This window comes from Acinetobacter sp. ANC 5378, from assembly GCF_013004315.1.
GTDB lineage: Bacteria > Pseudomonadota > Gammaproteobacteria > Pseudomonadales > Moraxellaceae > Acinetobacter.
The window spans coordinates 1-48,521 of the sequence record NZ_JABERK010000028.1 but is presented as its reverse complement, the minus strand read 5'-3'; the positions used below and the strand labels follow the sequence as shown (position 1 = coordinate 48,521).

The following is a 48,521-nucleotide window of genomic DNA, read 5'->3' as shown; positions in this document are numbered from 1 at the left end:
AATGGCAGTAAAATGGCAGTAAAATGGCAGTAAAATGGCAGTAAAATGGCAGTAAAATGGCAGTAAAATGGCAGTAAAATGGCAGTAAAATGGCAGTAAAATGGCAGTAAAATGGCAGTAAAATAGCTCAAAATTAGTTCTTAAAATACCTAAAAAATAATGTTATTGGCAGAGATTGGCTCTTATTACCTTTAAATTGTCAAAAATTTTTTAATAATGGCTAACTTATGAATACATGTGGTAGAGATTGGTCTTAAAAGTATAGTTTTTCCAAGAAAGGAAATCTAATTGTCTCTAAATACCAGCAAGTGGAAGATCAAGTTCTTTTCTGTCTAAGTTATTCGTGAGAATACTGAACTGATCCTAGACAAAATAATGGACAGTACTTCCCCCTAAAATTAACGTAACGTTAACTTTGAAGAAACTCAAATAAGATCTAATGTGATTGTAGGAATCCAGTAGATACAGACCAATATCTACTCATGCTTCATCAATTGAACTGTATCCCAGATTAGGAACCGGTTATATTTTCTGCAAAGATAGGATGAACTTCTCGATCATCTCTCTTTCTGAATCTGGTAAACCTTGAATTGACTTTGCAACCGGATCAGTACCTAAATCTGAATATTGATCCGTGCGACCCAGTAAATAATCAGCAGATACATTTAGTACAACAGCAAGCTTAAAAAAATTCTCCAAAGACGGCTTTCTAGAACCAGCTTCAATATGAGAAATAGAAGTTGATGGGATACCTGTTTTGTCCGCAATATCCTGTTGAGTCATTTTTCTTTGTTTTCTTATTTCCTTGAGCCTTGCACAAAATAGCTCAGAATCCATCTCAATCAACATAAAACACCATAAATCGACAATAATAACTTGACTATTTAGACAAGTTTTCATATATATATTGATAGTATTTTATTGTCTATTTCGACAAAAAGACATCTCAAAAGAAAATTAAAGGAGGAAAATTATATGAACAATATTGTATGTGCATGAATACAAGATCTCGACAATCATGTATTCATGCTTTCCATTCCAAATCTTTGAAATGAAAGATGTAAAATTTCGACGTTTTACCTTTGCATTCTTTCATAACAGACGATTTAAGTAAATTTTTCTTCAAATAAAATATTAATTAGCTTAAGGATTCTTTTATGAGTAATTCACCAAGTCAGTTTCCAATTTCTATCCATCCTGTTATTCGAAGTCTAAATGTACGTAATATTTCAAAAATGATTGCTTCTAAAATTATTGAAAAAACTGAATTAAATTTACAATATAACTCATTATTTTGTACAAAGCTAAACGTTGCTACAGACTTTAATACATACGAAGCTGTAGCTTACTATATCGATAATCAATATTTTGAAAAATATGGTTTTAAGAAGCCTACACTAATTAATATACAAACTGTATATGAAGAACTTTTTTCAGATTTTTCTTCTATTATAAAATATGAATTATCCTTTTAAATAAAAAATTTTTAAGGAGTAATCTAAAATAATAAATCAAGAACATCCTTAAACTAAATAAAGTTAAGGATGTTCTTTATATTATAGCAATTTAAAAAATCGAGAGTGTTTATTGCTGTTCGGCATTTATAAATACTTAAAACATGATATCTAGTGCAGTTAACAGCTGACCGAAGCGGCTTTGAATGCTGAAATTGAAAAATTATTTGGCAGAAAATCCTCAACCCCAAATCTGCAAAACCATGGCATTCATGACATTCTTATCGCTTGTGTGAATGGCATTTACTCAGTGCTTAGTTGTTCAAATACCCGAAAGCGGTTCGAAAGCTGACTTACACCACCCATGTGATTAAAGCAGTCCATCGTCATTTCAGGAAACTGACCAAAACCCGGGGGCTTTTCCGAATGAAAATAGCCTGCTGAAATTGCTCTATATTGGCATTCAACAGGCTTCGGAAAAAATGATGGGTTTAGAGATAGCTAGATTGAAACAGTCTCTATGAATCACACATGTAAACGTACGTTTCAACACTTTATTTTACGAAGCTCTTCTTTCTCTTCTGCAGCTAACTCTCTTTTCCCATAAAGTTGCTTTAAAACATCATCAAGTCCAGCATATTTCAGATGCATGTATAGACATAGCGCCGTATGACCACAAAAAATATATTTATTTTCCGGCTCCTTGAACCAAAAACCATCATCTAATATCAGTCGACTTCTTTCCTGGTTGGTCAGAATGTCATATATCGAAGTTTGGTTAACCTCAATATCGATATCCGGCTGATACTTTTTCGTAACCAATGAAAATGTCTTATTTACTTTACACTTACCTTTTTCCTTAGCAATTTTAACTACTCTTTTTAACTTAGTGAATTTTTTCATATGCGTTCACTCCTGCATCTTTCTTTTTCTTTTTGATACCAAGCTTCGATTTCTTCAGTATCGAAGTAGACAGCCGCTTGACGGGAAGTGCCACTTTTAATGGCCTTCGGAAATGACTCGTCACTTTCGCGGATTTTTCTTAAATAATCACGTGAAACATTTAGGAGCTCGCAGACTTGATTATATCGGAGTCGCAAGGGTTTAATTGCCTGGTGGGGAGACTGCAAAGCAAGCATCTCAAGACCTTGAGTATTACGTAAAACGGCACGTCGCGTTTTTTTAAAGTGATCCAACTTTGGAACTCCTTCTTAAATTATTAAATCGAGCGTACCAAAAAATATTTTTTTCAAATCGTATTCGTATAAAACTCAAAAAAAAAGTCACTTTAAAAGTGACTTTTTTTATTAATCCCCTATTAACTAAATAAAATAATTTTTTTTGGATCATTCATTAAACATAGTCAAAGTATTCACCAAGTTTAATTCCCGACAAAGCATGAAATTCGTCTGCTCGAATAACCTTTCAAACACAGGATGTCCCGATAATTGCTGAGTACCCCGAAATGGATGATCCCGATATTCTGGCATTACCGGAAACTCTGCATTCCTCACTCTCAGCTCAAAGCTCAATGCATCAAACCAGTCTTTATCAAAGCTCTTATCTTGAAGTTTAACCAGCTCATTTGCTGCTACCGGGTACGTCACCCAGAGCTTACGCATCATGCCCTGTTGTTCAACTTCTTTCGTGTAGCTATCTGTTTCTGATTCAAGAACAGCAGAAATCATATTCGTGATCTCTCTGATATGCTTTTGAATGTTCTTATAGGCATTCAACTGAGGGAATCCCATCTGCAGGGCGATCAACTCATTCAGGAATATCCTTAATGAATCCTGTGAGAGATTGTCATTGGCAATATCAAACGACTCCTTGTTACCGAAGTTCGAGCGATCTTCCATAATCATAGGGCCACAGATATAGATATTTTCAGGAATGGTCAAAGCATCTTCCTGATCGCTAATGGTGAGTAGTCTGGACTTAAGCGAATGATGGTCCCGGCACCATTTCTCGTAGAACTGAAGTTCTTTTAACTCAGGCGTTAATGTCGGCGTGTAAAAACTTCGGTATTTGTTGGTCTTAGTGCTATAGGTAGAACTGAGCTTATTTGCTGAGTAAACCGTTTGAGCCTTCTCTACTACAGCCTTAAGCCTTCCAACCAATTCACCCTCGGTTGCAGCAATCTTATAAAGAACACTATTCACGTCCTTCATGAAATCCCTGATCAAAGAAGCTAGCCCCGGTTTATCACTGGCCTTATCCTTCACCTCACCAATTGGGATCATGGCGATCTGAGTTTTTTTGAAGCCAGCATCCCCAGTGATACGAGTATATAAAGTCCCACGAATAAGCATGAAAATTGAGAGCATATCCAATGAGCTCTTAACTTTATATTCAAGCTCTGTCTGAGTTTCATCATTAGATACCAAGTAGAAATCTTCTACCAGAATCGTCAGCAGACGATCACGTTCATCGCCGTTGACCCACTCATTTTTCTCTTTATCCAAATATCCACCACGTCCCCGGTAAACAAGCTGGGCGATTTCCATTAAAGAGGCTTCAATTGCGAAACGAGGCATGGCAGCAATGATTGAATCACAGTTCGGGAACGAAATACCCCTAGCCGCAGTCGAAGTAATCAGTACGACTTGCAATGTCTCTTTGCGATCCAGCAACTCTGTACGGTGGTATCCCATTAACTGGCTATCAAAAATGCCAATCTTAGAGCGTTCAACCACTCCTTCATCGACTAATGCATCTCTGAGTGCGGCCAATGCATTTTTATCCTGAGCAAAATAGATAACTTGCTTTTTACCATCTTCAAGATTCTTCTGAATAAGCTCGATAGCGGTCTTTTGAGTCCTTTCCCCAGCTTCTTGGCGAAATAGATGAGTCAGGTTCTTATCCAAGCCGAAATCATCTGTTTCAGGGACTACGGCGTATTGCTTAAGTATATATTGGATTTTAAGATCGCTTGCCGGGTAACAGTTCGCCATGACATGGATACTAGAACGAACACAGTTACCATCATCCAGATCTGCAGTCTGCATCTTGAATGGGAAATTACCCAAAGATGGAGAGATGAACATTTTTGCTGGTAACTGATCCTGTTTCTTCATGTAGTTCTGGATTGCATTCACATTACTGAGGGATGCATCAGCAAGAATCACAGTCACCGTAAATGGTGAATTACCTTGAAACGGTTCAATGAAGTTTTTGGAAAGGAATTTCAGCATCTCATTGATAAAAGTACGAGTGCCTGAATCCCCTGTAATTTCATCAAACATCACCACAATGTTAGGGAACTTTTTGGCAAACTCTCTACGTTCGATTTTGGCCTCTGTCGGCTTCTTATCGATTTTGTATTGGAACATTTTTTCCAGCCCATCCAAACTGGAAGCTGCCACAGTTTTATTTTGGGTTTCCCTTGGGTTTCGTGGTCCAGCTGGTGTGGTGTTATATGGCATGAATGCCTGACTTGCTACAGTCATCGTCAGCTTATTGAGCTCTGGATGGAACCCAAGCAATTGCTGTGTCGCTTCCCCTAATGAATCAAACACTCTGGCAAACTTCTTATTGGTTGCCGTAATTCTAGATTCTGAGGTATTGGCATAGCGTCTATTGGCATTTGCATTCTGTTCCAGGTCTTTGAGCTTCCGGTATTCATCTTGTTTGAACAATAGAACACTTGAGCCATGATCTATCTTCAGATCTTCAACACCACCCACAATAGCGGCACCACGAGCATTCACCTTACAATCCGTATTGTGAATCTTCGAATAGATTTGCTGTGCCTGTGTCACCACATCACTGTTACTGGTAATCGTAGCTGAGATTTTGGATAAATCACTCACCACATCATCGTTAATCAACACTCGTGGACTGGCGTAGAAGAAGAAAAACCCTTCCAAATCTGCCAACAAGGTCTTAACGCTCGATGTTTTCCCAATCCCCGGCGTACCAGTCAAACAGATGAAATTCACCCGACCTTGTTTACTTTCCTTCAGTGCCAGTACTACGGCGCATTTATGCAAATCACGTAAGGTAAATGAAGTTTTATTCTCAATTTTTCCCTTACGAATTGCTTTAAACTCAGCCTGCACCATCTCTTTAAGTTTTTGGTTATGGTCTTCGTCATCGACTTGCCGATCTATCAAGTCAAAAACCCACTCTAAAGACAGTGGCTGGTTAGGATTCACAAAATCCTTAAGCCTTTCAGTAATAGTGAAAGTAAGATCCTGACCGTAGGAAATATCGCTAATGTTTTTGGACACGATTTCCGAGATGTTTTTTACAGGTTCATTCACCAGATAATTCAGAATCTCAACTTGCAGTTTCGTGCGTTCATCAATATCGTCCAGACTCAGAACGTTATCCTGATACTCCTTGCCCAGCTGATACATAATTTCCAGCTCTGGGGATTTATCTTTATCCGCAAATTCAGCAGAGATGTATTCACTTCCCCGGCTGGTGATCGCCATCACATTCAGACGAATATTTGGCATGTCATTCTGTTCAAACTTCCATTTAAAAGAATCAACAAAAGTGGTTGCATACGAACAGCCTTGCGCCATCTTAAACAAAACTTTTTCCTTACGAACATAGGCTCGCAAGTATTCACGCAGCTTGTTTGAGAACTTAAATGGAATCTCCTGAGCTTCTGCATTCACGTATGAGAAGACACTTTGGGATTCAGAATGCTTGATGTAACGTTTGTACTCTTGCAAATAGGTACAGGAATCCTTGGCATTGAACTGTTCTGGTTCACCTAAAACGTAGAATAATGAATATTCCTGAACCAGCACATGATAGTTGGATTTGACTTTGATCACCGCTAAGAAGTCAGCACGGCCAAACATGCCCTTACTAAACAATTTGGCATTAGAAACTCCAAATTGCTGATTCCATGATTCAACTGCTTTCTCTTTAAAGGTCGCAATCGCTTCTATTTCTGCTTCAGTCGTATAGTCATCAATCCAAGTCTGGGTTATATCATTTGGCATCGTCAGTGGACACCAGATGCCAGATAAGCTCCAATTTGGTCTTGCATTCGCCGTTTTAGCCCTTGCAATACCTTTTGGCTTGATCTTTCTTAGGAACTCACGAGTATTGGTATAACCATGCCCGAATCCAGTTTTAATCAGTTGCTGAAAATAGCTTTCGATATTTTCATGGATAGCGGCATTAATGACATCGCTATATAGCGCTTCCTTCATTTCCTGAAAGACATCAGCAATCTGTTTACTATTCCATTCTGCTACTACAGGATTGCTGGCTGATAATAGCTTTGCATCAAGCAAAGCCATAATCGAACCACGTTTAACAGCGATCTCATAAACCTCGCCCCAAACTTTGGCTTCATTTTTTACCACGGCGCTTACTCCACATCAGTCGCTAAAGTTTCTTCAGCTTCCTCTGGAGTCGGCTCGATTGGATCAATCAAGTCTTCATTCTTCAGAATAACGTATTCTTCGAGCTTGCCGATTAAGGCTGGCAGACTCATGACGACTTCGCCTTTATTTAGGCGGCTTGAAACAATGACTTCACCAAGCTCTTGAATGCCAGTGGTGCCACGAATATGGGAAGGCTCAAGTACCGGAGTGAAGTTTTTGCCAGCTGTAGGACGTTCAGACTCAAAGTAATGCAGACCACGCAATACAGAGCGAATTGACTTCATTTCATTGGAATCATTCACATCAATAATTTTACTGTGCAATCTGATTCGCTTATCGTTATGAATCGAATGCTCCTGGCTGGTCAGCATATAGAAATACGAACAAATACCATTCTGAGTACGAACACCCACAGTACGTTTAGTCGCAAAGCTATATACGGACAAGGATTGTTTATATTCTTTTTTATTGATGATCGCCGTATGGTACTGATGGTGCGGTACCTCATAGACACGACTATTATCACTGGTTTTTAAGCTCAGTGCTGGGATCGTATCAGACTGGAATGGATAGAAATTCATATCCGGGAACAACTGATCAAGTTGATCCAAAGCGCTTTCACTTTCATGAATCAAGTTGCTGGTTTCAGTCTTACCGATCTTACGCTGTGCAAAATGGTGTGAAAGCAATACAACATCTTCAAAACCATCTGACTGCAGTTTTTCGATGATACGGTGCATCGCCTTACTTGTTCTCAGATTGTCTTCAGCAACTGGGGCATGACTGACCTTCTGTAGTGATAAGCGACCCTGTTTATCGTTGATACGCTCAAGTGTATAGACGTAGCAGATGTAGCCATAATCTGGTTTAAGCAGTAGCAAATCCTTCTGATGCTGATACTTAAATTCCACATCATTCTCAGGTCGAGAGTTATAGCTAATACAGGCAATTTTATCCTTAGTGCCCTCAAATGGGATGATGATTTCTGAATATCCTGACAGTGCTTCAATTGCAGCCTGAATACGGTAAGTCACGGTTTTATCCATAGCGAGGTTCACCGGGGCACAAACTCGCTCACCATTTTGATTACCATAAGGCATAGGATCTGGTTGATACTTAAGGCCCTGCACCTTCACAATAGCATCATCATTGTTCAGCAACTTCTCAAGGGTATAAGCGGTGGCATACGCTCGTTTACACTCAGGATTAAACCCACCTTTTTGGATCTTTTTTGATTTCCTTTGAAATTGGGCTTTTTCTTCATTCTCATGTTCATCAACTGAGTCAATTCGCATTACAGGTACATATAAGCGCTCTGCAATACCCAGTTGATTTTTTACTTCTTTAACCAGATGTTTAAGGAATAGATGAATCGCAATCGAAAAACATGACGTACTAATGATCAAAGCATTTTCTTTTTCATCCAAACATAATTGAGCATGACCGCCTTTTAAGTCACTCAATCTAAATAGCTTAGATGAATAATGAATCATGACCTGGTATTTAGATAATAAGTTGTCGTAACTCAAGCTATCAGGATGATAAAAATGTGGCAGCCCATTGTCGCTTACCTTCTTGTTGGTCGGCACCATCAATACTGGTAAACATGGAATATTCAGATTACGAGCGACATCAAATTGGTCCAGGTCTGTATTTGGATTCGCAAGCGGAATCAAAGTACGGATTGTCAGCGTGGAATCAAACTCAATCTGGCTTAAGGCTTTACCAGCGTAATTATTCTTACGTAACATTTCGTCAGCGCTCATTTTTGCCAGTTTCTTACGACTGGCATCAACAATCGAGATATAGCTATAGAAATTCGTTTCTTTACCCTTAAAGATACTGAAGAACTGTTCGGAATCCTCACCAATTGAACTCTTGAAAACATCCAGATTCACAATGCTTGGTAGGATGTAAAGTACCGTTTTAAGGCTGCTATCCTTTTCCATTTCACTGATGATGGAATCCAAATTTGCTTTTAACGCCGTAGTGATTGTGGACGTGATTGCCTTCATTCGCTCATGGGTATCTTCGCTATTCAGCATTTCATCCAAGATGCGAGCAAGGTTGTATCTGAGTTTTTGAGGATTTTTAAAGGATTCGACCAGTTTATTGAATACACTTTCAAAACTAGAAATTTCCATCTTCGGACCCGATAGGACGAAGTACATCATAATGAGCTGGAACATCTCTACTTGAGCAACACGATCTGAGCACTCGTTACTTAGACGTTCTTCAAGAATTGGATTGCCCTTATCATCCACAATATCCTTCAGCAGCAATGCTTCATTGATACTATGCAGACGAGCTTCATAAGCAGTCAGCATGGTATCCGTGTCCGAACGGTAGCCTTTGCCTGTCTTATAATTGATCCGCAACTTAGAGTTAAAGGAACTTACCTTTTCCTCTTTAACAAACTCACCATTCACCCGAAAGGCATAAGTGACTTCACGTTTTAGAGATAGCCCATCCTTATCCTCTTGGCGTATATCATTCATTTCAATTTTTGGTTTTACCCAAATTGGTAATGCATCTGTTGCGCTTACATAAGCCAGCAGCGCATTAAAATCAACTTTACCTACAGCGCCGTAGATAGCACCAAAATCAATGCCATAGTCTTTAATGGCTTCAGTCGTTTCATCATTCCAAGGTGCAATTCGATCACCGAAAATCTCAAAAAAAGCGACTGCTTTACGGATATAAGAAACAGCAGCTTCACGTTTAAAATCGTTTCGTTCATTCTTCTCAATGTGATCAGCAATGATCTCCATTATTTTGAAGCAATTTCGGATACGTGCTCGTGATAGTGCTTTGGTTTCTACGAAATTAAGTAGATTTTGGATGTCGTTATTTTCAACTGAACATTCAGCATCAAGAATTTCCTCCATACGTTCAGCAACTTCTACTGGTATTTTCTCACCAGCTGAGTAGGACTGCTTCACAATGGCTTTGATAGCATCACGAACTTCTTTCACCCATTTAGGTTTGCTGAGTTCTTCCGTTACGGTAAACAGTCGCAATTCGCCATCTTTTGCTTTTAAGTCGTTTGTATATTGCAAAGAAGCTACTTTAGATTGCCCTTTGACTTGCATAGGATACTGAGAATTTTTGGCAATCACTGGATCAGAATATTTGAGATCACCTAAGAATTGGTTGAGAGAATTCAGTGCCATGCCTGTCGGAGCATTTTGAAGTACTTGCTGAACAATCTCAGACATCACCTGGTCTAAATCACGATAGGTCTGGGCAGTTTTAGCTTCAGATTCCTTATCAAATAAGGTACTAATTCGGAGTTTTGAATCTTCAGGTAATAATTGAATATCTTTGATGATGTTATAGATTGGCTTTGAATCATTTTTAGTCCTGATCTGTTTAAAAACCGCAGACACAAAAGCGGTCGCATCAAAATGCAGATTATGAGAAGGCCCATAATAATTAAAGAAATGATCTGGCTTATGGTTTTTAAGAGTCCCCACCATAGCTTTTAATAAAGGGAAAAGAATTATTTTAGGTGCGAGTGTACTGAGTTCAGTACTAGAACCATTGTTATTTAATTGCATTAAGTTTTTCCATGATAAAGTTGGCACTAAGAGGCATTTTTATACTTATTAAATATCAAAATCCTCTGTCTGAACTTTGATCATATTTTTTTTAATTAAGAATGTAAATATAAGTTTTATATTAGATTTCTTTCGTCACTCCTTTACTAATAGAATGGGTGGCTATTTACATGTAAAAAAATGATAAGAAATGAGGGAGATTAAGAATAAAATAACGTTTTCTTAACTCGAGCGTACCAAAAAATATTTTTTTCAAATCATTTTCGTATAAAACTCAAAAAAAATGTCACTTTTTTTTAAAAGTGACATTTTTAATAAATCTATCTATTAAGAAGAGAATCGATATGATCACTCCACCATTGCATAATTTCATAACGCTCTTCTAAATGAGCTTCTTTATCATACGCACCCTTAACACCTCCTTTCAAATGAGATAGAGCCGATTCAATCACCTGAGACCTATCACTAAATTGCTTATTCAAATTTGATGAGGCAATATGTCTGAATCCATGTGGATTTTGCTTTCCACGATAACCCGATCTATTCAGAGCTGCATTAAATGTAAGATTCGAAATAGGTTTATTGATATCATTTCGACTAGGGAATAGATATTCACTTTCCCCAGATATTAACTTCAGCTCATTTAAAAGAACAAGGACCTGCTTTGATAATGGAATCGCATGTTCAATACCTCTTTTCATTATACTAGGGGGACGTACCCAAACAGCTGCATCAAAATCAAACTGTTCCCACCGTGCCTGTCTAAGTTCTCCTGGTCTTGGAAAGACATGAACTAAAAGTTCTAAGCCAATAGAAATAGAACGAGAAGAATAATTTCTAATTATCGATATCATTTCAGGTAAATCATCAATTTTCACATGTTTCATACTTTCTGATTCACCCCTAGATATATGATCTCCAATACCTTCTAGTGGATTATAAAGAATATCCTTTTTAAATTTAGCTAAGCTATATGCACCTAAACAACAGGAAATTAACTTTTCAATTCGATTATAAATTCCTTCGTTAACCTGCTTTTGAATAAAAAAATTTAGCCATTCTTTTGAAGTGATAGTGCTGTAAAGACGATGGCCAAAAGTAGGAATCAAATGCTTTTCAATAGACTGTTTTTCTTTCCTGTAAGTCTCTGGCTGCCAAGTCCGTTTCTTTGTTTCCAACCACTCATAAATAAGGTGAGAGAATAATGCTTGCTCTTCCTCTAACTTTTCTTGCTTAACTTCAGCCTGCGTTTTTATAATAATTTGCCCATTCAGCATACCCTCAGCAATCTCACGTGCTTTTGAGTAACTTACTAGGGGAAAACTACCTAAACCAAGCCATGTCCACTTACCTTCGCTATTTTTATATCTATATTGCCAAGATTTTTTCCCATTAGGTTGGACTCGACAATATAAGCCAGCAATATCTGTAGGTTCACGATATTCTTTCTCTTTTGGTTTTAAACTTTTAAACCGATCTTCTCCATTTTTTTTACGTCGTACACTTGCGCTCTGAGTTTCATTTTTCGAATGAGTTTCTACACTATTGTTTACATCAAATCTATTCATAACTTCACGATTATCCTTGAGTTTTTTATTGCTTGTATCCATGAGTTATATTTTAAATTTAGGATACAAACAAGGATACACAGGACGTGTTCCCATACGAAGTTATATGAAGTTAAACAAAGCAATAAAAAACCCTTAATCCGTTAAGAATTAAGGGTTTAGTTCTTATATAAAGCTATATAAGTATAATATTTGGTGGGCCCAGACAGACTTGAACTGTCGACCAACGGATTATGAGTCCGCTGCTCTAACCAACTGAGCTATAGGCCCTGATAAGCTGAAATTGTTATATATCAACAAGTTCAAGCGAGGCAATACTAACCAAGATTTTTTCAAAAAACAAGCGTTTTTGCTTTCACTTGCACAGTAACACAACAATTGTTTTTATCACTTATTTTATAACGTGTAATTTTCATAAATTCTTAATTCATTGCTAAAATTAAAAGTAGATATTTTTTCTATTTTAGAAATACATTCAGTCAATAAAATCACATTTACCATCACTTAAGCAGCTTGAATGCTGAATATTGCAGGATGATAGAATGATGAATTAATTATACTTATAAGGTCTTAATTAATCATTCAACCATTATTTTAAGTAATAATTTAAAAATAAATCCGAGCTATAAACTTTCCCGAAAAGTTTAATTTTCAGCCCAATTCAGAGCCAAAACTGCGTTTTTTACGAGATTCTATGCGAATTTCGATTAAAGACCATACAATAACCAGCATAAACAATCCAAACGCCAATAAAAAAGTCGAAAAATACATCATTCTTTTCAATCCTCATTAAACAGAAGCGAAGTTGAACAATTTGTTCAGAAGCTTTTATCTTCGACAAAAGTCTAATAGGTATTTTTTGATCTGAATAGCCATTTTAAATCATTATTAAGACTTAATTTATATTAAGTGATACATTTTATATATTTATTAACACCTATTTATATATAAAAACAATTAATGCGGCCATTTTTCAAAACTATATATACATCTATTTATTTGTTCACTTTAAACTCATACCCTCTTGACTATAAATACGAACAAGCAGAAATTAGCTCACTTTCGAATTGCCTAATTTCCTTCTATGTTAAAAAAATTTCTTGGTGAATCTGCATTTAAACTTGCCGGATGGACTTATCATGTTGAACCAGATGTACTTGAGAATAAACAAGTCATTGTTGGCTTTGAACATACTTCGATGATGGATGCAGTTCTTTCTCTTGCCCTGTTTCAAATTTTTGATATGAAAATTCATACCCTGATTAAAAAAGAACTTTTTAAGGGTCCGATGAAACCGTTATTAGAAGCCATTGGCGGGATTGCAGTCGATCGTAAATCCAATAAAGATATCGTGTCATTGATGGTTGAGCATTTTCAGCAAAATGAAAAATTCAATCTGGTGATTGCACCTGAAGCCACCCGTGCAAAAACAGGTGAAATAAGAAGACCGATTCGTACCGGCTTTTGGCATATTGCCAAAGCAGCGGGTGTTCCTATCGTTTTAATGTATGCCAATTCCAATACCAAACAAGGCGGCATTTTAGGGAAAATATACCCGACTGAAATCAACCATGACTTAGCTTTGCTTAAACAACTCTATAAAGATAAGGTTGGTTTGGACATTGTTATTCCAGAACCTAAAAACTAAGTGATATTTGTATAAAAACTCAAAAGCCAGCCCTTTCTAAAAAAAAAGGGCTTATGGTAGAATTTAACACATTCGATTCGGCATAAAGCCAATCTACAAGGAGCATATTTCGCATGGCGGGTCATTCCAAGTGGGCCAATATCAAGCATCGCAAAGCAAAACAAGATGCTAGCCGTGGTAAAGTTTTTACCAAATACATTCGTGAATTAACAACTGCTGCAAAACTCGGCGGTCCAGATGTGGGAAGTAACCCTCGTCTACGTGCTGTAGTCGAAAAAGCATTATCTGTAAATATGACACGTGATGTGATCAACCGTGCTATTCAACGTGGTGCTGGTGGCGAAGATAACGACGACTTAAAAGAAGTTACTTACGAAGGTTATGGTGTTGGTGGCGTAGCTGTTCTAGTCGAAACAATGACAGACAATTTAAACCGTACCGTACCTGACGTTCGTCATTGCTTCTCTAAAACCAATGGTAACTTGGGTACAGCCGGTTCAGTGGCTTACCTCTTTACCAAACGTGGTGAAATTACTTTTGAAGATGTTTCTTTAGAAGATAAGATCATGGACGTGGCTTTAGAAGCAGGTGCTGAAGATATTGAAGTGGGTGAAGATGAAATCTTAGTCATTACCACACCTGAATCATTTGGCGATGTACAGGATGCTTTATCTGCTGCAGGTTTGAAATCTGACAACGCTGAAGTTGTGATGAGCCCATCTACTAAAGCTGAAATCACAGATATCGATCAAGCAAAACTGATCTTGAAAATGATTGATATGTTTGAAGATCTTGATGATGTTCAAAACGTATATACTAACGTAGAGTTTTCAGATGAAGTATTAGAGCAACTTGAAGCCTAATATTTTCTCGAATCTAAAACGCACCGCATGGTGCGTTTTTTTATAGCTGTCCACCAATCGAAGTATGTAAAATCAACATTATTGGTAAAACTAAAATCATAAAACCAATCAAAATAAGCAATGCAGCCAATGCCCTTTTCAACCAAGCTTGAGATTTTTGCTCTTCCGTAAAAGCAGAACGAAGGCTAAACAGAAAAATGACATACTGCATCAGATATCAAAAGTAATTAAAATTTATCTCAGTCCATTTCCATGCTGTTTTCAGCGCAATCAAATCGATAATTAGCCACAAAAATATACTGCCTAAGAAAACCACTAGAACTTTTATGGACAAAGAGCTTTGATGATGTCTGAGCATTTAACTTAATTAAACTTTATTAAGTAATCCACTACAGTTAAACACATTATATTCTTTAATCACAAAGCTCGAATGCAGAGCCACGACATGTTCAATTTTCCCGATGCGCTTGAGCAGGATTTCACTATAATTTTCCATATCTCGCGCAACAACTTCGACAATAAAATCCGCCGATTGCCCCGTGACTAAAAATGCATTAATCACTTCAGGAATACTTTCTAATTCCTCAAGAAATTTGGCAAAAGTATCGCTGTCATGTTTGCTTAATGAGACTTGTAGCAATACATGCAAACTAAAGCCAAGTTTTTTATAATTCAATTCACGTTTGAGACCGCTAATAATATTTTGATCAATCAAATGTTTAATTCGTCTATGTACTGAACTGACAGATAAATTAACGCGCTCTGAAAGCTCATTTAAATTCACATCTTCCTGATTCAAAATTTCCAGGATTTGTTTATCGAAACGATCCAGTTCCATTTTTATACTCTTTCTCAATAATCAATAGATACGCAAAATATTGCGCTATCTCCGTTATACAATAATTAGTTATTTTCACAAAGTCTTAATATTCTGAAAATATTTTCCAAAAGTTTGCTCAATTTATAAATAATTTTTTGATTCATGTTGGGTTAGATGACCACTGGTCATTTAATTAGAAAAAATGACCAGTGGTAATTTTTATTAAATCTTTATTTTTAAATCATTTAAATTCAGGGCTAACTTTAAGATCGGGCTGAGCTGTTCGAGTATCCCCCATACCATGACCGCTCATCTTTTACATGTGTATAGAAATAGATTAGAAGATAAGTGCTCTACCAAAAATAAAAATAGCGCATTTTTAAAAATCATATATACACAAGGAATGGTCATGGCTTTTCAACTTCTAAGCTTGATAAAAACTAAAGTGAGTCCTGTCTTAACCACTGAAACGCAAACTAAAAGCTTATTAAGTGGTTTGCTCGGTGGAAGTACATCAGGTACCCTCACCAATCTTATTACTAATCTGACTGGCTCCATCACTCAACCTTCAGTTAGCTCATTATTAAATAACCTCCTCTCTGGAAGCACTCTGAGTACAACAAACCTCAGCACTTTATTGAGTCAGTTTTCTGGTTCGAATGCCTCAAGTTTAAATATTCAAAGCCTGATCAGCAGTTTGACTCAATCGAATGGAGGTAGTTTTAGTATTGCTCAAATTACCAACTTATTGGAGGGGCTGCTCAGTAGCAATAATAGTAAGCTTGATATTGGGGCTATTTCTAAACTGATAATCGGCTTGATCGGCGGCAATACCGGCAATATAGACATTGCTAAAATCACCCAACTGGTGAGTGGCTTAATTGGTGGTTCAAGCAACATCGACATTGGCGCGATTGCGACTCTGGTCGGCAACCTAATTGGTGGTAATGGCAATATCGACATTGCTAAAATCGCACAACTGGTTGGTGGTTTAATTGGTGGATCAAGCAACATCGACATCGGCGCGATTGCGGGTCTAGTTGGCAACCTGATTGGTGGAAATGGCGATATCGACATCGCACAAATCGCTCAGCTGGTCGGTGGCTTAATTGGTGGATCAAGCAACATCGGCGCGATTGCGGGTCTAGTTGGCAACCTGATCGGGGGCAATGGTAATATTGATATCGCTCAGATCACACAACTGGTGGGCGGTTTAATTGGCGGTTCAAGCAATATCGATATCAGTGCAATTGCAGGTCTGGTCACTAATCTGATCGGTGGCAATGGCGATATTGATATCGCTCAGATTGCGCAACTGGTCGGTGGTTTAATCGGCGGTTCAAGCAACATCGACATTAGCGCAATTGTAGGTCTGGTCAGCAAGCTGATTGGTGGTAATGCTGATTTTGGTGATATTGCATCTAACCTTACAGAAAACTTAATGCCGATATTGGCATCCATTAATCCAGAGGGTTCATCTGTAGATATGGCGCAATTGTCACAAGCTTTACCGACTCTAGTCGGTAGTGTGACGACCTTAGTGGCAACCTTAACCCAAGCGAATCAAGGCAATATTCCTGAAACCATTTCAGGCGCCATTAAAGGCATTAATCCTTTACTGAAATTATTGGCGGATAGTGGTGCAATTGATGCAAGCCAAGCAGAAACAGTGGATGCAATTTACGATGTATTGAATGGGGTGAAAGTCATTATCGACACCATCAATGACCCTGACCTCAGCAATATTTCAACTAGCCTGAATAATGTCATTGAAGCCCTGAAACCGGTGATTGCCCTGATTGATAGCAATGGTGAATTAGATGGCCTCCTTGCCAATGCCGACCTCCCTGATTTAAGTGGCCTACTGGGCGGCGACTTTAATCTGGATACGATTACAGATACGCTTGGACAGCTCGTTGGCAGTACCCCAACAACCGCCACTAACCTGTCTGATTTATTCCAAGGCAATAGCAATTTAGGTGACATCGATTTAGGCAACATTATCCCAGGGATCACCGACTCATTACTACAACCTCTGACTAGCAGCACGTTACCAGGTTACGACGCAACAACGTTACCAACCTCAACACCAAGCTTAGAACTCGAGCAGCCGATTGTATTTGGTTAAGTCTTTTAGTGAGAAAAAAATACGCGCTCTATAGCGCGTATTTTTATGAGTTCCTTTTAAACACCGCGCCAATCTACGCGGGCATTGCGTTCAGTTTGATAAATTCGCAGTACATATTGCCCGATCGGCAATTCAGTTAAATTCTCTTTATATTTTTTAAATTCATCAGACAATATTTCAGCATGCTCTTTTTCCCACGGCGTACCGGGGATTTCCAAAAGTGGAGCAAGCATTGAACAGACAGCAATATCAGCCAACCCTAAACGTTCACCGACAAAATAACGTCCATGATTTTCAATGAGACGCCCATTCAGCACCTCAATTAAATCATCCATTCGCTGTTTAGACTCAGCCACTTTATCTGAATTCAGCTGATAGCCTTTAGACAGCAAGGCTCTGATAATTGGTTTGGAATATTTTTCAAACTGGCGTAAATAACCTTTTTCACCAATCAGAATATCCAAAGATTCTTCACTTTCTGTCAAAGTATGCGCCAAACCCCAGCGACGTACATGTCTGCCCAATTCTGTCGCTTGATGATTAATCTCTAAAGCTAGCTCACGTTGCTGTAAATCAGAACGCAGTAAAGCGTGCTCAGGATAGACTTTATCCAAATACAAGGCAATTTCAGTCGAATCCGCAATCCAGCGGTCTTGGTCACGTAAAATCGGTAAACGGTTTTGTCCGGTTTTTAATTGTGCAAATGCACGATGCACACCGGGGATCAGATTATGAGCCACATAATCTAATTCTTTATGATCGAGCAACCAGCGCGCTTTCTCACAAAAATGAGACAAAGGAAACTGGTATAAAGTTCGCATAAAATCTCCGCAGTTATTTTTTTAGTTCTGGCTATAAAGATAACCATCAACCTTAATCGGATACTTTAGTCACCCTGCCCTAGAAATACAATGGACTTTTTATTCAAAAATCTGGGTACAGAGTCCACTGCCAGATTATTTATTTTTATACATTTTTTTGTCTTGATTATCTTTAAAGCAGATAAACCCATAGATTAAAGTTCAAATATAAACACAGATAAAATTAAATTATGTGGATTTTTAAACACTTAACATATTAAAATTTATAAAAAATCTAGCAGTTTTTATCTTAAAGATGATTTTTCATAAGCTTTGCAAAAGCAATTGCTTAATTTTGAATCCAATTACTTGTAGCGTTTTGATATCTATTTAAGGTGTCGTTATGTCTCATTTAATTTCTGACAATGTTCATGTGGTTAAAAATGACCAGGATGCGATTAATGCAGCGTACCAAGTTGCAGATTTTGCTTTGGAAGGTCGTAATGAACGTGATCAAAAACGTCAATTACCGTTTGCTGAAATTGATTTATTCAGTCAAAAAGGCTTAGGCGGAATTCGCATCCCGCAAAATTTTGGTGGTGCCTTTGTGTCCAATAAAACCTTGGCGCATGTATTTCGCATTCTCAATAAAGCGGACTCCAGTGTGGGACAAATTCCGCAAAACCAGATTGCCCTGCTCAACATGATTAACATCATGGGTACAGAACAGCAAAAGACCTTTATTTTTAATGAAATTTTACAAGGCAAACGCTTAGCCAATGGCGGCCCGGAACGTCATACCAAAGACACCAAAACATTAAATACACGTTTAACCATTGAAGATGGTCATTACTTTGTAGACGGTGAAAAGTTTTATTCTACCGGCAGCAGTTTTGCACACTGGCTCGCGATTAAAGCCATTCACCCTGAAGGTCATGTTGTTTTGGTGGTGATCAATCATCAAGCGACTGGTGTTGAAGTCATTGATAACTGGAATGGTTTTGGTCAGCGCACCACATCAAGCGGCACCGTTAAACTCAATCATGTTGAAGTTGACCCATTTTTAATTTTTGATGAACGCCTACTCGGGAATGCGCCAAGCTATCGGGGTGCCTACTCACAGCTGATGCAAGTTGCAATTGATGTCGGTATTGCAGAAGCGGCATTTGCCGACACGCTAAGTGCTGTACAGAAAGCACGTCCAATTGTTGATGCCAATGTAGAAAAAGCCAGCTTTGAACATTACACCCTGCAAGAAGTCGGTAAATCGAATGTGTTACTGGATGCTGCCATCTTGTTACTGGATGAAGCGGCAGAGTATTTAGATGAACTCGATCAACTTGATGCAGTAACAGATGAACAGGCTGCCAAAGCCTCTATTTTAGTTGCTGAAGCAAAAATCTATGCTAATGATGCTGCACTGCACATTTCGGAAAAGTTACTGGAACTTGGCGGTAGTCGTTCCAGTCTCAGTCAGCACAATCTGGATCAACACTGGCGCAATGCCCGTGTGCATACCCTGCATGACCCAGTGCGCTGGAAATTGCATGCGCTTGGGGATTATTACCTGAATCATAAACTCCCTGCCTGCCACGCCTGGATTTAAGGATACCGCTCATGACTTCATATCAAGAACTTAGCCAGTCTCAAGCACAACAATTGGCACATGCACATATTATTCAGTCGGATGCTGAAGCACTGGAAATTGCACGCGCTTTAGCAGAACACTTTAAAATCAATGCTGTGCAACGTGATGCTGAACGTCTTCTGCCCTTTGAAGAAATTGAGGCGTACAGCCAATCCGGCTTATGGGCAATTACTGTGCCTAATCAATATGGTGGCGCAGAGGTTTCAAGCTATACCGTGGCGCAAGTTATCGCCTTAATGAGTGGTGTCGATGGTTCAATTGGACAAATTCCACAAAATCATTTTTATGGTTTAGAAATTTTACGCAATACCGGCTCAGAGCAACAAAAGCAGAAACTGTATGCCGAAGTTTTAAAAGGTGCCCGTTTTGGTAATGCTTTAGCGGAATTTAAAACAAAGAATGCAGCACAAAAGCAAACCGCCATTAGCTCTACTGAACACGGTTTCTTGGTGAATGGTGAAAAGTTTTATTGCACCGGCAGTTTATTTGCTCATCGTATCCCAACTTTGGTGAAAGATGAACATGGCCGTGAATTTTTAGCTTTTATTCCTCGTGAAAGTGCAGGCTTAGAATTAGTCGATGACTGGTCTGGTTTTGGACAACGTACCACCGGCAGCGGCACCGTTAAATTTAATAATGTTTTTGTAGAAGCGGAAGATGTTATTTCATTTGATACTGCCTATTCACAGCCGACCATTTCCGGCCCGTTTGCTCAATTGATGCATGCTTCTATTGAAACCGGTATTGCACGTGCCGCCTTTGAAGAAACCCTGATTCGTGTGCGTCAAGCGCGTCCATGGATTGATTCAGGTGTCGACAAAGCCACTGATGATCCACTGACGCTGTTTGAATTGGGTCGCATTGTTGCCGATGTGCGTGCTTCTGAAGTTTTACTCAAACAAGCTGCGCGTTCTATTGATGCAGCCAAGCCACAACCTACTGTTGAAAATATTGCTAAAGCTTCAATCAATGTCGCAAAGGTGCGTGCACACAGTACTGAAACTGCATTGAAAGCATCGTCAAAATTGATTGAACTGGCAGGCAGTCGCGGCAGCCAGCGTGAAGATGGTCTGGACCGTTTCTGGCGCAATGCCCGCGTACATACCCTACATGATGCCTCTCGCTGGAAATACTATTTCATTGCCAATCATGTGTTAAACGGTGTATTGCCACCACGTCGAGGGACATTGTAATGACAACGACCTTAACGCCAAATACAGCAAAGAAAATCCTGCTGAATGCCTTTGACATGAACTGCGTCGGTCATATCAACCACGGTTTATGGACCCATCCGCGTGATCAGTCACATCGTTTTAATGAACTCAGTTACTGGACAGATTTGGCTCAAACTTTAGAGCAAGGTTTGTTTGATGGTTTATTTATTGCCGACATTACCGGGGTTTATGATGTCTATCAAAATGATATTGACCTGACTTTAAAAGAATCAATTCAACTGCCAAGCCATGATCCGACCACCTTGGTTTCAGCGATGGCAGCGGTGACGAAAAATCTAGGTTTTGGCGTCACCGTGAATTTAAGCTATGAATCGCCTTACCAGTTTGCCCGCCGTTTTGCCAGTCTGGATCATCTAACTCATGGTCGTATCGGCTGGAATATGGTCACTGGTTACTTAGATAGTGCTCAACGCCTGATTGGTGAAAAAGGCCTGAAAGACCACGACCTGCGCTATGAGCAAGCCGAAGAATTTTTACAGCTTTGCTATAAGTTCTGGGAAAGTTCCTGGGAAGATGATGCGGTTTTAAAAGACAAGCAGAATCGTATTTTTACCGATCCTTCTAAAGTGCATCCAATACAGCATCAAGGTCAGTTTTACCAAAGTCAGGGTGTGTTTCAGGTTTCACCATCGATTCAACGTACCCCGGTTTTATTTCAGGCCGGTGCCTCCCCGCGTGGTCTAGCTTTTGCGACTCAGCACGCAGAAGGCATGTTTATTGGTGGTGATCAGCCTGCAAAAATCAAAAAGCAAGTCGATCAGATCCGTCAGCAAGCCACCGATCAAGGACGTAATCCTGAAGCAATTAAAATTTTTGTCGGCATTACCGTGGTGACTGCGGAAACCGATGAACTGGCACAGCAGAAGCTGGATGAATATATTGCTTATGCCAGTCCTGAAGCAGGTCTTGCTCACTTCTCCAGTTCAGTCGGTATTGATCTGTCTAAATTTGCCGATGACGAAGCGATTCCCTATCAGAAAACCAACAGCATTGTTTCGGTGAACAATAAGTTTAAAGAACAGAAAATCACTAAAAATGACTTAAAAGCACAGCATGTTCTGGGTGGGCGTTATCCCCTGATTGTCGGCAGTGGCGCAACCGTGGCAGAAAAGCTGATTCAGCTGATGGATGAAACAGGGATTGATGGTTTTAACCTGACCCGCACCGTTGCCCCCGAATCGCACCATGATTTTATTCAATGGGTCATTCCTGAATTACAACAACGAGGTCATTATAAAACTGCCTATGAACACGGCAGTTTAAGACACAAACTTTTTCAGCAGGGAGATCAGCTTTCAGCTTCTCATCCTGTTCAGCAATTTCGATGTCAAAGCTCCGCCTCAACTTCGAACTCTAACTTAAATCAAAAACAATCCGCATAAATTTTGAGGTGCAACATGGCACAAACAGCGAAAACCAAATTCACCATTATTGGGGTGATTATTGCCGCAGTTATTATTGGACTGGTGGTCTGGAATCAACAGAAAAAAACCGCTTCTGATGAACTAGTGATTGGCATTAGTCCATCCTTTGCCAAACCATTACAGGTGGCAGCTACCGAGGCCAAGCAACAAGGTCTAAACGTCAAACTGGTGGAATTTTCCGACTGGAATACACCCAATATCACATTAAACCATGGCGATATTGATGCCAATTTCTTCCAGCATCAACCGTTTCTGGATAATGCGAAAAAAGAAACTGACTTCAAGATCAAGGCATTTGCCAAAGGTGCAGCAACGCATGTGGGTTTGTATTCCAAGAAAATCAAAAGCTTTGATGAGTTAAAAGATGGCGCTAAAGTCGTGGTTCCAAACGATCCAGTGAATCAGGGCCGTGCTCTACTGCTTTTACAACAGGCAAAACTGATCACCCTCAAAAATCCAGAAAACTACTTATCCAGTCTGAAAGATATTGCAACCAACCCTAAAAAATTACAGTTTGTCGAAGTGGAAGGCCCACAAACCGCACGTGCTATTGATGATGTCGATCTGGCTTTTGGCTATCCGCATTACTTACGTTTGGCGAAAACGGCTGATCCGGAACAAGCCCTATTATTTGACTCTAACACCGACACCCGTTATGCCATCCTGTTTGCCGTGCGTGATGAATACCAAGATAAAAATGACAAGCTGAAAAAGTTTGTCGAGATTTATCAGAACTCTGCAAAAGTGAAACAGGCTTTGGACGCAGATTTCGGTGCCAAACTCTGGTTCCCGGGCTGGAAATAAGGAAAATCACCATGGTGAGTTTTGGTTCACAAATCGATTTTTCAGTGCCGCATATTCAAATTCGGCACTTGAATAAATTTTATGATGTACAAGACAAACAGGTACATGCCTTAAAGAATATTAATCTGGATATTCCACAAGGCAAGATTCTGGGCATTATTGGTAAAAGTGGTGCAGGTAAATCCTCACTGCTGCGTACCCTCAATGGATTGGAACATGCCAATGAAGGCAGCATTCATATTCATCAGCAGGAAATAGCCACCTTAAATCATCAGGATTTAATTCAGTTGCGCCAGAAAATTGGCATGATTTTCCAGCATTTTAATTTAATGTCAGCAAAAACGGTTTGGGAAAATGTCGCGCTACCATTAAAGATTTCAAACTTTAATAAGACTGATATTCAACAACGCGTCAATGAAGTTCTGGAATTGGTGGGGCTCAGCGATAAAGCGCAACATTATCCCTCACAGCTTTCGGGCGGGCAGAAACAGCGTGTCGGGATTGCTCGTGCTTTGGTCAGCCACCCTGAAATTTTACTCTGCGATGAAGCGACTTCCGCACTGGATCCTGAAAGTACCTCGGTGGTGCTTTCCCTGCTCAAACAAATCAATCAGAAACTGGGGATTACCATCGTGCTAATCACCCATGAAATGCAGGTGATTCGTGAAATTTGCGATCAAGTGGTGGTGATTGAGAAAGGCGAAATCGTGGAATCCGGACAGGTCTGGTCTGTGTTTTCCAATCCAGAACAGCCGATTACCCAAGAGCTACTCAATCTGGAACAACTGGATTTGCCCTTTGCGGTTTATCCTGAAAAGGATAATACGGTTTCACATACTATTTTAAAACTGAAATATGCCAATGAAGCCAGGCACTCCCCTGACATTGCACAAATTTTAAATCGCTTTAGGCATTCAGTACATCTCTATCAAAGTCATATCGATACCATTCAAAATCATTTGGTCGGCACGTTAATTGTTGGCGTAGCTGATCTAGATATTGATCTCCAGAAACTCCAACCACAATTAAAAAACCAGATTGCGCACGTAGAGGTATTGGGCTATGCACGACCAACTCATTGATCTGTTGATTACCGGCACCATCGATACTTTATTGATGGTCGGTGTTTCGGCATTTTTTGCCTTGCTGATCGGTCTGCCGATGGCCGTGATTTTGGTCAATACTTCGGAACACGGTATTTATCCTTCGAAAAGTATTAACCAATCTTTAGGCTGGATTGTAAATATTACCCGATCAATCCCCTTCCTGATTTTAATGGTCGCACTCATTCCATTGACCCGTCTCATCGTTGGCACCAGTTATGGGGTATGGGCAGCCGTAGTTCCTCTTACCCTTGCCGCAACACCTTTCTTTGCGCGTATTGCCGAAGTCAGTTTGCGTGAAGTCGATCAAGGTTTAATTGAAGCCGCTCAAGCCATGGGCTGTAACCGCAAGCAAATTGTCTGGCATGTGCTTCTTCCAGAAGCGCTACCCGGTATTGTAGCCGGATTTACCGTGACCTTAGTCACCATGATCAACTCTTCCGCCATTGCCGGTGCTATTGGCGCGGGTGGTTTAGGGGATATTGCCTACCGTTATGGCTATCAGCGTTTTGACATGCAAATTATGCTGGCTGTTATTGTGGTGCTGATTGTTTTAGTCATGCTGATTCAAGCAACGGGCGATACGCTGGCCAACCAACTCGATAAACGTAAAATTTAAAGGATATACATTTCAGTTGTTTTCAATAAACATGAAAGCCATGACCTGACTTTGTGATGGCTTTCATGTAAAATCAGCCACAATTTTTAAAGTATACTTTGTGAGTCATTTCATGGGTTTTAATTGCGGTATTGTCGGCTTGCCGAACGTTGGTAAATCTACACTTTTCAATGCATTGACTAAAGCTGCGATTGCTGCTGAAAACTTCCCGTTCTGTACCATTGAGCCAAACACCGGTATCGTTCCTGTACCTGACCTACGCATGGACAAACTTGCGGAAATCGTTAAACCACAACGTGTTGTTCCAACTGCAATGGAATTTGTGGATATTGCCGGTTTAGTTGCAGGTGCATCTAAAGGTGAAGGCTTGGGCAACCAGTTCCTTGCCAACATCCGTGAAACCGATGCAATTGCACACGTGGTTCGTTGTTTTGAAGATGAAAACGTGATTCACGTAAATGGTAAAATTGACCCGCTTGATGACATTGCAACCATCAATACAGAACTTGCACTGGCTGACCTTGAAGCAGTGGCTAAAGCCATCACCCGTTTAGCAAAATCTGCAAAAAGTGGTGACAAAGAAGCGATTGCCGTTAAAGCAATTTTAGAAAAAATCCAACCATTACTGGATGAAGGTAAACCAGCTCGCGCAGCTGACCTGGATGATGAAGAACGTAAATTGGTGCGTGGTTTTGGTTTAATGACTTTAAAACCAACCATGTACATTGCTAACGTTGCTGAAGATGGTTTTGAAAACAATCCACATTTGGATGCAGTTAAAAAATTAGCGGCTGAAGAAAATGCGATTGTGGTTCCACTTTGCAACCAGATTGAAGCAGAAATTTCTTTGCTTGAAGATGAAGACCGTGCTGAATTCCTTGAAGCAATGGGCATGGAAGAACCAGGTCTTAACGTGGTAATCCGTGCAGGCTATTCGCTTCTAGGTTTACAAACATACTTCACCGCAGGCGTACAAGAAGTTCGTGCATGGACAGTTAAAGTGGGCGCAACTGCACCTCAAGCTGCTGGTGTAATTCACACTGACTTTGAAAAAGGCTTTATCCGTGCTGAATGTATCGCGTATGACGATTTCGTCCAATACAACGGCGAAGCTGGCGCGAAAGAAGCAGGTAAATGGCGTCTAGAAGGTAAAACTTACATCGTTCAAGATGGTGATGTTTTACACTTCCGTTTTAATGTTTAATCGTTAAAACGAAAAAAGCCCCGACGCATTCGGGGCTTTTTTTATGGCTATGCAATCATTCAATTAATGTGAGGTCGCAGAAATATGTTTGTTATCCATTTCAGCGCGTAACACACGGGCATGTTCGAGCATACGTTGCTCCAGGTCTTTACGAAAACCGAGCATGAACACCATTTCCGCCAAAACAAATAATGGACCGATGGCTAAGCCAATAATATCATCCATAAATGCCGGTTTTTTCTTTTCATAAAAATGCCCCACAAACTGAAATACCCAACCAACCACGAAGATGCCAATACTTAAGCTTAACCAAGCGGTAAGTTGCAGATGGGCAATTTTCAAGGCCAATGGATAAGCCGCGACCAGAACGATCAACATAATCAAAGCAAAAATTCGATCAAGGCTAAAATAGTAAATACTGGTGACTACAATAATCACTAAGGCTAAGGTCAACTCCATTCCTGACAGCATCAAACCTGCTCTTGCGGTTAAACAAAGAATAGCAAAGACAATTAAAGGAATACCGACAAAATGCGTCAAAATGTTTTTGTGGTCTAAATGATAGGCGGCATACTGGCTGAGCAGCTGTTCTAATTTGGTCATGTTATTCTTCCTTGTTACACTCATTCTTCCACTATATAAAAAAACTCAAGGCGAAGTTGTCGGCTATATGACAACTCACATTAAAAAAGGAATTGAAGTGCTCGAGCCCATTTATATTGCTCATTTAGAAAATAACATGTGGTTTTCACAATTGCCTTCACTGTTCAAGGAATTCATTGTGAGCCATGCGGTACAACAGCATTTTACTAAGGAACAAGCCATTTTTCATTCAGGTGACCCATTCAATGGGATCTATGCGGTTTTAGAGGGTGCTGTTCGCTTAGGCTATATTGATATTGCAGGCAAAGAATCCGTAGCGGCGATTGTGGAACCGATTATGTGGTTTGGTGAAATTTCACTGGTCGATGCCCAACCTCGCTCGCACGATGCCATCGCCATTCAAAAAAGTCTGATCTTGCATATTCCAAGTCCAGCCATGCAAAAACTGCTCGCAGCACATCCTGTTTTTTGGTATCACATTGCACAATTGACCAGCCAAAAGTTACGTTTTGCTTTTTTAGAACTGATTTCGATTCAGACTCAAAGCATGACCCAGCGTTTAGCACAACGCTTAATGTTCATCTTAAATGGCTATGGCAATCATTTGATGATTGAAACAAATACCATTCATTTATCGCAAGAACAATTGGCGCAAATGCTGACCTGTTCCAGACAAACCATAAACCAGGAACTGCAAACCTTAGAGAAGCAGAATATTTTGCGGCTTTCTTTCAAGAAAATTGAAATTTTAGATCTGGCAGAATTGCATCGAATCGCACATGCATTTCCCAGCCTTTGAATTAAAAATAAGAGAGATTTGATCGAGCTATTCAGATCATAGCATTGCAGTATTTATCTTATTCAGGTCTGATGAGGTCTATATGAATATTGCACTCATTATTGTTATATCGACCTATTACGAACGTAATTGGCAAACATTTACCTCATCAAAACCATTGCTACATGGTGCAACTTCATTTTCGCTTTCTGATGAAGATTGGGTTGACTGCAATTGTTCTGCTTCAATTGTCACATTACTCATAGCACTCAAAACGATAGCCATACTTATTGATAAAAACACTTTATGAAACACCTTCTTTACCCCTAATCAGTCAATAAATGGAAGTTATTTAGATTTTTATCGAAAAAAATAATAACATTAATGCCATTAATTATACATATATTATCAATAAATGATAATTCAATATATTTACCAAGTTATCATTTTATTCTCTCACTCATTCTTTTTAACTATAAATAAAAATAAACTTCCAAAAATTAGGATAAAAAAAACGAGGCCTTTGCCTCGCTTTATCTGCATTAAACCCCTTTCTTTTTCGGGTCAGTATTTCCAAGCGCAGGATGATCAATTGCATCCTTGCACTGTGCTTTATCTCGTTCGTAATCTGCCTGCTTTTGTGCAACCGAACTCGATTGATCGATGCTTTCACGCGCCCATATTTCTAAACTGGTCAATGCTTTACGGCAGAGTGCATATTTACCTTCAGTCACCGAATCGGTCATTTTGACATTAATGCGCCAATCGGTGCTTAACTTGCGGGCAGGTTTACGGACCTGTTCTTCAAGCACATCCAGTCGTTTTGCATACACTAAACCATCGACTTGATTCATGAATTTCCAGGCTTCATTGGCATACGTGGTCGCATCATTGCTGAGCTTTGGTGCAGCCTTAATTTCAACTTTGTGCTCGTGTTCTTCAGATGAGTTACCACAAGCCTGCAATGCAAACATACTGCACAGTACAGAAATCATCCCTATTGCACGTGATTTGGACGCAAACATATCAGCTGCCTATACAAACATTTCGGCACTATGCTAGTGAATTCGGGTAGAATACTCAATCACCATTTTACCCTCATTGTCTAACTCTCCTTAGGTGTGTCGTGTCTGAGCACAAACTCCCTCCAGTACAAGCTGCTGGCTTTTGGCAAGGCGCTAAAGACAGTCAAGCCATTATTTTTACTTATCTTCCTGTTTCCTTTGCTTTCGGTGTTTCTGCGACACAATTTGGCTTTACCCCTTGGGAAGCCCTGTTTTTATCCTGCTCCATGTACGCAGGCGCCAGTCAATTTTTAGTGGTCGCTTTACTCGGTAGTGGTACATCCATCTGGATGACAGCGCTCACCGTGATTGCTTTAGACATTCGTCATCTACTCTATGGTCCCGCGCTGCAAAATCTGATTCAAGATAAATTAAACTTAAAAAAGACCGCAGTTTGGGCTTGGGGTCTGACTGATGAAGTATTTGCTTCAGGAATGATTAAACTGTCGCAATGTCGTCAGGAATGGTCTGAATCCTGGATGTTAGGTGTCAGCCTATTTAGCTGGATGTCATGGGCTCTAGGTTCATTTTTGGGTGGCTCATTTGCAGATCAGGTCAGTAATTTACCGCAATTTTTACAAGCTGCACTGGATTTCCTGCTTCCGGCCTTGTTCTTAAGCTTCCTGCTGGCGGCATTTGAAAAGAAACACACTTTTATCGTCGCTGTTTGTTTAATTGTTTCCGCTATCGCCTGTTATTTCATTAATTTATCGGCTGCGATTTTTATTGGAATTTTATCCGGTATTTTGGCAGGCTTATTTAAGCACTATGTTTTAAAACAACACGATGATGAATTTGGAGAAACGCATGAATCTTGAAATCATTTTGGTGGGGATCATTGTCGGGATTGCCAATTTTGCATCGCGTTTTGGTCCTTTTTATGTGATTCAAAAGCATCAGCAGAACTCGCAAAAGCGTGGCTCGGTCTGGATCAAAATCGCTTTAGGCAGTATCGGTATTGCCGCGATTAGTTCCATGCTGGTGGTTGCAACCCTTCCACCGCTGATGGAAACACCGAATAAAAGCTTTGCCATGCTGGTGGGCTTTTTAACCTTAGCCGGACTGTATTTTAAGTTTAAGCAAATTGTCCCGGCGACTTTAACCGCAGCGGTGACGTATGGTTTGATTTATACCTATCTGCCCTTTCATTTTTAAAAAATTATCTTAATGCAAACAAATACTTATGTTAGATTAAAAACATAAGCTTGTTCAATAAATACAAAAAATAAGGAAATTTCAGAGTGTTTCAACCCAAACAGGTTATAGAAGGGAAAATCTTTATTCATCAACGGCGAGATGAATTGCTGCATGTAGCAAGTAAGCGTTATCTGCCTGGCTGTTATTTTGAATGTTTTATAGGTGCTAAAAATTTTACAGGGCATTTTGTTGAAGTACACTGCCAACCTGCCGATGAAGTCCGTGTCATTTATATGCAGAAAAATAGCAAAAATAAAATCATTGCCTTATTCAATCAAACTCAGCAAGTGATCCATTTACATCCAATGAATCTAATATTTAGTACATGGAGTTTGCAACATCGCCTGTTGCCCAATATTTTAAAATTATTGAGTCTTTTATTCATTCTGATTTTTGGCCTGTTTGCTCTTGCAGCCTTTTCAGTCGATCAGTTTCATTTGAACAAGGTTATATCGGATACATTTATATTTACATTGATAGGATTCGTACTGTTTACCATTGGCTTTGTACTCCCAATTGGCTTGCCTTATATGCATATACGACTTTATCGAACATTGAAGCTTTTAAAGATGTTAGATTTAACTATGGATCAAATACTTCGAATGGAAAAAATGAATCCTCAGAACGGTATTTATCATTTGCTAACTCAATCTGAAGAGTTTGCAAATGTTGCCCCATCGACAGATTAAACGTCTAAACACTTTATAAATAAAATTGTTAGACAATATCATTATTTTATGTGAAACCAGTCTTAACACCTCAATCAGTTCTGCTATGCTAAAAGCCCATAAAATCAAGCATGGATGATTTACATGAGCGTGACTATTGGTACTCCCCTTCAAGCTTCTGCCTTTAAAGTTTTGTTATTAGGTTCAGGAGAGCTGGGTAAAGAAGTGGTGATTTCTCTGCAACGTCTCGGTGTGGAAGTCCATGCAGCAGACCGTTATGATCACGCACCTGCCATGCAAGTTGCCCATTATTCTTATACTTTAAATATGGCAGATGCCGAAGAACTCAAACAACTTATACAACACGTTAAACCTGATTTAATTATTCCTGAAATTGAAGCCATTGCGACGCAAGTTTTAGTCGAAATTGAACAACAAAATATTGCCACCGTGATTCCATCAGCAAAAGCAGTCAACCTGACCATGAACCGTGAAGGTATTCGTCGTCTTGCAGCTGAAGAGTTGGGTTTACCGACATCTGCTTATCGTTTTGCCGACTCGATTGAGTCTTTCCGTGCGGCTTGCGATGATATTGGCTATCCTAACTTCGTCAAACCGGTAATGTCTTCTTCAGGTAAAGGTCAATCTCGCGTTAAAAGTTTTGATGAAGTTGATGCCGCTTGGGAATATGCGCAAACCGGTGGACGTGTCAATCAAGGCAAAGTCATTGTCGAATCACAAATTGATTTCGACTTTGAAATTACCTTACTTACGGTTCGCGCTAAAAATGCTGAAACAGGTGAAATCGAAACCCAATATTGCGACCCGATCGGCCATCGTCAAGACTCGGGTGATTATGTCGAAAGCTGGCAGCCTCAAGCCATGACTCATACTGCTTTAGAAGAATCGAAACGTATTGCGCATAAAGTTACCGCTGCTTTAGGCGGCTGCGGTATTTTCGGGGTCGAACTGTTTGTCAAAGGCGATAAAGTATGGTTTAGTGAAGTATCACCACGTCCGCATGATACGGGGCTTGTGACACTTGCATCGCAATTCCAGAGCGAATTTGAACTGCATGCACGTGCCATTTTAGGACTGCCGGTCAATACAACACGCCATAGTGTTGCAGCAAGTGCGGTTATTTATGCAGGTGTTGATGATACCAATTTATCTTTTTCTGGCTTAAATCTTGCTTTGTCTAATCCAAACACCGATTTACGCCTTTTTGGTAAACCTGAAGGTTTTAAACGTCGTCGCATGGGGGTTGCAACGGCACGTGCCGAAACAACAGATCAAGCACGTGAACTTGCACTAGAGACGGCGTCTCAAGTCAGTGTTCAACAAAACTAAACTTGTCACCATATTAACGGACTACTGTTCATGATCAATACTTCTCCACTGCTGAATTACGTTAAAAGTAACCATGACATTCAGGCGATCAATCAATGGCGCACAGATGTTGAAAAGCAGCTTCAGGAAGGTTTTGAAAATGGACAGTCGATTCGTGAAGTCATTTCAGCCCGATCCAATTTAATTGATGAAGCATTACAATTTCTCTGGAAACATGCAGAACTCGAGCAGACTGATTTAGGTCTATTTGCTGTGGGCGGTTATGGGCGTCGGGAAATGTTACCCTATTCAGATGTCGACATCATGATTTTATCGGAAGATGAAATCAGCCCCGATCAGGAAAAATTGATTTCCACCTTTATCTCATCACTTTGGGACGTAGGTAATTTCAAACCCGGTATTAGTGTGCGTACCATTTCCGATTGTGTTGAACAGGCCACGAGCGATTTAACCGTAGCGACAGCACTGATTGAATCCCGTCTGATTATTGGCAATCAGCATTTAGCCAAATGGCCGCGTCGTATTGTCTCGCAAACCTGGACAGATAAAACTTTTTTTGATGCCAAAATGGATGAGCAGGCACGACGCCATGCCCAACATAACAATACCGAAAGTAATCTGGAACCGGATATTAAAAATGCACCGGGTGGTATTCGTGACATTAATCAAATTGGCTGGATTGCGAAACGTCATTTCCGGGTCAATCGTATTTATGACTTGGTGCATTTAGGTTTTATTTCCGATTTTGAACTGGGTGTTTTAGAAGAAGCAGAAAGTTTCTTGTGGGAAATTCGCCATCATTTACACCGCTTAACCAAGCGTGATGAAAACCGCTTATTGTTCGATTATCAACGTGATATTGCAGCCCTGTTTGGCTACACCCGTCAAGAACATCAATCGCCAAACTATCCAATCGAACAATTCATGAAGCGTTATTATCGTAGCGCGCAGCAAGTCTCCACACTGAATGAAATGCTGCTAGCTTACTTTAATGAATCGGTCATTACGCCACGTTTGCCCGACTACGAACGCAAAATTGAAGAAATTAACGAAAACTTCAAACTGGTAGATGGCAAACTTGCGGTACAGCATCATAAAATTTTCTCGGAACGCCCAAGCGCAATTCTAGAAATCTTCTATTTATTGGCAAATCGCCCGGAAATTGAAGGGATTCGCGCACGTACCTTACGTCTTCTGATCCTTGCTGCAAAACGCATTGATCAAAACTATCGGGATAATCCCGAACATCAAGCCTTGTTTATGGCTATTATTCGTTCACCGCATCGTCTTTATGACACTTTGGTGGCGATGAAACGCTATAGTGTTTTAGGCAATTATATTCCTGCATTTGGTCAGATTATGGGACTGATGCAATATGACCTGTTCCATATTTATACTGTAGATGCACATACCCTATTATTGCTGCGTAATTTAAATCGCTTTAAAGAACCTGAATTTGCCAAAGACTTCCCTGTGGTGAGTTCAGTCTTCCAACGTCTGGCACGTCGTGATATTGTCTATTTGGCTGCTTTATTCCATGACATTGCCAAAGGTCGTGGCGGTGATCACAGTGAACTGGGTGCAGAAGATGCAATCAAGTTCTGTCGCAAACATGGCTTTACCGAGCGTGAATGTAATCTGGTCGCATGGCTGATTCAAAGTCATTTACTGATGTCCATGACGGCGCAGAAGAAAGATATTTCAGACCCGGATGTGGTGCAGGATTTCGCTGAAAAACTCGGTGATATGGAGCATCTGGATTATCTGTATACCTTGACCGTGGCGGACATTAACGCAACCAATCCGAAACTTTGGAATACATGGCGTGCTTCGCTAATGCGTCAGCTTTATACTCATGCACGTGATGTGATTCGTACCGGTCTTGGGCGTCCTGTTGATTATCAAATGCTGATTGAAGATACTAAATTTGCGGCCAGTGAACTGTTGGTGAATGATTTCTCCCTGTACGATGTAGAAACCATTTGGCAGGAACTGGGTGATGAATATTTCATTAAAGAATCGGCAGATGAAATTGCCTGGCATACCCGTGCCATCTTGCAACATGGCAACAACACTGAACCTTTAGTATTAATGCGTGCCCATCGTCAATACGCCCAAGATGCAGTGCAGATCTTTATTTACACGCAAGATCAGCCCAATTTATTTGCCACGACAGTGGCTGTATTTGACCGTATGAACCTAGACGTTCAGGATGCACGAATTATTACGGCGTCCACTGCATTCAGTTTAGATACTTATGTGGTTCTCGACCGTTTTGGGACTTTACTGACCGACCCGGAACGTGAAAAAACTGTGATTGAGGCATTGGTGGAAGCGCTCAGCCACTCAGATAAATATCCAGGTTTAATGCAACGTCGTATTCCACGCCAGTTACGCCATTTCGATATTGAAAATACTGTCGATATCACCCTCAATGCCGCGTTACAGCAAAACATGGTGGAAATAGCAACACTTGACCATCCGGGTTTACTGGCTAAAGTAGGCGGTTTATTTATGATGCAAGGTTTAGATATTCACTCTGCTAGAATTGCAACGCTTGGTGAGCGCGCAGAAGATATTTTCTTTGTCACTAAAAAAGATGGCATTCCGATGTCCGATTCAGAAGCTGAAACTTTTGCTGCGCAATTAAAATCAGCACTGGATGAAGCCTCGAATCAAGTCTCTGGCCAACATTAACTTAAATTAAGCGGTACCGATTTCATGAACTCAAGTTTGTCATTATTGCACCCCTATCCTTTTGAAAAGTTAAATAAACTTTTTCAGGATATTCAACCTGCAGATTTACCACTCATTCCATTATCGATTGGTGAACCGAAGCATCCTGCGCCAGAGTTTGTAAAACAAGCAATTATTGACAACTTTAAGCATTTATCGACTTACCCAAACAGCAAAGGTTTACCAGAACTCCGCCAAAGTATCGCCAACTGGCTGACACGTCGCTTCAAGCTGAACAGCATTAGTGCTGAAACTAATGTTCTTCCTGTATCTGGAACTCGTGAAGCGATCTTCTCTTTTGTCCAAGCTTTAGTGAACCGTGAAGATGCACCTTATGTGGTGATGCCAAATCCGTTCTATCAAATTTACGAAGGTGCGACTTTACTGGCGGGTGCAAAACCGTACTTCATTAACTGTACAGAAGAAAACAATTACCTCGGTGATTTTGATGCGGTTCCTGCCGAAGTCTGGGAAAAAACAGCATTGCTCTTTGTCTGTACACCGGGCAATCCAACAGGTGCGGTATTATCTAAAGAACAATTCAAGAAATTGATTGAACTTTCTGACAAATACGACTTTGTCATTGCATCGGATGAATGTTATTCAGAACTTTGGTTTGATGAAGCACCCGTGGGCTTACTTGAAGTTTGTGCTGAAATTGGACGTGACGACTACAAAAACTGTGTCGTGTTCCACTCACTTTCTAAACGCTCAAACTTACCAGGAATGCGTTCAGGTTTTGTCGCTGGTGATGCGGCATTACTCAAACCTTATTTGCAATACCGTACCTATCACGGTGCAGCGATGCCAGTTCAACATCAACTAGCATCTATTGCTGCTTGGGACGATGAAGAACATGTTGAAGAAAACCGTAAACTTTATCGTGCCAAATTTGAACTGTTCCAAAAAGAGCTCGGTCACTTATTGCCACTGAAAAAACCGGATGCAGGTTTTTATTACTGGTTAAAAGTAGACAATGATGAAACTTTTGCCAAAATGCTGATGGAAAAAGCGCATATTAAAGTGCTTCCTGGACGTTACCTTTCTCGTGATACCGAACAAGGCAATCCGGGTGAAAACCATGTACGTCTAGCTTTGGTTGCAGATATTGCGCAGTGTGAACAAGCCATTCAACGTTTAAAAGCGATTTTATAAACACGCTACTCATTTAAAAAATCTAAACAGCATTTTTTAGATAGATTTAGGGCGATCAATTGATCGCCCTATTTTACTTTAGCTGATAATTACTTTTGACTACTTTGCCAAAGCAGCTTCAACTTCACTTTCCATATCTTCAGGTTTGGTGGTCGGTGCAAAACGATTTAACACTTTGCCATCTTTACCAATCAAGAACTTGGTGAAATTCCATTTGATCCCGTTTCCGAGTATTCCTTTACTGTTATTGGTCAAATAACGGAATAAAATGTGCGCTTCTGGGCCTTTAACATCTACCTTTGAAAACATGGGAAATGTTACGCCATAATTTTTTTGGCAGTAAGCCCCGATTTGTTCATTGGATCCAGGATCTTGTCCGCCAAACTGGTTACAGGGAAATCCCAAAACCTCCAAACCTTGATCTTTGTATTTCTCATACAACTTTTCAAGACCTGCAAACTGGGGGGTAAAACCGCATTTACTGGCAGTATTTACAATCAATAAAACTTTGCCTTCATAATCAGCAAATGATTTATTTTTTCCATCTAACAACTCAGCCTCAAACTGATAAATGTTGGTCATGGATAGGTTTCCTCGTCATTTTTTTCTTGTGTTTTTAATTCTAATGAAGCTGAATTTACGCAATAGCGTAACCCTGTTGGCTGTGGACCATCTTCAAAAACATGGCCTAAATGTGCGTCACAATGATGACAAACAATTTCTGTTCTCACCATACCGTGTGTCGTATCGGTATGTTCTTCAATTGCAGAATTATTTAAGGCTTTATAGAAACTGGGCCAACCACAGCCACTGTCGTATTTTGTTTCTGAGCTAAATAACGGCTCACCACAACAACGGCAGACATAAGTACCATCTTGTTTTGTGTTCCAGTATTTACCTGTAAATGCAGGCTCGGTTCCCTTTTGACGTGTAATACGGAACTCTTCAGGTGATAACTCTCTTTGCCATTCTCGGTCTGATTTATTGAGTTTTCCCATGGCTACGTACCTTCTTCCTTGCTATTTAAAATAAAATAATCCTATATTTACGTCATTCATATTTAAATTTCTAGTCTTTCGTTAACATTTTACAAAAGACCTATAATTTACCTAAAAAAGCAAAAAGTAAGCAAAGTCAAAAATAGAGTGAGCAATTTATTTAAGAAATGCTTTTTTGTGAGCAAATTTAGTGTTACTCTTTGTCATAAGCTTGCTCAGGATTAAAAAATGTCGCAAAAAAAGAGCGTTATTTTTAAAAATTTGCTTCCTGTGATTAAACAGTATCAACAGGCAGGATTTACGCACGAAAAAATTGTTGCTTTACTTCGGGATGAACACAATCTTGATTTAGTAACAACTGAGACATTTAAAAGTTATTTATATCGTTATGCAAAAGTGACCTCCACTCCTTCCGAGAACATCAAAATGCCGAACACTCTCCAAACCCCTCGCGAAATTAAGAAATCGTCTAAGCTCGATCATGTATGCTACGACATTCGCGGACCTGTGTTACGAGCGGCCAATGAAATGGAAGAAGCCGGTCACAAAATTATTAAACTTAATATCGGTAATCCCGCCTCATTCGGCTTTGAAGCGCCACAAGAAATTATTAATGATGTGGCTTTAAACTTACCCAATGCCGTGGGTTATACAGACTCGAAAGGGATTTTCCCTGCGCGTAAAGCGATTTGTCAGTATTACCAGCAAAAAGGCATTTTGGATATGCAGGTCAATGATGTGTATATCGGTAATGGCGTATCTGAACTGATTGTCATGGCAATGCAAGGCTTGCTGGATGATGGCGATGAAATGCTGGTTCCAATGCCAGATTATCCATTATGGACAGCTGCGGTAAACTTGTCTGGTGGTACAGCGATTCACTATAAATGTGATGAAGAAAACTACTGGTATCCAGACATTGCGGATATGGAAAGTAAAATCACGCCAAATACCCGTGGTATCGTGATTATCAATCCGAATAACCCAACGGGTGCGGTTTATCCACGTCATGTATTGCAACAAATCGTTGATCTTGCAAAAAAATATGACCTGATTTTGTTCGCTGATGAAATTTACGACAAAATTATTTATGACGGCATTGAACATGTCGCTGTGGCTGCGCTTGCGGGTGACCAGCTCTGCATCTCGTTTAATGGTTTGTCTAAAGCCTATCGAATTGCGGGTTTCCGTTCAGGCTGGATGGCCATTACCGGTGATAAATCACGTGCAATGGACTACATTGAAGGTTTAGACATGTTGGCATCGATGCGCCTATGTGCCAACCATCAAGCACAATATGCCATTCAAACCGCTTTAGGTGGTTATCAGTCTATTAATGACTTGATTCGTCCGGGTGGTCGTTTATATGAACAACGCAATATCGCTTGGGAAATGTTGAATGAAATTCCGGGCGTATCTTGTGTCAAACCTGAAGGTGCGATGTATTGCTTCCCTAAACTGGATCCGGAAATTTATCCAATTCAGGATGACGAAAAATTCATGCTCGACTTGTTGCGTGCTGAAAAAGTGTTACTGGTTCAAGGGACTGGTTTCAACTGGCCGACTCCTGATCATTTCCGTGTGGTGTTCTTGCCTGCCGAAAATGAACTACGTGAAGCGATTACCCGTTTAGGGCGTTTCCTGTCAAAAATGCGCTAATGTTTTAAGTTCTGAAATAAATAAAAAAACCGCGCTATATAGCGCGGTTTTTTTATGACTGCAATTCGTTATTAGTCTTTAAGCGGATTGCCATACTGTTTTAAATATTCAATGCCCAATTGCCGAGATCCTTGATTATTAATATGATTGGTATCTTTATCCCGATATAAAGGCACATCATCAATACTGATTCTACATACCTGCTGATTACAGATGACCTTGGTCGGGTCAATAATTTTCAAGTCAGGGTATGTCAGTTTGGCTTCAGCAATAATTCGATTAAATTTCAGAAGCTGTTGTTCATAATTCCGCCTGGAAACAGTACATTGCGCATGCGTATTTAATATTTCATTGCGAAGATTACAATCTGCCGGCACCCCGTCCCGATCTAAGCGAGGTACATCATTGAGTAAAATGACTTGATCACCGGACTGATAAGCAATTTTCAAAGCTTTCATAAAGCCAGTTTTGAATATTTCTTCATTTGAATGATGAATGCCATCTTCCAGTTTCACCTCAGGACCAAAATACGGTACATATGAACCCGCTAAAATAATCACTGGATAATGTGTTTTTGCAAGATGAGCGGTAATGGCATCATTTCTTAATTTAAATTCGCTCAGCTCTTCCCAATCATTGAAATTGGCATCCAGACGCTGTACACCGGGTAGATAGAAGGTTGAACTTTGCGTGACGTCATAGCCGCGTAAATTCGCATCTTTAGCCCATACATCTAGCATTGCGGTATAAGCGTTGGCATGAGAATCACCGATCAATAAAAAATCTATTTTGGGTTTAGCATTCCCCAAGACACAATCATTCGGATCAGGTAAAGCTTCCGGATCCTCAATATCCATACATTTATTGCGGATGATATGGGCAAATGAATTAAGTGCCGCTTGCTTGTTATAGACAGACTCAGGAAATCTATCCGGAAAACCTTTATTTATATTGATGGTCTTGGCAAGGGTAATAAAAATCATGGCTGGCACGAGAAAACCGATGATAATCACTTTGTAATTCGCTGCCATCACAAAACGTTTGGTTGGTTTTTCTACAAATCTATAGGTTAAAAATGCCAATATGATGGACAACAGTACAATCACAGCCTGATTTTCTGCATTTAATGGCTGCATATAAATGCCGAATAACACAATAATGGGCCAGTGCCACAAATATAAAGGATAAGAAATTCTCCCGATCCAGGTACTCAAGCGATTACTCAGTAACACATTACTGGAGGGTGAAGATTGTCCCAGATAAATGATGAATGCTGTCGCCAAACACGGTATAAGCGCCATTGCTCCAGGAAATGGAGTTTGCTTATCGAAGTAGATGGCTGCTGTAAACAATACGATTAAAGCCATCCAAACCAGACTTTTAACCAACATTTTAGGCAGTTTAAGCTGTGGCAAAAAACCAATCAATGCACCAATGAGCAGCTCAAAGGCACGTACTGGCATACTGTAATAGGCCTGCTCTGCATTTTGAGTCAATTTATGCTGTGCATACACCAGTAAAGTCACGATTAATGTACTGAGGATCGCCCACATATATTTTCGTGGTACCTTTCGAACAAACAACCATAACAATAAAGGCCAAAAAATATAGAACTGCTCTTCTACCCCAAGCGACCATAAATGCAATAAAGGAATACCTTCAACACTTTGGCTAAAGTAATCCCCCACCTCATTGCGCATATAGATATTTGCCATGAGCAAGGTTGCATACATGACACTATCAAAATATTGAGTCAATTCACCAGGTAGCATCACCTGCCAGGCAATTAAGCTCACAACGCTGAGTACGGTAAAATAAGCCGGTGCTAAACGTACCACACGCTTCTTGTAAAACCGTGCGACAGAAAATCGTTTCGATTGAATCTCATGCGTTAAAATGATGGTAATTAAATAACCTGAAATCACAAAAAAGACATCAACACCAATATATCCTCCAGAAAAGAAAGATAATCCGATATGGTTAAAAATCACCAATAAAACGGCGATAGCCCTTAAGCCATCAATATCAGCGCGATATGAGAAATTCATAATTTAGATAAACACAATAACTTATTCAGATTGTAGGCCTTTATGCAGAAAACTCAATTTGCAAAATAAAGGGTTATATGTCAGCCAATTCTATAAGAGCAGTCTTAAATATTACTTAATGACTCGAACATTGATGTTTTTGTAGCGTTTGTAAGTTCTGATCCTATTCATTGTTGGAGACTCATGCTATTTATTGAGATGAATCAATAATAAATAGCTGCGAGTGCATGGATGTCCTCAAACAATATCAAGCTCAGTCTGTTTTTATGCCTCAGTATGTGCTTAGGGATTGGTATTTTACGTTTTTCTTATACCGCGCTGTTACCCAGCACACGTGAAGCATTTGACTGGAGCGTAGGTTTTGCCAGTCTTTTAGGGAGTGCAAATTTACTCGGTTATCTGATGGGCGCTTTTGCAGCCATGCGACTGCCCCAAAACAAAAGCATGACCCTATACATCCAGATTGCCGCAATCGCCGGCATGTTCAGTTTAATGTGCTGTGCTTTTGCAAATTTTCCTCAGGCCTGGTATATCTTCTGGCGTGTGATTTCAGGAATCAGCGGTGGTCTACTGATGATTCTATCGCCTAGTGTGGTTGCGCAGTGCTGTGATATTCAGGATCGCTTTAAAATCAATTTTATTGGTTTTAGTGGAATTGGTCTTGGGGTTTTATTGGCAACGCTTTTCTTGCCTTATCTGGATCAAATTTCGATACAAACAGCCTGGCTGATTCTATGTGGCTTCGCGTTGATGATTTGTGTTTGCTTAAGTATTTTACTGCAACAATTTAAGCATCATTTGTCGGTACAAACTATTGTAACCACCAGTAAAGTTAAGCTGAATACGCTTTTTTATAGCTTGCTGGTTGTGTATGCCTGTAGTGCATTCGCCTATATTCCGCATTCATTGTTCTGGATCGACTATCTCAGTCATGAACTGGGGCTGAATCTATTCTGGATCAATTTTAACTGGATTCTTTATGGCTTAGGCAGCGCTTTGGGAGCTTTTACCGCCTACCTTTTAGCCAGAAAATTCGGTAACATGACTGCACTTAAAATACTTTATAGTCTGTATATCCTAGCGATTTTTATTGCCACATTAAACACCAGTCCACTTCTGACTTTTACCTCCTCCTTTTTTACCGGCATGCTGAATCCGGCAGTCGTGTTTTTGACCTCTTATACGATTCTACAACTCTATGGTTTGGCGTATAAAAAACTCTGGAGTATTGCGACACTGTGTTTTGCATCTGTTCAGCTGATTGGCGGATTAAGTTTTAGTACATTGCAGCATTTCGGTGTGACCTATCATCAGCAGTTTATATTGGCTTCTTTTGTACTATTACTCGGAACGCTGCAACTCGCATGGCATACACGATCAAAGCACTACAAGCGAACCGAACAAACACTTTAAGTTGTAAATATTTTTATGAGGATGAGGCTAAATACGGATAAGGATTTACAGCTCCCTGTCCATTCAAATAGATTCCATAATGCAAGTGTGGCGGGGTATTTTTAGCATTACCGGTATTGCCCACATAACCGATGACTTCCCCGGCTTCAACCCAGTCGCCTTTTTGAATCTGGTCAGCATAATCATCCAAATGGGCATAATAATGCCGGCTTAAATCTGGACCGATAATCCAGACCACTTTCCCACCCAAATTATTGGTTCCGACTTTCAAGACAATGCCTTGAGTTGTGGTTCGTACAGGTGTTCCTAGCCTGGCAAAAATATCGATACCTTCATGTGTGCGCCCTTCACTCCGTGCTGCGCCCCAGGTATCTTGAATTTGTCGAGGTTTAATATTTCCAACCGGCATTGCAAGTTGTGCAGGCAAATCCATGTGTTGTAATTGCATATATAAAATGGGGTAACGTACGCCTGCTGCTTCACCTGATGGTGGTGGCTGACAGCCTGAAAGCAGTATCAATGCAATCATTAAACTCAGGCAGAAAATCTTTGTGAACATTTTTCGATGCTGATGCATTAATTTCAAGAATTAAAGTGATTGAATCCATTTCATCTTAAAATTTTAAATACATTAAATAAAACATGCTTTCTGTAAAACAAAAAACCCGCAACGAATGGCAGGTTTTTCTAACACAAGGTTTCAGTCCCAGACTTACTCCATATTGTTAATCACTGCTTGACCAAATTCCGAACAACGTAACAAAGTCGCGTCAGGCATCAAACGCTCGAAGTCATAAGTGACCGTTTTAGCAGTAATCGCACCAGAAACACCTTTGATGATCAAGTCGGCAGCTTCAGTCCAACCCATGTCACGCAGCATCATTTCAGCAGAAAGGATGATTGAACCCGGGTTTACTTTGTCTTGACCTGCATATTTAGGCGCAGTACCGTGCGTGGCTTCGTACATCTGGATTGCACCACCAATGTTTGCACCAGGCGCGATACCGATACCACCCACTTCAGCTGCAAGCGCATCAGAAATGTAGTCACCGTTCAAGTTAAGCGTCGCGATCACTGAATATTCAGAAGGACGCATCAGGATTTGTTGCAGGAACGCATCAGCAATCACATCTTTAATGATGATGTCCTTGCCGTTTTTAGGGTTCCGGATTTTAACCCATGGGCCACCATCTAGAAGCTCACCACCAAAACGTTCAAGCGCAACTTCATAGCCCCATTCTTTGAACGCACCTTCGGTGTACTTCATGATATTGCCTTTGTGAACAAGGGTCACGCTTGGCTTGTCATTGTCGATTGCGAATTGAATGGCTTTACGAACCAGACGTTGAGTCCCTTCTTTAGAGACCGGTTTAATACCAATACCACAATTTTCTTCGAAACGGATTTTAGTCACACCCATTTCTTCTTTCAGGAATTTGATGACTTTTTTAGCTTCGGGTGAATCCGCTTTCCATTCAATCCCTGCATAGATATCTTCAGAGTTTTCACGGAAAATCACCATGTCAGTCAGTTCAGGATGTTGAACTGGAGAAGGAACACATTCGAACCAGCGCACTGGACGCACACAGACGTAAAGGTCTAATTCTTGACGTAAAGCCACATTGAGAGAACGAATACCACCACCAACAGGAGTCGTTAATGGACCTTTGATAGAAACGACAAACTCGCGAAGCGCTTCGAACGTTTCTTCCGGCATGTAAGTACCATAGATTTTATCTGCTTTTTCACCGCAGTAAACTTCCATCCATTCGATCGAACGTTTGCCAGCGTAAGCTTTTTGAACTGCAGCATCTACCACTGCTTTCATTGTTGGTGTAATATCCACACCAATACCATCGCCTTCAATGAAAGGAATGATAGGATTGTTAGGAACATTCAGTGACAAGTCTGCATTTACGGTAATTTTGCTACCATCCACAGGCACAACAATCTTCTGATAACCCATTGTACTCGTTCTCCCTATTGTTATTCTATCTGGCGAATCTAAAAAATAATTGCCAATATGCAATACTTTCAACTTATCTTAACGCATAATATTGTAATCCTATTTAAGTGTTTTTGAGATTTACAGGGGAAATAACGCCATTTCCCCATAAAATAAAACTCAACGTTTCCAGTATTTATCATTATCAAAGTAGTTATTTTCTATGAAAATCGTCATTCTTAATAAACCTTATGACGTTCTCTCCCAGTTCCGTGCCGATGAGAAACATCAAACCATGGCTGATTTCACTCAAGACCCTGATCTTCGTATCGCTGGTCGTCTTGATTTAGACTCAGAAGGCTTAATGTTCTTAACCGATCATGGTGGTTTGAACCAGTTCATTACCAACCCTGCCAACAAAAAGTTTAAAACTTATGTGGTACAGGTTGATGGTGACATCACCGAAGAAGCTTTAGAGCAACTTCGTAAAGGTGTTGAGCTTAAAGATGGCATCACCCTGCCTGCTCAAGCCAAAAAAATTGATGAGCCGGACTGGTTATGGGAACGTACGCCACCTGTACGTTTTCGTGCTAGCGTTCCAACATCATGGGTAGAAATTCAAATTTGTGAAGGTCGTAACCGTCAGGTTCGTCGCATGACCTCTGCGGTAGGTTTTCCAACTTTACGGTTGATTCGTACTCAAATTGGTAGCCTCAACATTGTAAAACTTGGCTTACAGCCCGGTGAGCAAGTGGAAATCGAACCTTTACTTTACCCAGACTTTAAAGATGTTCCTGCGGACAAACCGTATGAAGGTCGTTCTTTTGCGAAAAAGACCACAACCAAGAAACAGCATTTCTCGGTTGCTAAAGACAAAGCACGCGAAGCAAAAGGCGAAGCGCCATTCAAAGGCAAGAAAAAAGCCAGTGGTGGTACAACCCGTATTTGGCAAATGGATGATGCGGATAAACCACGTCGCAAAACCAATGGTACGACACGCCCGAATACTAAAGCACCTCGTGGTCGTGGACGTAATAACGGTCGCTAAAATTGAGTTTAAATAAGTTCCTTTTTTGGGGAATATTCGTACCGTAGAAATTGCGGACGAAAAAAAGCCGGTGCATATGCACCGGCTTTTCTTTGCATCACCGGCTGAGTAGCCGGCTTTGCATTAAATTAAACTTAAACAGAAGCAAGAGCAGCGTTTAAGGTTGCGCTTGGACGCATCACAGCATTTACTTTCTCTTGATCAAGAGCGTAGTAACCACCGATGTCAGCCGCTTTACCTTGAACAGCAGCTAGCTCAGCAACGATCTTGTCTTCATTTTCAGCCAATGCTTTAGCAAGCGGAGCAAACTTCGCTTTCAATTCAGCATTTTCGTCTTGAGCAGCTAACGCTTCAGCCCAGTATTTCGCTAGGTAGAAGTGGCTGCCACGGTTGTCAAGTTCGCCAGTGCGACGTGATGGTGACTTGTCATTGTCGAGCAATTTGCCAGTCGCTTGGTCTAATGTCTTAGCCAATAACTTCGCAGCAGCATTGTCTTCTTTGATACCCATTTCTTCTAGAGAAACAGCAAGCGCCATGAACTCACCCAGTGAATCCCAACGCAAGTGGTTTTCTTCAACCAACTGTTGTACGTGTTTAGGAGCAGAACCACCTGCACCAGTTTCGTACATACCACCACCCGCCATTAACGGCACGATAGAAAGCATTTTCGCAGACGTACCCAATTCCATGATTGGGAATAAGTCTGTCAGGTAGTCACGTAAGATGTTACCTGTTACAGAGATTGTATCTAGACCACGAGCAACACGTTCAAGCGTATAACGCATTGCACGAACTTGTGACATGATTTGGATATCTAAACCGTCAGTGTCATGATCTTTCAAGTATTTTTCAACTTTCTTGATCAATTCATTTTCGTGTGGACGGTACGGGTCAAGCCAGAAGATTGCCGGCATGCCAGAGTTACGCGCGCGAGTTACCGCAAGTTTCACCCAGTCACGGATCGGTGCATCTTTCACCTGACACATACGCCAGATATCGCCTTCCTCAACGTTTTGCGACATCAACACTTCACCCGTTTCAAGATCAGTGATGTTGGCAATACCCGCTTCAGGGATTTCAAACGTTTTGTCGTGGGAACCGTATTCTTCAGCTTTTTGCGCCATCAAGCCAACGTTAGGTACAGTACCCATTGTTTTTGGATCGAAGTTGCCATTCCACTTACAGAAATTGATCATTTCTTGGTAGATACGTGCGAAAGTCGATTCTGGCATTACGGCTTTACAGTCGTAAGGTTTGCCGTCAGCGCCCCACATTTTACCGCCACCACGGATCATTGCAGGCATAGAAGCATCTACAATGACGTCGTTTGGTGAATGGAAGTTGGTGATGCCTTTTGCTGAATCAACCATCGCAAGTGCTGGACGATGTTCTTGACACGCGTGCAAGTCACGGATGATTTCTTCACGCTGCGATGCAGGTAAAGTTTCAAGCTTCTCGTAAAGACTCGCCATACCGTTATTGATGTTAACACCTAACTCATCAAATAACTTGCCATGCTTCTCAAATGCATCTTTGTAGTAAATTTTCACACAGTGACCGAATACGATCGGGTGTGAAACTTTCATCATGGTTGCTTTAACGTGTAAAGAGAACAAAATGCCCGCTTCACGACAGTCTTCAAGCTCTTTCTCGTAGAAGTCGCAAAGTGCTTTTTTGCTCATGAACATTGAGTCGATGATTTCGCCATCTTTCAATGCAACTTTTGGTTTAAGCACGATGGTTTCGCCACTTTTCGTGATCAATTCCATTTTCACATCACGCGCGCGGTCAAGTGTCATTGACTTTTCGCCGTGGTAGAAGTCACCTTCATTCATGTGCGAAACGTGAGTTTGTGACCACTGTTTCCACTCGCTCATTGAATGCGGGTGTTTCTTAACGTAGTTTTTCACTGCGGCAGGCGCACGACGGTCAGAGTTACCTTCACGTAATACTGGGTTTACAGCAGAGCCTAAGCATTTGCCATAACGAACCTTGATTGATTTTTCTTCTTCAGTCGTTGGGTTTTCCGGATAATCCGGGATTGCATAGCCTTTTGACTGAAGTTCTTTAATACACGCTGTTAGCTGGCCAACAGAGGCACTGATATTCGGTAATTTAATAATGTTGGTATCTGGATCTTGTGTAAGATGACCTAGCTCCGCGAGGATATCGGGAACTTTCTGCTCTTCATTTAGGCAGTCTGCAAATTCTGCGAGCACGCGAACGGCTACAGAGATGTCACTTTTGACAATCTCGATACCGGCCGGCTTGGTAAAGGTCTCAATGATCGGCAGCAGCGAATAAGTCGCCAACAATGGCGCCTCGTCAGTCAGAGTGTAAATGATAGTTGACTTTCCACCAGCCATATATAGCCCCTTGCGTTAGATTGAGTTTTGAGAACCGAGCTTTTGGCCCAGCCCTACGAACCGATTTGCTTAAATAAAACATCGAAAGTATCGGTGCTCATTGCACCTCAGCTAAACAACAATATTGTTTCATATTGCTTCTTGGCTGAAAATTCATATATATCGGTGTTGTTCACCAATCCTTATATTCTACTTGAAATTTCGTATTTTTTCGAGTACAGGCAGTCTCAGCTGGTCTCTTCGACTACATTCACACACCTCATTACATGAGCAATGACTCAAGACTTTAATAACAAATATTATTTATTTATCAATATTTTATATTAATTAAACTCTAGATTTGTGATCAAAATTTAAACCGACCAATTTACTGTTTTACAACCCAATTAATTAAAACATGTTGGGTATCATGGAAATAAATCATACATAAAGGAATACGATGCAAATTTTTTCCTGATCAGCCGAAAAAGTAATCATTGTGAAGTCTGCGCTCCTTACTTAAATTTTACTAAACTTTAAAGGCTTTCGAGCGGTAATTTTCAACGAAATATTGTGGGAGAATCCAAGATATAAATGTTGTCCTTGAAGCTCAGCAAGGTGATAAATAGAGTCAAAACACTTAAATATATTATTCTCTATCAAAATTATATTGCTTTAACATCTTGTCAAAATCTGGTTTTAAAGGAAACTTTATTTCAAATATTTCTTTAAACTTTTGTCCGTATATATTTTCATATTCCATTTTTATTTTTACGAATATAATTTCACCAGTGTATTTACTTTCGCTAAAATCAATTAAATTATTAACTCCATATAAATCTTTATCATAATGTTCTACAAAATTATTTTTAAATGCACTTAAAGATATTGTCGCCAAATTTCGAACTTTTAGAAAACTAATAAACTCTCTTGATGATTGGCCTTCAATTAAGGCTGCCTGTAAATTATAGCAATCACCTTTACCTATATTATGAATTCTAAATAACCCGAATCCTGTTTAAGCTAATGCTTCACTAATTTTGATCATTGGCTTATTTTTATGGCAGAGCTGATAAGCACACAAAGTTGCATAAATACCTGCTAAATAGCCTTCAAGACTTCTCGCTTTAGTCGTCACTAAATGATATTGACCTTTCAGTAAACTATAGCTAAATACCAAATAAATCATTACAGTAATCTTTAAACAATTTATCAATATCTTTAACTCTAAACTTATTGCGAATCATTTTTACTCGTGACCACATTTTTTCTATAGGATTTAAGT

40 protein-coding genes, 1 tRNA gene and 2 pseudogenes are annotated in these 48,521 nt (G+C 40.1%); 22 read left to right on the top strand and 21 right to left on the bottom strand.

The annotated features are described in order from the left end of the window. Positions 1-522: 522 nt before the first annotated feature. Positions 523-849, bottom strand: coding sequence for a helix-turn-helix domain-containing protein (locus HLH16_RS07295; RefSeq protein ID WP_171528840.1), 327 nt, complete (start codon positions 847-849; stop codon positions 523-525). Positions 850-1,157: 308 nt separating this feature from the next. Here HLH16_RS07295 and HLH16_RS07290 point away from each other — a divergent pair, with 308 nt between their 5' ends. Further along, a complete protein-coding gene (locus tag HLH16_RS07290) occupies positions 1,158-1,475 on the top strand; it encodes a hypothetical protein (RefSeq protein WP_171528839.1) in 318 nt (105 codons plus the stop codon). A gap of 300 nt (positions 1,476-1,775) precedes the next feature. Beyond that, positions 1,776-1,936: pseudogene (locus HLH16_RS07285) on the top strand (transposase); the annotation flags it as partial. A 64-nt stretch (positions 1,937-2,000) separates the two neighbouring features. On the opposite strand, the gene HLH16_RS07280 reads toward HLH16_RS07285, so the two are convergent. The 6 genes from HLH16_RS07280 to HLH16_RS07255 form a co-directional block, all read right to left on the bottom strand. Further along, positions 2,001-2,357, bottom strand: a complete 357-nt coding sequence (locus tag HLH16_RS07280) for a hypothetical protein (protein ID WP_171528838.1) — start codon at positions 2,355-2,357, stop codon at positions 2,001-2,003. Then, positions 2,354-2,650, bottom strand: coding sequence for a helix-turn-helix transcriptional regulator (locus HLH16_RS07275; RefSeq protein WP_250850246.1), 297 nt, complete (start codon positions 2,648-2,650; stop codon positions 2,354-2,356). The genes HLH16_RS07280 and HLH16_RS07275 overlap by 4 nt, the downstream gene beginning before the upstream one ends. Before the next feature lie 150 nt (positions 2,651-2,800). Further along, the gene (locus HLH16_RS07270) at positions 2,801-6,784 is read right to left on the bottom strand and encodes a P-loop NTPase family protein (protein WP_171528837.1); all 3,984 of its coding nucleotides are present in this window, start codon (positions 6,782-6,784) and stop codon (positions 2,801-2,803) included. Between the two features lie 5 nt (positions 6,785-6,789). After that, positions 6,790-10,365, bottom strand: coding sequence for a hypothetical protein (locus tag HLH16_RS07265; protein ID WP_171528836.1), 3,576 nt, complete (start codon positions 10,363-10,365; stop codon positions 6,790-6,792). Positions 10,366-10,685: 320 nt separating this feature from the next. Continuing rightward, entirely contained in the window at positions 10,686-11,933 is a 1,248-nt protein-coding gene (locus tag HLH16_RS07260; protein WP_171528841.1) for a tyrosine-type recombinase/integrase, read from the bottom strand. A 193-nt stretch (positions 11,934-12,126) separates the two neighbouring features. Then, positions 12,127-12,203: transfer RNA gene (locus HLH16_RS07255), tRNA-Ile, on the bottom strand. 814 nt (positions 12,204-13,017) lie between these two features. On the opposite strand from HLH16_RS07255, the gene HLH16_RS07250 reads away from it, so the two are divergent. After that, positions 13,018-13,581, top strand: coding sequence for a 1-acyl-sn-glycerol-3-phosphate acyltransferase (locus tag HLH16_RS07250; protein ID WP_131286403.1), 564 nt, complete (start codon positions 13,018-13,020; stop codon positions 13,579-13,581). Positions 13,582-13,694: 113 nt separating this feature from the next. Continuing rightward, positions 13,695-14,444, top strand: coding sequence for a YebC/PmpR family DNA-binding transcriptional regulator (locus HLH16_RS07245; RefSeq protein ID WP_131286405.1), 750 nt, complete (start codon positions 13,695-13,697; stop codon positions 14,442-14,444). Positions 14,445-14,484: 40 nt separating this feature from the next. On the opposite strand, the gene HLH16_RS07240 is transcribed toward HLH16_RS07245, so the two are convergent. Both HLH16_RS07240 and HLH16_RS07235 read right to left on the bottom strand, forming a co-directional pair. After that, the gene (locus HLH16_RS07240) at positions 14,485-14,655 is read right to left on the bottom strand and encodes a hypothetical protein (RefSeq protein ID WP_171528835.1); all 171 of its coding nucleotides are present in this window, start codon (positions 14,653-14,655) and stop codon (positions 14,485-14,487) included. Positions 14,656-14,811: 156 nt separating this feature from the next. Further along, a complete protein-coding gene (locus tag HLH16_RS07235; protein WP_131286409.1) occupies positions 14,812-15,282 on the bottom strand; it encodes an Lrp/AsnC family transcriptional regulator in 471 nt (156 codons plus the stop codon). Between the two features lie 391 nt (positions 15,283-15,673). On the opposite strand from HLH16_RS07235, the gene HLH16_RS15635 reads away from it, so the two are divergent. Beyond that, entirely contained in the window at positions 15,674-17,392 is a 1,719-nt protein-coding gene (locus HLH16_RS15635; protein ID WP_214646651.1) for a beta strand repeat-containing protein, read from the top strand. 56 nt (positions 17,393-17,448) lie between these two features. Here HLH16_RS15635 and HLH16_RS07225 read toward each other — a convergent pair whose 3' ends face one another. After that, positions 17,449-18,213 (bottom strand): glutathione S-transferase family protein, encoded by a 765-nt coding sequence (locus HLH16_RS07225; protein WP_171528834.1) that lies wholly within the window; start codon positions 18,211-18,213, stop codon positions 17,449-17,451. A gap of 382 nt (positions 18,214-18,595) precedes the next feature. Here HLH16_RS07225 and HLH16_RS07220 point away from each other — a divergent pair, with 382 nt between their 5' ends. The 7 genes from HLH16_RS07220 to ychF all read left to right on the top strand — a co-directional run bounded on the left by HLH16_RS07220 (position 18,596) and on the right by ychF (position 26,229). Beyond that, complete coding sequence (locus HLH16_RS07220) at positions 18,596-19,798, top strand: SfnB family sulfur acquisition oxidoreductase (RefSeq protein ID WP_171528833.1); 1,203 nt, start codon at positions 18,596-18,598, stop codon at positions 19,796-19,798. 11 nt (positions 19,799-19,809) lie between these two features. Beyond that, a complete protein-coding gene (locus HLH16_RS07215; RefSeq protein ID WP_171528832.1) occupies positions 19,810-21,033 on the top strand; it encodes an SfnB family sulfur acquisition oxidoreductase in 1,224 nt (407 codons plus the stop codon). Continuing rightward, positions 21,033-22,457 carry an LLM class flavin-dependent oxidoreductase gene (locus HLH16_RS07210; RefSeq protein WP_171528831.1) on the top strand — a complete coding sequence of 475 codons (1,425 nt, stop codon included), beginning with the start codon at positions 21,033-21,035 and terminating at the stop codon, positions 22,455-22,457. The genes HLH16_RS07215 and HLH16_RS07210 overlap by 1 nt, the downstream gene beginning before the upstream one ends. Positions 22,458-22,472: 15 nt before the next feature. Next, the gene (locus HLH16_RS07205) at positions 22,473-23,303 is read left to right on the top strand and encodes a MetQ/NlpA family ABC transporter substrate-binding protein (protein ID WP_171528830.1); all 831 of its coding nucleotides are present in this window, start codon (positions 22,473-22,475) and stop codon (positions 23,301-23,303) included. An 11-nt stretch (positions 23,304-23,314) separates the two neighbouring features. Continuing rightward, positions 23,315-24,385, top strand: a complete 1,071-nt coding sequence (locus tag HLH16_RS07200; protein WP_171528829.1) for a methionine ABC transporter ATP-binding protein — start codon at positions 23,315-23,317, stop codon at positions 24,383-24,385. Next, a complete protein-coding gene (locus tag HLH16_RS07195; protein ID WP_131267831.1) occupies positions 24,366-25,025 on the top strand; it encodes a methionine ABC transporter permease in 660 nt (219 codons plus the stop codon). Before HLH16_RS07200 ends, HLH16_RS07195 begins: the two co-directional genes overlap by 20 nt. A gap of 112 nt (positions 25,026-25,137) precedes the next feature. Beyond that, complete coding sequence (ychF, locus tag HLH16_RS07190; protein ID WP_171528828.1) at positions 25,138-26,229, top strand: redox-regulated ATPase YchF; 1,092 nt, start codon at positions 25,138-25,140, stop codon at positions 26,227-26,229. 63 nt (positions 26,230-26,292) lie between these two features. Here ychF and HLH16_RS07185 read toward each other — a convergent pair whose 3' ends face one another. Next, the gene (locus HLH16_RS07185) at positions 26,293-26,832 is read right to left on the bottom strand and encodes an Mpo1 family 2-hydroxy fatty acid dioxygenase (protein ID WP_171528827.1); all 540 of its coding nucleotides are present in this window, start codon (positions 26,830-26,832) and stop codon (positions 26,293-26,295) included. Between the two features lie 136 nt (positions 26,833-26,968). Here HLH16_RS07185 and HLH16_RS07180 point away from each other — a divergent pair, with 136 nt between their 5' ends. Next, positions 26,969-27,631 (top strand): Crp/Fnr family transcriptional regulator, encoded by a 663-nt coding sequence (locus tag HLH16_RS07180; protein WP_250850247.1) that lies wholly within the window; start codon positions 26,969-26,971, stop codon positions 27,629-27,631. A gap of 117 nt (positions 27,632-27,748) precedes the next feature. On the opposite strand, the gene HLH16_RS15850 is transcribed toward HLH16_RS07180, so the two are convergent. Both HLH16_RS15850 and HLH16_RS07175 read right to left on the bottom strand, forming a co-directional pair. Next, positions 27,749-27,874, bottom strand: coding sequence for a hypothetical protein (locus HLH16_RS15850; RefSeq protein WP_284729911.1), 126 nt, complete (start codon positions 27,872-27,874; stop codon positions 27,749-27,751). Between the two features lie 278 nt (positions 27,875-28,152). Continuing rightward, entirely contained in the window at positions 28,153-28,635 is a 483-nt protein-coding gene (locus HLH16_RS07175) for a hypothetical protein (protein ID WP_171528825.1), read from the bottom strand. A 101-nt stretch (positions 28,636-28,736) separates the two neighbouring features. Between HLH16_RS07175 and HLH16_RS07170 the strand changes: the two genes are divergently transcribed. The 6 genes from HLH16_RS07170 (at position 28,737) to dapC (ending at position 35,780) form a co-directional block, all read left to right on the top strand. Then, positions 28,737-29,492: an AzlC family ABC transporter permease gene (locus HLH16_RS07170; RefSeq protein ID WP_171528824.1), complete on the top strand. Its 756-nt coding sequence runs from the start codon at positions 28,737-28,739 to the stop codon at positions 29,490-29,492. Beyond that, positions 29,482-29,829 (top strand): L-valine transporter subunit YgaH, encoded by a 348-nt coding sequence (gene ygaH / locus HLH16_RS07165; protein WP_131286441.1) that lies wholly within the window; start codon positions 29,482-29,484, stop codon positions 29,827-29,829. Before HLH16_RS07170 ends, ygaH begins: the two co-directional genes overlap by 11 nt. A gap of 86 nt (positions 29,830-29,915) precedes the next feature. Further along, a complete protein-coding gene (locus tag HLH16_RS07160) occupies positions 29,916-30,560 on the top strand; it encodes a hypothetical protein (protein ID WP_171528823.1) in 645 nt (214 codons plus the stop codon). A gap of 114 nt (positions 30,561-30,674) precedes the next feature. Beyond that, the gene (purT, locus tag HLH16_RS07155) at positions 30,675-31,889 is read left to right on the top strand and encodes a formate-dependent phosphoribosylglycinamide formyltransferase (protein ID WP_171528822.1); all 1,215 of its coding nucleotides are present in this window, start codon (positions 30,675-30,677) and stop codon (positions 31,887-31,889) included. Positions 31,890-31,919: 30 nt separating this feature from the next. Beyond that, complete coding sequence (glnD, locus tag HLH16_RS07150) at positions 31,920-34,586, top strand: [protein-PII] uridylyltransferase (protein ID WP_171528821.1); 2,667 nt, start codon at positions 31,920-31,922, stop codon at positions 34,584-34,586. Between the two features lie 24 nt (positions 34,587-34,610). Further along, positions 34,611-35,780 (top strand): succinyldiaminopimelate transaminase, encoded by a 1,170-nt coding sequence (gene dapC, locus HLH16_RS07145; protein ID WP_171528820.1) that lies wholly within the window; start codon positions 34,611-34,613, stop codon positions 35,778-35,780. A 99-nt stretch (positions 35,781-35,879) separates the two neighbouring features. Here dapC and HLH16_RS07140 read toward each other — a convergent pair whose 3' ends face one another. Both HLH16_RS07140 and msrB read right to left on the bottom strand, forming a co-directional pair. Further along, positions 35,880-36,362: a glutathione peroxidase gene (locus tag HLH16_RS07140; RefSeq protein ID WP_131286449.1), complete on the bottom strand. Its 483-nt coding sequence runs from the start codon at positions 36,360-36,362 to the stop codon at positions 35,880-35,882. Beyond that, positions 36,359-36,778: a peptide-methionine (R)-S-oxide reductase MsrB gene (msrB, locus tag HLH16_RS07135; protein WP_131286451.1), complete on the bottom strand. Its 420-nt coding sequence runs from the start codon at positions 36,776-36,778 to the stop codon at positions 36,359-36,361. Before msrB ends, HLH16_RS07140 begins: the two co-directional genes overlap by 4 nt. A 228-nt stretch (positions 36,779-37,006) precedes the next feature. Between msrB and HLH16_RS07130 the strand changes: the two genes are divergently transcribed. Further along, positions 37,007-38,437, top strand: coding sequence for a pyridoxal phosphate-dependent aminotransferase (locus HLH16_RS07130; RefSeq protein ID WP_171528819.1), 1,431 nt, complete (start codon positions 37,007-37,009; stop codon positions 38,435-38,437). Between the two features lie 71 nt (positions 38,438-38,508). On the opposite strand, the gene HLH16_RS07125 is transcribed toward HLH16_RS07130, so the two are convergent. Then, positions 38,509-40,485: an acyltransferase family protein gene (locus tag HLH16_RS07125; protein WP_171528818.1), complete on the bottom strand. Its 1,977-nt coding sequence runs from the start codon at positions 40,483-40,485 to the stop codon at positions 38,509-38,511. A gap of 231 nt (positions 40,486-40,716) precedes the next feature. On the opposite strand from HLH16_RS07125, the gene HLH16_RS07120 reads away from it, so the two are divergent. Then, entirely contained in the window at positions 40,717-41,898 is a 1,182-nt protein-coding gene (locus HLH16_RS07120; protein WP_171528817.1) for a YbfB/YjiJ family MFS transporter, read from the top strand. Positions 41,899-41,911: 13 nt separating this feature from the next. Here the strand turns inward: HLH16_RS07120 and HLH16_RS07115 are convergent, their stop codons facing one another. Beyond that, positions 41,912-42,457, bottom strand: a complete 546-nt coding sequence (locus HLH16_RS07115) for a M23 family metallopeptidase (RefSeq protein WP_171528816.1) — start codon at positions 42,455-42,457, stop codon at positions 41,912-41,914. A 153-nt stretch (positions 42,458-42,610) separates the two neighbouring features. Beyond that, entirely contained in the window at positions 42,611-43,864 is a 1,254-nt protein-coding gene (gene icd / locus HLH16_RS07110) for an NADP-dependent isocitrate dehydrogenase (protein WP_171528815.1), read from the bottom strand. 202 nt (positions 43,865-44,066) lie between these two features. Between icd and HLH16_RS07105 the strand changes: the two genes are divergently transcribed. Continuing rightward, positions 44,067-44,891, top strand: a complete 825-nt coding sequence (locus HLH16_RS07105) for an rRNA large subunit pseudouridine synthase E (protein ID WP_171528814.1) — start codon at positions 44,067-44,069, stop codon at positions 44,889-44,891. A 134-nt stretch (positions 44,892-45,025) separates the two neighbouring features. Here HLH16_RS07105 and HLH16_RS07100 read toward each other — a convergent pair whose 3' ends face one another. The 3 genes and pseudogenes from HLH16_RS07100 to HLH16_RS07090 form a co-directional block, all read right to left on the bottom strand. Continuing rightward, on the bottom strand, positions 45,026-47,257 hold the full coding sequence (locus HLH16_RS07100) for an NADP-dependent isocitrate dehydrogenase (RefSeq protein WP_171528813.1): 2,232 nt from the start codon (positions 47,255-47,257) through the stop codon (positions 45,026-45,028). 628 nt (positions 47,258-47,885) lie between these two features. Next, a complete protein-coding gene (locus HLH16_RS07095) occupies positions 47,886-48,134 on the bottom strand; it encodes a hypothetical protein (protein WP_171528812.1) in 249 nt (82 codons plus the stop codon). A gap of 120 nt (positions 48,135-48,254) precedes the next feature. After that, a pseudogene (locus HLH16_RS07090) lies at positions 48,255-48,404 on the bottom strand (IS982 family transposase); the annotation flags it as partial. Between the last annotated feature and the right edge of the window lie 117 nt (positions 48,405-48,521).

What these genes read in the sequence shown, in the direction of transcription:
- ygaH (WP_131286441.1), top strand. Translation starts at nt 29,482, where the DNA reads ATGAATCTTGAAATCATTTTGGTGGGGATCATTGTCGGGATTGCCAAT.
- dapC (WP_171528820.1), top strand. Translation starts at nt 34,611, where the DNA reads ATGAACTCAAGTTTGTCATTATTGCACCCCTATCCTTTTGAAAAGTTA.
- HLH16_RS07185 (WP_171528827.1), bottom strand. Translation starts at nt 26,832, where the DNA reads ATGACCAAATTAGAACAGCTGCTCAGCCAGTATGCCGCCTATCATTTA.
- HLH16_RS07290 (WP_171528839.1), top strand. Translation starts at nt 1,158, where the DNA reads ATGAGTAATTCACCAAGTCAGTTTCCAATTTCTATCCATCCTGTTATT.
- purT (WP_171528822.1), top strand. Translation starts at nt 30,675, where the DNA reads ATGATTTACATGAGCGTGACTATTGGTACTCCCCTTCAAGCTTCTGCC.
- HLH16_RS07105 (WP_171528814.1), top strand. Translation starts at nt 44,067, where the DNA reads ATGAAAATCGTCATTCTTAATAAACCTTATGACGTTCTCTCCCAGTTC.
- HLH16_RS07180 (WP_250850247.1), top strand. Translation starts at nt 26,969, where the DNA reads ATGTGGTTTTCACAATTGCCTTCACTGTTCAAGGAATTCATTGTGAGC.
- HLH16_RS07245 (WP_131286405.1), top strand. Translation starts at nt 13,695, where the DNA reads ATGGCGGGTCATTCCAAGTGGGCCAATATCAAGCATCGCAAAGCAAAA.
- glnD (WP_171528821.1), top strand. Translation starts at nt 31,920, where the DNA reads ATGATCAATACTTCTCCACTGCTGAATTACGTTAAAAGTAACCATGAC.
- HLH16_RS07200 (WP_171528829.1), top strand. Translation starts at nt 23,315, where the DNA reads ATGGTGAGTTTTGGTTCACAAATCGATTTTTCAGTGCCGCATATTCAA.
- HLH16_RS07225 (WP_171528834.1), bottom strand. Translation starts at nt 18,213, where the DNA reads ATGCGAACTTTATACCAGTTTCCTTTGTCTCATTTTTGTGAGAAAGCG.
- HLH16_RS15635 (WP_214646651.1), top strand. Translation starts at nt 15,674, where the DNA reads ATGGCTTTTCAACTTCTAAGCTTGATAAAAACTAAAGTGAGTCCTGTC.
- HLH16_RS07220 (WP_171528833.1), top strand. Translation starts at nt 18,596, where the DNA reads ATGTCTCATTTAATTTCTGACAATGTTCATGTGGTTAAAAATGACCAG.
- HLH16_RS15850 (WP_284729911.1), bottom strand. Translation starts at nt 27,874, where the DNA reads ATGAGTAATGTGACAATTGAAGCAGAACAATTGCAGTCAACCCAATCT.
- HLH16_RS07260 (WP_171528841.1), bottom strand. Translation starts at nt 11,933, where the DNA reads ATGAATAGATTTGATGTAAACAATAGTGTAGAAACTCATTCGAAAAAT.
- HLH16_RS07265 (WP_171528836.1), bottom strand. Translation starts at nt 10,365, where the DNA reads ATGCAATTAAATAACAATGGTTCTAGTACTGAACTCAGTACACTCGCA.
- HLH16_RS07250 (WP_131286403.1), top strand. Translation starts at nt 13,018, where the DNA reads ATGTTAAAAAAATTTCTTGGTGAATCTGCATTTAAACTTGCCGGATGG.
- HLH16_RS07175 (WP_171528825.1), bottom strand. Translation starts at nt 28,635, where the DNA reads ATGTTTGCGTCCAAATCACGTGCAATAGGGATGATTTCTGTACTGTGC.
- HLH16_RS07235 (WP_131286409.1), bottom strand. Translation starts at nt 15,282, where the DNA reads ATGGAACTGGATCGTTTCGATAAACAAATCCTGGAAATTTTGAATCAG.
- icd (WP_171528815.1), bottom strand. Translation starts at nt 43,864, where the DNA reads ATGGGTTATCAGAAGATTGTTGTGCCTGTGGATGGTAGCAAAATTACC.
- ychF (WP_171528828.1), top strand. Translation starts at nt 25,138, where the DNA reads ATGGGTTTTAATTGCGGTATTGTCGGCTTGCCGAACGTTGGTAAATCT.
- HLH16_RS07295 (WP_171528840.1), bottom strand. Translation starts at nt 849, where the DNA reads ATGTTGATTGAGATGGATTCTGAGCTATTTTGTGCAAGGCTCAAGGAA.
- HLH16_RS07215 (WP_171528832.1), top strand. Translation starts at nt 19,810, where the DNA reads ATGACTTCATATCAAGAACTTAGCCAGTCTCAAGCACAACAATTGGCA.
- HLH16_RS07195 (WP_131267831.1), top strand. Translation starts at nt 24,366, where the DNA reads ATGCACGACCAACTCATTGATCTGTTGATTACCGGCACCATCGATACT.
- msrB (WP_131286451.1), bottom strand. Translation starts at nt 36,778, where the DNA reads ATGGGAAAACTCAATAAATCAGACCGAGAATGGCAAAGAGAGTTATCA.
- HLH16_RS07115 (WP_171528816.1), bottom strand. Translation starts at nt 42,457, where the DNA reads ATGTTCACAAAGATTTTCTGCCTGAGTTTAATGATTGCATTGATACTG.
- HLH16_RS07130 (WP_171528819.1), top strand. Translation starts at nt 37,007, where the DNA reads ATGTCGCAAAAAAAGAGCGTTATTTTTAAAAATTTGCTTCCTGTGATT.
- HLH16_RS07140 (WP_131286449.1), bottom strand. Translation starts at nt 36,362, where the DNA reads ATGACCAACATTTATCAGTTTGAGGCTGAGTTGTTAGATGGAAAAAAT.
- HLH16_RS07280 (WP_171528838.1), bottom strand. Translation starts at nt 2,357, where the DNA reads ATGAAAAAATTCACTAAGTTAAAAAGAGTAGTTAAAATTGCTAAGGAA.
- HLH16_RS07100 (WP_171528813.1), bottom strand. Translation starts at nt 47,257, where the DNA reads ATGGCTGGTGGAAAGTCAACTATCATTTACACTCTGACTGACGAGGCG.
- HLH16_RS07210 (WP_171528831.1), top strand. Translation starts at nt 21,033, where the DNA reads ATGACAACGACCTTAACGCCAAATACAGCAAAGAAAATCCTGCTGAAT.
- HLH16_RS07240 (WP_171528835.1), bottom strand. Translation starts at nt 14,655, where the DNA reads ATGCAGTATGTCATTTTTCTGTTTAGCCTTCGTTCTGCTTTTACGGAA.
- HLH16_RS07125 (WP_171528818.1), bottom strand. Translation starts at nt 40,485, where the DNA reads ATGAATTTCTCATATCGCGCTGATATTGATGGCTTAAGGGCTATCGCC.
- HLH16_RS07120 (WP_171528817.1), top strand. Translation starts at nt 40,717, where the DNA reads ATGTCCTCAAACAATATCAAGCTCAGTCTGTTTTTATGCCTCAGTATG.
- HLH16_RS07205 (WP_171528830.1), top strand. Translation starts at nt 22,473, where the DNA reads ATGGCACAAACAGCGAAAACCAAATTCACCATTATTGGGGTGATTATT.